Genomic DNA, 55,727 nt, shown 5'->3' with positions numbered 1-55,727 from the left:
GCGCGAACATCAGCCAGACCGGGTGCAGCCGCACCGCATCGCCGACGAGCTTGGGCTGGAGCACGTTGCCCTCGAGGAACTGCCCGACCAGGAAGACTCCGACTGTCAGCACCACCGAGACCCAGTCGGGCCAGAACTGCACGAGCGCCACGCCGGTGGAGAGCAGGAAGCCGGTGAGCGAGCCGACATACGGGATGAAGGTGAGGAACCCCGCCATCAGGCCGATCAGCACGCCGAAATTCAGCCCGACGCACCACAGGCCGACGGCGTAGAAGGTGCCGAGGATCAGGCAGACCAGGCTCTGTCCGCGGATGAAGGCGGTGATCGCCCCGTCGATGTCGCGGGCGAGCATCCTGGCGGTGTCGCGGTGGCGCGGCGGCACCCAGCGGTCGAGGGTCGCGATCATCCGGTCCCAGTCGACGAGGAGGTAGAACGCCACCACGGGCGTCACCACCAGGAGCGAGACGATGCCGACGATCGCCTGGCTGCCGGACCACAGCGAGCGCAGGAAGCCGAGGATCCAGGCCACCGCCTGGCCCATCAGGTTGCCGACCGAGGATTGCAGCTCCTGGAGCGCGCCGTGGCCGCCGGCCCGCTCGATCAGGGGGCCGGCCCGCTCGGCGATGATCGCCTGGAGCTTGGCGATCATCGCCGGCAGCGAGGCGACCAGGGCCGCGATCTGGTTCGCCGCGAGCGGCACCACCAGGATCAGGGCCAGGATCAGCCCGAGCAGGAACGTCGCCAGGATGATCAGCGTCGCGGTGAGCCGCCCGAGCCCGAACCGCTCCAGCCGGTCGGCGACCGGATCGAGGGCATAGGCGAGCGCCGCGCCGGCCACGAAGGGCAGGAGCACGTCGCGCAGCTGGTAGAGCAGGAACACCACGAGGGCGACGACCGCCAGGGTGATGGCGGCCCGGCGTTGGATCGGCATGCGCACTGGCCCCGTCACCCACGCGAATCCGTCGCGCCCCGGCCGGACCGAGATGGAAGGGCACCGCCGCAGGGTCAAGCCCGGTCTGCGGGCGCTCCGGGATTCCGGCGCCGTGAGCCCTGCGGAAAGAGGTTAATAAAAAATACCCCGGCCATCAAAAATAAAACATCGGCTCGGCAAGAAATTCAATTCTTTGGGTTTTCTTGTCGTTGCCGTTGCGGAATGAATCGGATAAATAGGGGATACACCAAAAAATCGATGGCGGCCCGCCTCGTCTCCAGTGCCTGCGCCGTATTCAGGATGTGCCATGACGAGCATCGGCAATACACCAGCGTCGTATATCACCACGCTCCTGCAAACGACGGGGCCGGTCTTTCACGGCCGCGTGGGCGGCATCGGGCCGGAGGACACGGACGAGGCCGCCGCCGCAATCCTCAAGATCGTCAATACGATCTCCATCGAGACTAGTGCCGCGAACAAGGCAGCGGCGGCCAAGATCGGCGATGCGGCCTTACGGGCGGCCGAGATCTGGGCGAGTCCGAACCACGGCAGCAGCCAGGGGGTGCGCTACTATGAGCGTCCCGAGGACATCGAGGACCCAGAGTATCGCGCCATCATGGTGGATTTTGCCAGGAAGGAGGCTGCGCAGAAGGCCATCGACGCCGTGACCCCGGGCTATCATCGCTGGCCGGAACAAATGCGAGAAGGAGAAAAAATATTCTCTATCATGGAAGATTATTTCAAATCAGATTTTTCATATACGACCGGCAGAACCAGCGGCGGCGATGTCATCGAGAAAAGCAATATGTCGTATCTGAACTTCCTTGGCGCGCTTCGTGATAAAATTTCAGTATTGACCGCGGGCGTCGCAGAGGTCGCGGACATCTCCGGCAAGATCGTGTCTCAGGGCTCCGATGGTCAGCTTCGCATTGGCAAATTCGAGGCGCGAGATAAAGAAACCGGACAATTATTCATGAAAATGGACGATCAAAATTTTCTCAGATTTTACGACAAGGGAACGGTGCTGCTCGAAGTCGATTACGGGGCGTCGGACGTCGAGCAATAGCGTGGCTGCGCTCAATACCGTGCCAGTGAGTCTGTTTTGATCGGTCGAGTCGCGGGAGAGGGGCTGCACCGCAAGGCATGCGCGCCATGGCCGCGATCCAGACCCGGGCCACACATCTAGGTAAGATCAAAGCATGCATCTGGATGAAAAAAATAATGTCATACTGGCAATAGCCTTCGACAACCGCGGTCACCTGCGATTTCGACACGAAAATCGCTCGAACACGGCGTAAATACGTATCACTCAGTAACGGCCTGCGTCATCGAGAGCGCCTGCGCCGCATCAAGGATGTGCCATGACCAGCATCGGCAGTACACCGGCGTCGTATGTCACCACCCTCTTCCAAACGACGGGGCCGGTCTTTCACGGCCGCACGGCCGGTCGCGGGCCGGAGGACACGGACGAGGCCGCCGCCAAAATCCTCAAGATCGTGAACACGATCTCTGTCGAGACTGCTGCCGCAAGTAAGGCTGCGGCGGCCAAGATCGGTGACGCGGCGCTACGGGCAGCGGAAATTTGGGCAAGCTCTAACCATGGCAGCAGCCCAGGCGTCCGCTACTACGAGCGCCTGGAAGATATCGAAGACCCAGCGGAAAGGAATGCAATGATTGCATCGGCCAAGGCACAAGCTGAGCAGGATGCAAGAACATCTGGGCTTCATCATTGGCCCGATGGAGTTATTGAGGGGCGCCAAATATTTTTTATCATAGAAGATTATTTCAAAACTGATTTTTCTTATACAACTGGACGCGTGCATGGCGGGGTCGTACTCAAAGAATCAAACGCCGGAACTTTAAATTTTTTGGGAAATTTTAAAACGAAAATTTCTGATCTCACAGCAGAAATTGCAAAAGATGCAGACATCACGGGTCAGATTATATCGCAAGGATCCGACGGTCAATTTCGGATTGGCAAATTCGAAGTGCGAGACAAGGCATCCGGGGAGTTATATATGAAGCGAGACAATGATAACGTAGTAAGATTTTATGATAAGGGCATTGTGTTTCTCGAATTGGATTTTGGCGTATCAGAAATTGAGTAAAAAAATGGCGACTGCCGCAATATAAGTTGCGGCAGTCGCCATTTGAATCAGCCGTATATATTATATGAAGTCGTTCCGAAATCGTCAGAACTGATCAATGATGAAGAAATTCCAGCTAAAAATATACTTGTTGTTCCGGCAGTGACAAGAGTACCATTTCCGGAAGCAGCCCAGCTGTAAGTAAAATCTGCCGGGAATTCAATTTTATCTATGCCATCTTCGAAATCGTAGATCGTATCGGATCCGTGATCGATATCAAATACGAACTTATCAGCACCTGCCCCGCCGTATAGGGAGTCATTTCCACGCCCTCCTACCAGTTCGTCGGCACCATTTCCACCGTAGAGCGTATCATTTCCGCGAAATCCTTCAAGAAAATCATCACCATCCAACCCCTTGATAATATCTGCCTGCACACTTCCCTTTATATACTGAGTTCCAGCCATACCTTGAATGTCATTTATATTTCTAAGTTCTGTTCCATTCAAATTAAGATAATTATTTGTAACAATGTAAGCAGCAAGGCCGCTTTTATTATCGATTAGTTCAACGCTTTCCATAGAAGCAATCTCGAGCCAAATATAATTATAATACTAGGGCACTTGTTCGATCGAGATCACATCGTTTCCAGTTCCACCATCGTAATGATCCGGACCCTGCCCGCCCTTTACGAGAAATTTATCATTGCCACCCTTGCCGATAAGAACATCATTTCCTAAAGCACCATCTATAACGTCATCATATTCAGTGCCGATGAGAACATTGTTGTTATAGTTTCCGGTGATATTCATTGTGTTATTTCTTCCCCTCGCCGCGAATCGCGCGCAGCCTATTTTACGAATTTTCTGCAATGTTACTCGACGTAAATAAAAATTTCTTTCGCCACGACGAAAAACAGCTTCCCAAAAACAAGCCAGGAAGGAATCTGGACAGCGGCAGCCGCCTCACCGATTGGTCGCCGCTCCTCCTCGCCACGCCGCGATTCCCTGCGCCAGCGCCGAGGCGACCGACAGCCCGGCCAGCGCCAGCATCGCGACCGCCTCCGCCTCCACCGCCGCGATCCCGAGCGCCCGGCTCCCGAGGAGCCAGGCCAGGAAGGCGATCTGGCAGGCGGTGTTGAGCTTGCCGACGAGGAGCGGCGGGGTCTCCAGCGGGCGGCTGGCGAGGCGGGCGAGGCCGGCACCGATCACCATCAGGGCGTCGCGGACGATCAGCAGGGCGGGGAACCAGGCCGGGACGAGTCCGGCGAGCGTCAGGCTCACCAGCACGGCGAGCATCAGGGCCTTGTCGGCGAGGGGATCGAGGATCGCGCCGAGCCGGCTCGTCAGGCCGTAGCGGCGGGCGAGGAATCCGTCGATCCCGTCGGAGAGCCCCGCGACGGCAAAGAGCAGGAAGGCCGTCCCCCAGGCCTCGCGGGCGATGGCCTCAACGACGAACGGCACCAGGGCGAGGCGCGCGGCGGTGATCAGGTTCGGCAGGGAGCGCGGCAGGACGATCGGAGAAGGCTTCGGCAGCGTCATGACTCATCGGGCTGCCCCGACTCGCGGTCGCGGGCAAGAGCGGCTAAGAGCGGGTCCAGCATGTGACGGATCGAGGCGAAGGGTCGAGGGATGACGACGGGCGAGCGCCAGAACGGGATGACCTACGCGGAGGCCGGCGTCGACATCGATGCCGGCAACGCCATGGTCGAGGCGATCAAGCCCCTGGTGCGGGCGACCCGCCGGCCGGGGGCCGATGCGGAGATCGGCGGCTTCGGCGGCCTGTTCGACCTGAAGGCGGCGGGCTTCAAGGACGCGATCCTGGTGGCGGCCAATGACGGCGTCGGCACTAAGGTCAAGATCGCGATCGAGACCGGGCGCCACGCCACGATCGGCATCGACCTCGTGGCGATGTGCGTCAACGACATCATCGTCCAAGGCGCCGAGCCCCTGTTCTTCCTCGACTACTACGCCACCGGCAAGTTGGTCCCTGGCGTCGGCGCCGACATCGTCAAGGGCATCGCCGAGGGCTGCCGCCAGGCCGGCTGCGCGCTGATCGGCGGCGAGACCGCCGAGATGCCGGGCCTCTACGACGGGTCCGATTACGACCTCGCCGGCTTCTCGGTCGGAGCCGCCGAGCGCGGCGCGCTGCTGCCGGTCGCCGGCATCGCACCCGGCGACGTGGTGCTGGGCCTGCCCTCCTCGGGCGTTCACTCGAACGGGTTCTCGCTGGTGCGCCGGATCGTGGCCGCCTCCGGCCTCGGCTACGACGCGCCGGCGCCGTTCGCGCAAGGCGTCAGCCTCGGCGAGGCGCTGCTGGAGCCGACCCGCATCTACGTCAAGCCGCTCCTGGCCGCGCTCAAGGAAACCGGCCACGGCGCGATCAAGGCGCTCGCCCACATCACCGGCGGCGGCTTTCCCGACAACCTGCCCCGCGTGCTGCCCGACGGCGTCGGCATCGCCCTCGACCTCGACGCGATCCAGGTGCCCGCGGTGTTCGGCTGGCTCGCCCGCCAGGGCAACGTCGCCGAATCCGAGATGCTGCGCACCTTCAATTGCGGCATCGGCATGGTGGTGGTGGTCGATCCCTCCCGGGCCGACGCGGTGGTTCAGGCGCTCACGGCTTCCGGCGAGGCGCCCGTGCGCCTGGGGCAGATCACCGAGCGGGGCGACAGCCCGGTCACCTATTCGGGCAAGCTCGCCCTATGAGCGCCCGCGCCAAGGTCGCGATCCTGATCTCGGGCCGCGGCTCCAACATGGTGTCGCTGCTGGAGGCCGCGCAGGCGCCGGACTACCCGGCCGAGATCGTCCTCGTCGCCTCGAACCGGCCGGACGCGCCCGGCCTCGCCCGGGCCGCGGCGGCCAGGCTCGCCACCGAGGCGGTCGATCACCGGGCCCATCCGGACCGGGCCGCCTTCGAGCGGGCGCTCGATGCGGCCCTGCGCCGCCACGGCGTCGAGTTCCTGGTGCTCGCCGGCTTCATGCGGGTGCTGACGCCCTGGTTCGTCGAGGCCTGGGCCGGGCGGATGCTCAACATCCACCCGTCGCTGCTGCCGCTGTTCCGCGGCACGCACACCCATGCCCAGGCGCTGGCGGCCGGCGTGCGGGTGCATGGCTGCACGGTGCATTTCGTGGTGCCGGAGCTCGATGCCGGCCCGATCGTCGCCCAGGCCGCCGTGCCGGTGCTGCCGGAGGACGACGAGGACACCTTGAGCGCCCGGGTGCTGGTGCAGGAGCACCGGATCTACCCCGCGGCGCTCGCCCTGGTGGCGAGCGGCCGGGCCCGCCTCGACGGGGGCCGGGTGGTCTTCGCGGAGGGAAGCGGGGCCGCGGACGGGGCGCTGGTGGCGCCGGCCCTGGCCTGATCCGCGCGGGCGCACGTCCGGCCCGGCGGTACGCACGGCGGCGCGATCAACCCCGTCCCTGCCGCGCTCTCGATCGCCGGCGGGCTGCATCGCCGGTCCGGCGGGCGAGATCCGGCCCTGTCGCTGGCGCAGGGGCCGAACCCGCTTTGCTCCTCCCTGCTCACCGGCTGATCGCTCCGCTCCCGGCATCGACCCTGCCGGGAGCAATCGTCGTCGTGAATGCCCGCAAGGAAGTACTGTGTCGCCCGCAACGACAACCTGCGGCGGACGCAGTGATCGGATAACGCTTCACAGAAATGACAAGTTCAAATAGAGTGCGGCGCGGAAGATCGGGAGGCGCCGGATGTTCTTCATCGTCGCGGCGACGATCAGCGGCGGCCTGACGGCCGTGGCCTGGACACTGCATTTCGGGCTCGGCTGGGCGGTCGTGTTCGGGCTGCTCACGGCGGCGGTGAGCGGCGCCCAGGCTGCCCTGATTCTCGGCGCGATCGAACGCCGCGAGGAGCGGGATGAGGCGGCCCCCGCCGCGCCGGCCGCCCTTCCCCATCGTCCCGGCGACGCCGCGGATGTCACGGTGCCGCACTCCCTTCGGGCGGAGCCGTAAACCGTCCCTTCCAGGATTGCGGAGCACGGCGCGATCTGGCACCGCCATCGGTGTCATTCGACAGATCGGGCCGTGCGGGCCCGCACGGGCCACCCTTCCATGTCCAGAGCGTCACGCGTCATCGGCTGGCTGATCCTCGCCGCCATCACGGTGGCGACCGTCGCGCCGATCGGCTACCGGCCGGTCAGCGGCATGCCGGTCTCGATCGAGCGGTTCGGCGCCTTCGCGCTGCTCGCCTTCCTGCTCGCCCTCGGCTATCCGCGCCATCGCTGGCAGGTGCTGCTGCTGACCGTGGCGGCGGCCGGCGCCCTCGAGGCGTTCCAGCTGTTCGAGCCGACCCGGCACGGGCGTATCGCCGATTTCATGGTCAAGCTGGTGGGCTGCGGCTGCGGGTCGGCGGCCTCCCTGGCCGCCGGCCTGGTCTTTCCCCGCCTCGCGGCCCGCGGCGCGGCGCCGGGGCCTTCCGTCAGTTGATGCTGTAGGCCCGCTCGATGGTGACGCCGCAGCTCTCGGCCAGGGTGAACGCCATCTCGCGGGTCAGGCCGAAGATCAGCGGCGTCTCGCCGCGATAGAGCGTGTAGCGGCCGTCGGGCCGCACCGTGATGCGCACCTGCTCCTGCATGGCAGCCTCCTCCGAGGGCCGGCCCGTCGTTCTCGTGCGGGCCTGCTCAAGGGCGGGGAGATTAAGATGATTCGGGTCGGCCGCGAAGGGGTCGGCTGAAGGGGGGCCGGCTCACGATGCCCGGCGCTTCGTCCGGCGCCGGCCCTTCGGCCTCGGCTTCGCAACCTTGGGCGTGGCGGCCTTGCCGATCTCGCTCAGCGCCGCGCGCTGCTGGCGCCGCACCGCGTTGGCGGCATGACCCATCCAGAAGCCGGCGGCCCGGTTGGCGGCGGAGAGCCACAGGCTGTACGGGGATCCCTTCATCGCGATCGGTCCTCCGCCGGGTCAACGGCCGGGGGCCGGGTGAGTTGCCTCACGGCTCGTCGGCCCGCCTCTCGCCCTTCGGCGCCTCCGCCCCGATCGATTGGCGCCACTCGGCGAGGAAGCGGGCGCGCTTGGCGCGATCCTGCACCGCGAGCAGCACCGGCCCGACGGTGATCGGCCGGAAGGCGCCGGCGGCGGCGAGGCTCGGCGGGCCGTCGACCCCTGGCGGGAGCGGGCCGTCGCGGTCGAAGAAGAAGGCCTCCTCGCGGGAGACCCGCTGCCCGCGGGCGGAGAGGAGGTAATCGACGAAGGCGAAGGCGTGCCCCACCGCCCGGGCGGTGACCGGGACCAGGACGGCGCGGCTCAGGACCAGGGTGTAGTCCCGCGGCACGACCAGGCCGAGGCGGGCTCCCCGCCGCATCGCCGCGTAGACGTAGGAGCCGAGCAGGTTGTAGCCGATGGCGATGCGCCCGGATTCGAGATCGGCGATCAGGTCGGCGGTGCAGCAGCGCACCTGCAGGTTCGCCCGCCCGAACGCCTCGACGAGGCGCCCATAGGTGGCCGCGGCGCGGGCGTCGTAGGCGGCGAACAGGTAGCCGATCCCCGACAGCGTGATGTCGTAGGAGCCGATCCGCCCGGCGTAGGCCTGGGGCTTGCGCCGCAGGAGGTCGACCAGCTCGACCCGGCTGCGGGGCAGGTCCTCGCGGGGCACGAGGTCGGGCCGGTAGGCGATCACCGCCGGCTCGGTGGTGAAGCCGAACACCTCGTTGCGCCAGGCGGCCCAATCGGGCTGGCGGCCGGTCTCGATCGAGCGGTGGGGCCGGGCGCAGCCGTCGTTGGCGAGCTTGATCAGCTGATCGACCGAGGACGAGATCACCACGTCCGTCGCATGCTCGCGGTCCGCCCGGCCGGCGGCGCAGGCAGCCGCCATCTCGCCGAACAGGTCGGTCGTGACGTATTCGTGGTAGATCACGGTCACGTCGGGATAGAGTTGCTGGTAATCGCGGATCAGCGGCGCCATGGCCTCGGCGTCGGTCGCGCCCCGGATCGTCAGGGTGGTGCGCTCGTACTCGCTGGCGGGAAAGCGGCTCACCTCCAGGGCGGCGGCCGGCCCTGCGAGGCCGAGGGCGAGGAGGAGCGCGAGAGGCCGGATCACGACCGCGCCTCCGCATCCGGCAGCGACAGGACCACGCAGAACCCCCGCTCGGAATGGGCCTCGAAGCGCATCTCGCCGCCATGGGCCGCCGCGACCTCGGCGGCGATCGACAGGCCGAGGCCGGACCCGACCGTGCCGCCGGTGGCGGCCTGGAACGGTTCACGCACCCGGGCCCAGTCGCTCGCCGGGATGCCCGGCCCGTCATCCTCGACCGCCAGGATCACCCGGCCGCGCTCGCGCCCGACCCGCACCGTGAGCCGGCTCGCGGCGCCGTGCTTGAGGGCGTTGTGGATCACGTTCGACAGGGCCTCGCGGAGCGCGATGGCATCGGCCGGGATCGTCACGGCCCCCTCCGGCCCTTCGTAGCCGAAATCGACCGCCCGGTCGCCGGCCTGCTGCACCGCATCGATCAGGGTGCGGCGGGCGAGCCCCGCTACGTCGACCGGATCGAAGGCAGCGGTGCGGGCGCGGTGGATCACCATCGCGTGGTTGAGGAGCTGGTTGGTGAGCCGGCCGAGCTCGGCCGTGCGCTCGCGGATGCGGGCGAGCTGGTCGCGCCGACGCCCCTCGTCGGTCTCGCTCGACAGGAGGTCGAGCTGGGCGGCGAGCGCGGTCAGCGGCGTGCGGATCTGGTGCGCGGCATCCGCGATGAAGCGCTTCATCACCGCGACATGGCCCGACAGCCGGCCCATGAAATGGTCGATCGAGGCGACGAGCAGGTGGATCTCCCGCGGGGCGGCGAGGCCGAGCGGCTGGAGGTCGTTCGGTCCGCGGGCCGCCAGCACGCCCTCGATGGCACCGAGCGGCCGCAGGGCGCCCCGCACCGCCACCGCGACGGCGCCCAGCGCCAAGGCGCTCATCGCCAGCACCATCAGGCTGGCCTTGACGGTGAGCGTGCGGGTGAGCTGACCCCGTGCCTCGCGGGTCTGGGCCACCACCACGGCGGCGAAGCCGGCTTGCGTCGCGTCCGGCACGTAGCGCCCCGCCACCACCGCCCGCACCGCCTGGCCGCGATGCTCCGCGTCGAGAAGGAGGGGCCCGGCGGCGAGCCGCGCGCGGTCGACCGGCACCGCGAGGTCGTCATCGCCGGTGAGCAGCCGGTCGGCGGGATCGATCACCTTGTAGAAGATCCGGTCGCGAGGGCTGAGGGCCAGCGTCTCGAAGGCCGAGAAGGGCGGATCGACCGAGATCGCGCGTCCGTCGCTGGCGATGGTCTCGGCGATCTGGAGCGCCGCGCCGACGAGGAGCCGGTCATAGGCCTCGTCCGCCGCGAGCCGGGCCGAGGCCCAGGCGGCGACCAGCAGCAGGCCCGCCCCGACGGCCAGAACCAGGGCCAGCACCGCGACGAGGCGGGCGAACAGGGAAGAGGTGCGGGGAATCATGGCTCCGGACACACGACCTGATAGCCCAACCCCCGCAGGGTGCGAATCTCGGCCTGGGCCCCGGCGGCGGCGAGCTTGCGGCGCAGGCGCGCCACGATCTGCTCGACGGCGTTCTCGCTCGATTCCTCCTCGAAGGCGAAGACCCGCTCCAGGAGCTCCCCCTTGGCGAAGATGCGCCCCGGCCGCGCCGCCAGGATCTCGATCAGGGTCCATTCCCGCCGCGTCAGTTCGAGGGGGTCCCCCGCCACGCTGCCGCTGCGGGCCTCCCGGTCGAGGCGCAGGTTGCCGAGGAGAAGCGCGTTGTCGGCGTGGCCGCTGTTGCGGCGCAGGAGCGCCCGCACGCGGGCCTCCAGCTCGCGGAAGTCGAACGGCTTCACCAGGTAGTCGTCGGCCCCGAGATCCAGCGCGCCGACCCGGTCGTCGACCTCCGAGCGGGCGGTGAGCACCAGGACCGGCACCGGGCCGCGGCGCGCCCGCAGGCGCCTGAGGATCGCGAAGCCGTCGAGCCCCGGCAGGTTCACGTCGAGGATGACGAGGTCGTAGGCCTGGACCTCCAGCAGCGCGTCTCCCGCCGCGCCGTCCACTTCCCAATCGACCGCGTGGCCGAGACCGCGCAGGCGAACGGCGATGGCCTCGCCCACGTCCCGCGTGTCCTCGACGAGCAGGATGCGCACGAAAGTTCCTCTCCGATCGCCGCGTGGAACTATCTGTCAGGTTGGCGACAGGTTCGAAGGCTACCCCACGCTCCAACGCCCGGCCAAGTGGGCCCGACGACGAACGCAAGGGGAGACACGCCATGAACGCACGCCCGACCATCATCCCTGAGCCGCTGCTCCAGGTCGAGGGCGTCACGCTCCAGTATAAGACGACCGATCACCTCGTCACCGCGACCTACCGGGTCGATTTCGAGGTGATGCCGGGCGACCGCTACATCCTGCTCGGGCCGTCCGGCTGCGGCAAGTCCACCCTGCTCAAGGCGATCGGCGGTTACATGACCCCGGTCGAGGGCGAGATCAAGCTCAAGGGCCGCAAGGTCGCCGAGCCCGGCCCCGACCGGATGATGGTCTTTCAGGAATTCGACCAGCTCCTGCCCTGGAAGACCGTCAAGCAGAACGTCGCCTTCGCCCTGACGGCGAGCGGCCGCGCCACCGGGCCCGAGGCGATGGACCGGGCGATGTCCTACATCGAGAAGGTGGGCTTGGCGAAGTTCGCCGATTCCTTCCCGCACATGCTCTCCGGCGGCATGAAGCAGCGCGTGGCGATCGCCCGCGGCATGGCGATGGAACCGGACATCCTGCTGATGGACGAGCCCTTCGCCGCCCTCGACGCGCTCACCCGCCGCAAGATGCAGGACGAGCTGCTGCGCCTGTGGGAGGATACCCGCTTCACGGTGCTGTTCGTCACCCACTCGATCGAGGAGGCGATCAAGGTCGGCACCCGCATCCTGCTGCTCTCGCCCCATCCGGGACAGGTCAAGGCGGAGCTGAACAGCCTGCCGGCCTCCGAGCTCGGCACCGCCGCGCAGGGCGCCCTCGAGACCCGCATCAACGACATGCTGTTCGCCTGACAGCCAGATCCTTGGGAGACACGCCGTGACCGCCACCCTCGCCCCCCTCAGCACGCCGCTGACCCAGCGGCCCGAGATCGTCCGCGAGACCGCCGCCGCCGGTGCGATCAGCGTCGAGCAGCGCCTGTCCTTCGCCGAGCTGGCCTATCGCCAGAGCTGGCTGCGCAAGGCCGCCGTCCTCGCCGCCCTCGCGGTGGTCTGGGAGATCTATGGCCGCTGGCTCGACAACCCGCTCCTGTTCCCGACCTTCTCGGCCACGGTCGAGGCCTTCGCCGGCTCGGTCCTGAGCGGCGAGATCCCCGCCAAGGCCCTGATCTCGCTCCAGACCCTCGCCATCGGCTACGGCATCGGCATCGTGCTCGCCGCGCTCCTGACCACGCTGGCCATCGGCTCGCGGATCGGTACCGACCTGCTCGAGACCCTGACCGCGATGTTCAACCCCCTGCCGGCCATCGCGCTGCTGCCGCTGGCGCTGATCTGGTTCGGCCTCGGCCAGGGCAGCGTAGTGTTCGTCCTCGTCCACTCCGTGCTGTGGGCGATCGCCCTCAACACCCATGCGGGATTCCGCTCGGTCTCGAACACCCTCAAGATGGTCGGGCTGAATTACGGCCTGCGGAACCTGAGCCTGGTGCGGGCGGTCCTGATCCCGGCCGCCTTCCCGAGCATCCTCACCGGCCTCAAGGTCGGCTGGGCCTTCGCCTGGCGCACCCTGATCGCCGCCGAGCTGGTCTTCGGTGTCTCCTCGGGCTCGGGCGGGCTGGGCTGGTACATCTTCGAGAACCGCAACGCCCTCGAGACCACCAACGTCTTCGCCGGCCTGTTCACCGTCATCATGATCGGCCTCTTCGTCGAGAACGTGATCTTCGCCAACATCGAGAAGAAGACGATCCGCCGCTGGGGCATGCAGCACTGAACCAACAACCGACGGCCCCGGACCGGCGACGGTCCGGGGCACGCTTGACGACAGTCCCGGAGGAACCCCCCATGTTCGCACGCAAACTCCTCGGCCTCGCGGCCGGCGCCGCGCTCGCTCTCTCGATGACCTTCGGCGCCGCCCGCGCCGAGGTATCCGAAATCCGCATCTCGAAGGGCTACGGCGCCCTCTACCTGCCGCTCTTCGTGATGCAGGAGAAGAAGTTCCTGGAGGCCCAGGCCGCCAAGGCAGGCCTCGGCGACGTCAAAGTGACCTGGCTCACGCTCGACGGCGGCAACGTCATCAACGACGCGATGATCGCCGGCTCCCTCGACATCGCCGGCACCGGCGCGCCGGGCTTCCTCGCCCTGTGGTCGAAGGGCCGCGGCAGCGCCAAGACCGAGGTGATCGGCATCTCGGGCATGTCGACCACGGCGCTCGATCTCAACGTCGTCAAGCCGGAGATCAAGTCGCTCGCCGATTTCACCCCGAAGGACAAGATCGCGATCCCGGGCATCAAGACCTCGCTTGCCGCGGTGGTGCTGCAAATGGCGGTGGCCAAGCAGTTCGGGCCCGAGAACTACACCAAGCTCGATGCGAGCACCGTCGGCCTGCCGCACCCGGAAGCGGTCGCCGCGCTCCTGTCGGGCAAGACCGAGATCGTCGCGCATTTCGCCTCGCCGCCCTTCACCCAGGTCGAGCGCGCCGACCCGAAGGTGCGCACGATCCTCAAGGCCTCGCAGGTCTTCGGCGACATCACCCTCGACGTGGTATTCGCGCTCAAGCGCTTCACCGAGGCCAACCCGAAGACCACCCTGGCCTTCCTGGCCGCCCTCGACGAAGCGTGCGAGTTCATCAAGACCAACAAGGCCGAGACCGCGGCGATCTTCGCCCGCGCCTCGAAGGTGAAGGTGGCGCCCGAGGAGGTCGCGCAGATCCTGGAGGATCCCGACAGCCGGTTCTCGGCGACGCCGCACGGCATCATGGAGTTCGTGACCTTCATGAACCGGGCGGGCATCATGAAGACCAAGCCGGCCGGCTGGCAGGAGCTGTTCATCCCCGCCCTGCGCGACCGCGCCGGGAGCTGACGCCTCCGCCCTGGCCGTCGCCGGGGCGGAATTTTTTCATAACATCGGCCCCGCCGCGCGCCGCCCGGCGGGGCGCTTTTACGTCTGGTTAAGCATGTTTTCGCTTGATGGCGGGCATGCCGACTCACCGCACGACAGCCCCCAGGTCCCTCGACCCGCTCGGCGATGCCCGGGACCTGCACGCCAGCATCACGGCCCTCCGCCATCTCCTGACGGCCCAGAGCCGCCAGCTGGACGCCCTCGAGCGCCGGCTCTCCCCGGTCCCCAGCCCGGCCGAGGCGGGAGCACGCCGCCTGCGTGCCCTCAAGGCCGGAGGCCTTTGACGGGCGCCCACGGCAAGGCCCAACCCGACCACGGGCTCAACTCTGAAGTGCAGATCTGCGAGTCGTGCACGTGGTTGACCAAGCCGTAACCTTGATCGACTCCCGCATGGACCACGCCTCCCTCCTCGGCGTTATCCGGTTGACAGTAAGAGGAGTATCGCAGCGTGGACACATGCAGTGGGACGCCCGTCAGCTTGACCCTGGGTCGACGCAGGATCGAGGGTGTCCTGCGGGCTGTGGGCGAGTCCGTCGATCTGCCGGTGGCGCCGGGGAGCCCGGCGCGCCGGTTGCGCAACCTGATCCTCGATTTCGGGCCGGCTTGTGCCCCCGTCGAGGTGTGGCTGGCCGAGCCGGAGCCCCACGGCGCCTCGGCCTCTACTCCTTCATCAGCGTCCTGAGGACGTCCAGGATGTCGTCGCCGCGGCACGGCCGGGCGACGAAGCGGGCGTGAGCCGGCATGCGGTCGGGATCGGGCTTGCTGCGGCCGGACACGACGACGATCGGCAGGTCGGGCCGCATCTGGGCCGCCGCGCGGGCGAGGTCGAAGCCGTCCGTCTTGCCGGAGAGCTCGACATCCGTGATCAGCGCCACGATGTCGGTCCGCCCGGTCAGAAGGCCGAGGGCGCGCTCGGCGGAGGCCGATTGCAGCGCCTCGAACCCGGCCGCGTCGAGCACGTCGCTGAGATCCATGATCGTCAGCGCCTCGTCCTCCACGACCAGGATCACGGGCCGTTCGTGCTTGGCGTCGTGTCCGGCGTCGTTCTCGGCATTCACGGTATCGTTTCTCACGTCGCCTGTCCTTGCCGGTCAGGCCCGTCCGGAACGCCCGCCCGGAAGCGGCGCGGTCGGACAGGCCGTCGTCGTGTCTTCGGGCGGCCGATTCCGGCCGGCCGGCGCCACGCGCCGGCCGTTGATCGAAACGAGCGATCCCCTTCACCGGTTGCAGCGCCGCCATGGGGGCCCGACCAGGAATTTGCCGGTTCCGCGATCTCACGCTTGCGCTGCGGCCCGCGCCCCGGTAGAGGACGGCACCTGACCTGCACGGGCGCCCCGCCGCCCCGCAGGCCTGGCCCGGAGAGGTGGCCGAGTGGTTGAAGGCGCACGCCTGGAACGCGTGTATACGGGCAACCGTATCGAGGGTTCGAATCCCTCTCTCTCCGCCAGCTTTTGGCTGGCCTGAATTTTCCTATAATTACAAACATTTAGCGGTTACGCTTCGGGGGCTGTCCCCCAAAGTGTTCCCTCATGTGTCCCCCACGAGATGCGACAGACTGTCACATCCGTTTTGAAGCTCGCAACCGCTGAAGGGCATCGTACCTGAAGCCTGCCACGTCCGGGACCAATGCCTCCTACTGTTCCGTGTTGCTCACGCCAGAGCCGCCTATTCGGGCACCATCAAGGCTGAACCGCAACGGGGCGGCATAGACAAGGTCGAGGGCTGCACTGGCGCCTGACGTAGAAAAGTTGGAGGCGGCTAACTCAGGCCGGTAGATGGCATACGTCTTCGAGGGAAACTCAACAGAGGCAAAGGTGGCCCTAACGCCGCTAGATGCGAATGGCGAACTGAACCAGACGCGCGCATCGCGCGTTATGTAGGGGTTCACATCGGCGACCCTCCGTTGGCTTTGCTTTGGCGAACACCTGAGTGCTCACACCTTATGCGGGCTGCCGATTTAGGTAGAAAACGGACGCAGGCACGAAATGAAAATCATTGAGGCGATCACGATAATTCGCACGGCAATAGATGCCTCGTCGGCGGCCCAAAGCGATGGCCCATGGCAGGCTGCCGTGAGCAAGGCGGGCCTTGTAGAGCAGCCGGATAAGGGCGTTTCTGGAATAGATCAAGATTATATAGGAACGTTTGGTCCTTTGGAGTTATTTGTTAAATACACGTGGAGAGATACCTCAAAGACATTTTCGCCTGGGCCGGATAGAACACGTATACGCATGGAGGTTAGGCATAATGGAGTGGTTCTTGACAGCTACACCGGAGGATATGAGGAATAGATGATTGTAGCGTCAGCGGCACATTTGCGGCGGCGCGGTATGACCGATGGTGATGGCCTGCCATTCACAGGTCAGCAGAACGCCCGCCAAGGTTCTAACCCTCAGGCGGGCGTGCCGTCTTGGGCACTGAAGTATCACGACGGCACGGCACAGCTCGCCCACATCATCCCGCCCGGCAGAGGGGACCAAGACAGCGCGCTCATGGTCAGCCGGTGTGACGCGAACGGCGTCAAGAACGCGACTGGCGGGCACTGGAAGATTTTCGAGGCGTAGCCATTCTGCTCCTCACAGGATGAGAGATGGTCTCCACGGCAGGAGCCAGCGAGAACGCACCGTGACCGCAGGGCCCATAATCGCCCTACGAGCCCGCACAGCGCCGCTCTCGTCCTCAGGTAGGCCACCCGTTGCCAAGCTTGAGAATGCCGCCAGTGACTTGCTGTGTGGCTCTGTGACTGCCCTATGTGTTGAGGTGCAGGTTCTTGGGCTAAAAGACAGACAAGTGAGAGCTGTCCCGGGCTGGTACTGAGTAGGCCAAGGGTGAGGAGCCTAGGGGAGCTTTGGAGTTGCCCGCGTCAGACCGGATACGGTGCAAGCTGCATTCTACCGCGGATGAACTCGCGAGACGAGCGCATGCCGAACCCTCAATGGGGATAGTGTTCTTTGCAGTCGGTGATTCAGTGACCCAGCCGCACCTTCTCCTGGGCGGTGTAGCGCCGGCGACGCTTGCGTCCCGTGATGATCTCGATCCGCTACATATCGTTCGGCATAGGCGCACTCCTAGGCTTCTGCCCAGGTCCTCGCGGTCGCGCCTTGTGTCCGAACGAAACGGGGCCACTCTAGCGACTGCCGCTGTAAAAGTGATAAGTTATTACAATAAGTCCTTATACGAATAAAAAATTATTAAACATATATCATAAAATTTCTCGTTATAATACCGCGCATATTGATACGACAGGCTGTACTAGGCAGATTGGCGGAAATCTCGCCGCGTTCGTGGCGGCTTGAGCCGCATTTGATGTATAAGAAAGCTTCCAAATAGCATACTAAGCGCCCCAAAAATCAAGGACCACAACATAACCAGTCCTGTTCTCACTAATGAAATCGACCAAAATTCCCAGAGTTGATCCGCATTATATTCAGCATCTGCGAGTTCAAATCTACCAAGCCATGGACATTTATCTTTATAAACCGCTCTAGCTTCTCCCGTGCAAACTAAACCAGCAACCGTCAAGTCTTTGTTTGGCATCCTGATTGTAAATTGCGACGCAGCGATTAAATATATTGGACTGAAGATCATAATTACAACTAAACTCGATAGCATGACTCGCTGTATCGTTTTCTTTGATGCTCCACTTAATAATTGAAAAGCAAGAACTAAAGCGATTAATTCAGTGATTGTGGTCAAAAAGACGATGCTTCTCGGCCAGGGAGGAGCGAGATCGAGTAGATGTGCTACAAATGGCGCTGCGGTTGGTCCTGCAGCCCAAGCAGCAAGCTCTCTGAACTCACGCAATAGGTTCTTGAAGTTAGCGAGTCCGTTTGGCATGAGTCAGTGCTTCGTTATTGTAAATAACTCCTTGTTGCCACTGACGATTGAAATAGTGTCCCTTCTGACCGAGCCATCGTTCCATCTTACTAGATAGTGATAATTGCCTGAGAGTTCAGTTGCTTTATTTTCCTCTACAGACTTCCACCGATTGCAGAGATCAACATCGTACGGGTCGATATCCTGCAGTTTACAAAACTTAAATGAAAAATCTGTTATCAATCGGATATTTCCCCCTGGTGGATTAAGGCTAATTTTAACAGGAACTTCGCCATCACCGCACCCACCTTCTATGTAGACTCTAGGAAGTGCTGAATTGTGTTTTCGGGCATCTTCGGCAGATATAACAATTTTTTTTTGCAGGTTGCGGTCCGTGTCTACGCTATAATCGAGCGGCAACCCTTTCGCAGTACGGTTGGCAATTCTTTCAAGATGAAGACGCTCGTATTTTTCAATTTCCCGTTTCCATGTATATTCTGGATAACCCAAGGCCGATAGCGCCATTTGTGGGCTCAATACATCATACGAGAGATCGAGCAGAGTCAGATACAAGCCGTCATTAGTGTTCTCGTTGACCATTTGGGTGCCAGTCGAGCAAGTCTCAAGGTCGTATGATTTTTCTTTCTTCGAGGGTAATGAGCCAATAATCTCAGCCCTCATTATGCTTTTGATTTTATCGTAATGGCCGAACAGATCATGCCGCAGTGCTTGACGAGACGTCTGCGCATGCGCCTCGGAGGCTATCAGCGAGCAAACAATGATCGTTGAAACCGCTAGCACATAACGCCTCATGGCTCTGCTCCAGATCGGTTCTATGGAGTCTACTACAATTTTGCTTGCACACAAACTCCGAGAGCATGGAAGCAGAAGAGCTCAGCACGCAAATTTTTGCCAAATATCCACACGAAGCCAACAAATTGTACCTTGAACTATTCACTCTGCTGACGTTATAATACGTAGTCTAAACGTGATTTTGCTCTCCTATATTACTTAAATTCAGCGAGCCTTATACGAGCTTGCAGCTTTCAGTCGATATGATAAGACTGTTCGCATAAATTTCACCGACTATGACGGTATAAAATCAGCGGGAAATGACATGTTTCGAGGATGACGTCGGAGCGCAACGGTCCGCAAGCGCATCTGCAGATTCATCCCAGGCAGCGAATTGATCGGACAATTTCTTAACATTCGAGCAATGGTCACGGAGAAGCGTACATACTGCCCCTTACTCGATTCGATCAATCAGGGCCATCCTGTTGTCGGTCATCATCGTCTCCGATGTGAGAGTTCAAGCTTCGCAACTCGAACCCTACCGGAAGATTGGTGATGGCCACCTCAGCGCTGGGCTGCTCCTACACCACTCCCTGGGATGCGACCTACGCTGACCTTCTGGTCGATTTTGAGCTTCACGTATCGCGCTGCCTCGACGCACGCCCAAGCGCGATTGCCGCAGGCCTTCACGATGCGGTCGTAGTCGGCTTGACCCACCCACACCCGTGCCGGCCTATCGGAGAGGAGGACGCCCAAAGCGTCGCCCTCAGTGATGATGTCGTGCGACGGCCGCTTCTGGACGGTGCCAGGCTTCGGTTCCGTTCGTGCCATTAGTCACGCCCGACACGATGGACGGGACGATCCCGAGACGGGCGTTACGATGCCCTGGGAAGACTCAGGAGCGGCACCAGGGGCGGGAGGATGTGAGTACCCGGGGAAGCTTAGCGGACGCTGACGGGGCAGCCTGAGGGCGCTGAGGTGCAGGCACAGGTGTGCCATCGCTCGCGCCCTGTGACGGGACGGGATCGTTCATGTGGTTCTCTCGATGTGTTGGAGTGTTGGGGTTGTCCTCCGGCTGCATGAGGCAGAGGACAGGGGTAGAGTGATGCTGACGCCTAAGAACCCGAGGGAGCCTTACGGTTCCTGTATATGGTTGATTGGTTGGTTCTTAGTGGTAGCAGGCACGGGGTGAACGCTGACAGGGACGTTTGCTGATGTGATCGCGAGGGCGACACCCTCCATCACCGTCCTTACCTCGTCAGCCTGAGTGCCTGGACAGAACAGACCATCATGAAGGCTCAAGACAGGGATACCCCTTATCCTCATCTCATTCAGCACCTCCATGAGGATGGTGCTCTCCGTGTTCTGAAGCTGAGGAGCCATCCCCGTCCCTAGACAAGGAAGCAGGGCAGGATGCCGGTCTAGCAGGGCAGCCCTGAAACGAGGGATCGTCCATGAGGATGGTAGCCGTGGATCACCATCCTCAGGTTCAGGCCATCCACGCTTCCTAATGAAGGTGTCACACAGGAGCGTGTTGAACGCCTTCTTCACAGCAGGCCGATGCACCGGGTCTAACCTTGGCAGAGTATAGATGTCTCCCGGTGGAGGAGTTGCACCAACGCTCGCGTAGGCCAGCCTTGGGGCCATGGCGCTGTAGTCGAGGACAGCGATAGGCTCGCCTTCAATCCTGATAGATGCTCTTCGGGATCGCGGAAGGTTCTGCCATGCACCTCCGTAAAGGCGTCCTCCAAGGCTACAGGATGGAGCATCATCGCTGCCAGTGAGGAAGTGTCTCCGCTGAATGCGGTTGTGAAGGTCTACCGCACCGAGGCCGTCATCAACGAATGAGATATCAGCCCCAGCCAGGAAGGAGTTGAACCCCCTCATTGTGTCGCGAAGTGAGCTTGTCATGGTCGTTTCGGGGTAGTTCACAAGCTCCTTGCGGGATGAGCGGTCCACATCGGCCGTCAATTTTCGCTTGAGGATTATCAACTCCTCCCCTTCGATCCTGCCGAAGTCGGAGAGGCTGACGCTGGCCTCATGGACCTTGCCAACGAAGAGGGGTGTGGGAGCGATGGAGGAGGCAACACCTCCTTGCCTGTCGCGATACCCTCTCTCCCGGGACAGCCATCCGATGCCCTCAAACGTGTCGAGAAGCGTACGGAACGGCCTCCCGAAGGCCTGGTTATCGTAGCGCGTACAGCCCTCATTCCCATTGCCGGTGAGGAGCGCAAGGCGCCCTGTCGGTGGCGGCATGAGGACCGCGTAGGCGAGGTTCGAGACGAGAACTTCCGTTGCCGTGAGGTGGTGGGCGAGGTCGTCAGGACGCCTCTCCCGGAGCCGTGAGCCGGCCTCTCGTTCGTACTGAGCTACCAGGGTGGTAGCCTCCTCCACAAGCCTGCGGAGACGGGTTGTTGCAGCGCCCTGCCACTCGTCAAACCAACGATGTCGGGCATGGGTGCTCATCGCGTGCCTCGTGGCACACGACGTGGTCGGAATGTCATTGACAACTCAGGTGCAGTGGGACGCAGAAGAATTCCTGTTTCGGAGAATATCACTGAAGCGCCTCCAATGCCTCAGTCAACAAACGCCTTTGTTCTTGCCGCTCTTGCTCTTGCTTGCGTTCGAGACCCGCGAGGTACAGAGCGACACCGCCAAGAGCCTCAATAATCCACTGAGCGAACGCAGTGACAGCACGAGGCGTCAGTTCCCGGTAAGCTCTGTGTGTCTTCCCTGTCTTGTGGTTGTACCAAGAGCCCGCATTCAGGTCCGTTAGTCCCCGAAGGCGTCTCACGAGTTGGAACCGGAAAGCCTTATCCGAGCGGAAGCGTCGCGGCTGCTGCTCCTGCAAGAGAAACACGGCGAGGGTCGTCTCCACCACCTTCGATGGCTCGACGCTCTCCGCCAGCTTCACCACCTCCTGAGATGCAATCCGCTCAGGCCGATAACCTGCCTGACAACGCTGGAAGGCTGCCAGAACGCGGCGAGCGTGTTCCAGCACAGCGTTCCACCTCGCTTCACATTCGGCCCACAGCGGGCTCGCCTCGTTCCTAGCGATGCGGGCTCGAACGAGCTTCAGGTACGGCTTGAGGTCAGCCGTGGTGATGCTCTCTTGGTCCGGGTGACCGTGACGCCGCGAGCGGGAGCGATGAGTTGTGCAGAAGGCCCCATAGCGGGACGTTCGCGCGCCACAGCCGGGCGCACGGCAAGTTCGTGCTGTCATGTGTGATGATCCTGGATAGGGGCCGTAAGGGGCCGTTAGACGCGGCTTGAGGTCAGCCCAAACGAATTGCGCCCATCCCCTGGAGGACAGGCGCGTAGGCAGATCAGGTGAAGGCGTAGGGCTAGACGGCTCTCCAGCCTGTGCGTGGGGTAATCGAGGCGGAGCGGTAAAGCTTAAGAGAGCGCCTTCTCCCTAGTGAGGGGGGTAATACATCGTTTTCGGCTCAAAGCGCTGGAATCACAGAGCTTTTGGCGCGCTGACTTCGTCGGACCTTCACGGTCGTTCTCGACGGCCTCAGAGACCCCGCCTGCGAGCCCCTACGCGGCGGGAGAAGCCGGGTTCAGCACGCGATGCACGGACCCTTTTCCAATCCCGAGCTGCGCCGCGATGGCGCCCATGCTCATGCCCTGTGCCGATAGTGCCTTGATCTCCTCCGCACGAGCCCGGGCAGTCGGCTTCCGGCCCTTGTAGCGGCCCTCGTCCTTGGCCTTGGCGATGCCCTCCCGCTGGCGCTCAAGCATCATCTCCCGCTCGAACTGTGCCACGCCTCCGAGCACGCTGAGCATGAGCTTCCCGGTAGGCGTCGAGGTGTCCACACCCAGGTTGAGGATGCGGAGGGCAACGCCCTTGGCTTCCAGTGCCTCAATGATCTTGCCCAGGTGGACGACACTACGGGCTAAGCGGTCCAGCTTCGTGACCACAAGCGTGTCACCCTGACGGGCGAACTCCAGGGCCGCTTCGAGCTGCTTGCGAGGGGCCACGGATGACACCTGCTCCTGGAAGACCTTCTCGCAACCGAGGGCCTTCAGCTCACGGAGTTGGGCCTCGAAGCCGGCATCCTGGTCCAGTGTTGACGTGCGAGCGTAGCCGATGAGCATGGGGGCCGTTCCAGTCGGTCGTTCCACTAGGTTCTGAGACATGGAACCACGAGCCGTTCCGAAACACAAGACCAGTCTTGTGGAACGGCTCGGCCAGCCCTGTGGAACGTTCCGCTGGAGCTTGCCCTATTGGAACGCCTCCACGGCCACGCTAGGGCTAGGCATCAAGGAGACGGCTTTCGGCATCACTCGACGGACACCACATGCGACGTATCCTGATGAAGATCGTAGTCGGCCTCTACCGTTGGGCGACAACCCGGGAAGGACGGTGGACACTCGCCAGTACCGCGGCTGGTGTCGTCCTGGGTCTCATGGTCGGTGGGATGGGCCTCGCTTTGTTGGGTGGTGCGATCCCTCTCAAAGGATGGCTCGTGTTTGGCCTCATCTCCGGCCTGATTGGCAACCGGCTGGGGCTGACTCGGAGGGATCGCGAACCGAGCCCAAGCAACCCTAACAACCTGATCCCGCCCTGCGGCTGACGCGACCCACTTCCCCTCATCGACACTCTCGACCGAGGGCCGGCATGGGGGAAATGACGCGCCTCGATTTGATCGATGCCGACTCACATTTTTTTATCAGATTTTCCACTCATTCACGTCTCTCATCTCACGGGTTGTTCACGCAAGCTCTTGTGGCAATAGCGCAGGACCACAACTTCTGACTTGGCAAGCCCTAACATCCCCGCTAGCTTGGCTTTAGGTAGGTGTTGAACCGGCACAGAGCCGCAGCAACCTGCCAGCTTGGGGGAGTCATGAAGACGATCATCACCGCTGTTTTCGCTGTTGCCGTGATGTCGGCACCGTTCGCGGTTCCGACAAAGGCTAATGCCTGCACCAACTCTTATGATAGGGCCAGTGACGGTTCCAACTGTGGTGGGAGAGCTTCCGGCTGCAAAGCTGGTGGTCGCGGCGGCTACTGCTAACAGTTTAGAGGTGGGAGTGGGTGCCGCTTAGTCACCCATTCTGCCCTGCCGTCTGACCAAGCTGCTTCGCCTCGTACTCACTGGCCCACGCACGGGCGGCCTCAGCGGGGTTCGCGAAGTTGGGTAGGGTGGTGCCTGCTGAGCCTCAAGCTCCTGCCAGCGCTTCACCACAGCGGCCCGGAGAGGGATTGAGTAGCCGGTGATAAGAGTGAGCGTCAGGTCTTTGGGGAGCGCGAGGGCGTCCCGGTCCCGTCCGTAGGCATCTGGGACATTGGTCCAAAACTGGTCCGATCCCATTCCGAGGGCTTCGAGCATCGCGCGGGCGTATGCGCCTAGAAGCTGTAGAATCTCTCAGAAAACAAAAACGGCGGCCGGAACTAATCCGAACCGCCGCCGCCTTAGCATTACCGCTTCGGCTTGATCGTCTCTACGACGTGGGTCTTCGGCTTAGACGTAGCCGTCTTCACCGTGGTAAAACGACCCGTACCAGCGTTTCGACCGATCTTGCGAGCTGCCATCAAAATCACCTCCTCTCTGGGCAGTAGCCCGGCCGTGAGGCTATCTGCGAAGAGGGGCACATGAAGGACTCACAGCCTCAATAGACTTCCTTCCACCCTGTCCGTCAACACGGGGTAGTGAGCTTTTCGGCGGGTAATTCCTGTGACCGTTTGACCGCGTATCAAGCTCATGGGCGAACGTCTTTGCATCGGCGTTGACCGAACCAACCACCCCGTGGCGTGTTCCCTATTCGTTCTTGATGATTCGGGAGGAGGGCACACGATGCTGGCGAGCGACACCGGACCCGCTGAAGGCCCATCCGCCAACGCCTCATGCCTCATCGAGGCCATCGCTGCGGCCTACCTCTCGCAGACCTCCGGTGAACCTGCGCTTGCCCTGCGGTGCGCCATCACGGACGCCTTAGCAGACCTCTTAGAAGCCGAACGCTGGACTCGCGAGCGCAGCCGGCTCATCTCCCGTGGCTTTGTCCGTGGGCGCCTGGACGACACCGGCGATGCGCTTTGACGATCCTCCGCCACCCCGGCCTACCAACCTCGCTGCCTACCCGTTCGTGGTCGTGCGGGTAGGATGCCCCCAATGCCCGGACAGACAGGGCAGCTACAGGCTTGCGAGGTTGGCCGCGAAGTTCGGTCCTGAGACCCCGCTTGACGAGGTGCTAGACCGGATCGCAATGGATTGCCCCTGGCGAGACCCACCGCGAGGCAGGATCAAGAGCCAGTATGTGCCGAAGTGCAAGGCGCATTTTGAGGACATAGAGCGGCCCGGACGACCACCGGACTTGCCTCCGGGGTTGATGAAGTTGCGCGTGGTGCAGGGCGGGAAGGGGTGAGGTTAACTATTAGGCCTCGCCGCACAAACCCTCACCACCTTGTTAACAAATGGTGCAACCAAGGGCGCGGGATTGAGGTACGTTAATTAGACCTAGGCGAAAAAAGGGCCGCCCCTTATGAGAGCGGCCCGAAGTCTGGGGAGGAAATGCCCATGAGGGCGAGAGCAGCACGGCGACGCCATCGCCATACTGCATGGGAGTAACTCGGCATGTTGCTGAGTGGTTCCTGCGAACCAGACTGACACAAAGGTCCGCTACGGCGGGCCTTCTTCTTTGCTGAAGGGTACTGTCGGAAACGCGGCAAGAAGAAGGTATCGTTCAATTGGCGGCCGGGTTTGCCGCAGTCGTGGTGATAGGCGGAGTGGATTTACGCTAGCTTCAAGGCTCTCGCAGCCAGAACGCGCGAGTCGTCAGTGGAAGGAGTTATGTGGCTTTCTCACGTGCTTTTGTTCCAGACTCAATGGCAACGGCTGAAGCCCTCCGCAGATCGTCTATCGCGTCTGAAATCACTTTACGAACGTGAGCATGGATGGCTAGGCGCGGGTCAGGAATGACACACGACTGCTGGTTATCAAGGGCGGTAGTATCCGACATCGTCAGAACTCCACGGACAAAAGCACATGCGATTTTAGTTGCACTTACCGTAAGGCCCTTGCGTGTCGCGGTGTGAACTCAGAGCATTCCTGTCCGCGATCATTAGCGCATAGAAGCACGAAATCGATGCAAGGTCATCACTGTTTCAAGCATCTACAGGTTTCATTCTGAACCTTACATGACTCATCCTCAACTCCGACCCAACACCGCTGTCAGCGCCTCAACCTTCGCCGCGTCAGATGCTTTCGCCTTGAACCTAAGGCCTCTTCCGCATTCCTACCCGGCGCTGCGGCTTCTCCGATGCGGGCATCATTCCGTCTTCGATGTAACACCCACTCGGAAGCTTTACGGCCTCAATACAGGCCCGCATCGCCTCGATAGGCGCCGCTCCGGGGTAACGGCCCATCGTCATGCCGAGAGGAAGCGTCATGCCGTCAATTGAACCGTCTTCAGCCTTGTGACCAACGACATTCGCCAGGGTCCAAGGCGTGTAGCCACTCCCACCGCGTTCAAGGCCAGCAACAGCCTGCCGGATGAACCAACGACGCCAGGAGTGGAAATCCACGTTGGATTGGCGCTGAGCGTCAGAGACTCGCTCATCCACTCCAAGACGCCTGCGCTCCCGCGTGAAGGCTTGGCTGACGGGCGCTGAACGATCCCGCTTCGATCCCGGCTTCTGCTCCTCAAGGTCGTCAAACAGGAAGGCGTCAGGCCCCTTCCCTGCCGTCCTACGGGCGATAAGCGGTGCCAGGGCAGAGTGAGCCGGGATGGTCCGAAGACCCGCAGGCGTCTTCGCATCGGTCACGCGAAGGCAGCCGTCAGCGCAGTCCTTCACCCGCAAGCCCGCGACCTCTTCCAGGCGCATCCCGCTCAAGGCGCTGATGATGGAGATGTCACGCTCTCGGGGCAGGCGGATGCCGTTCAGGAGCGTGCGAACCTCATTATCGGTAAAGGGTCGCTTTTGAGCCGTGGGCATGTCGCGGCGCTGCGGGATGTTGGCAGAGATGGACTGTCCGGCCCATGGGTTCACTGTGATGCCGTGGCGCTTCACGAGCCACTTCCAGTAGGAACTCAGGCACGTGATGTGCTTATTGGCTGACTTCGGGTGCTTCTTCGTGGCGATGAAGCTGTCATGGATGAAGCGACCTGCTACCCGTGGCGTAATCGCTTCCACGGTCTTGTTCGTCCGCTTCTCTCCGCACCACGCTTCGAGGAGGCTCAAGGCTCTCCTGATGTCTTCCCGGTAGCCGGGGGACATATCATGACGCTCCTCAAACCATCGGTCTACAAGAGACGTGAGAGGCGTCTGTATGCCAAGGGCGACAGCGGCGAAGGTCTGTCCTGCATCGTACCCGTGCTTTTGCTCAACCTCGTCCACGCGGTCTGAAAGCACTTCGCGAATGGACAGGGGAGTGTCACCGCCCTCCCCACCGCTGACGACCTTATCGCCTTCGTCCTCCCGCTCGACCAAATCGCGCCACTGTAGGGCCTCGCTAGACAGGTCAGCCCGGACGATAACGGAACGGGTACCGTCCAGCGACCCGCGAAGGCGCCTAATCACGTCCACCTTCTCCCGCTCAGCTTCAAGCGGATCGGTGGTGTCCAGGGTCTCCTTGAGCTTCGTCTTCCCGACCTTCGCCACCATGGAAGGAGGCACACGGACAACGACACGGATGCGGTTGCCATGCCATTCGAGGTGTCTGCCGAGCTTCTTGGGAGAGGGCATCAACGAGGGCTCAGATGGGAGTTGTCCCCCACTCTGTCCCCCGGTGTGTCCCCCATTTCAAGGAGAAAAAACGCTGCTATCTCAATGGCTCAAGGGCTTAGGCAACCTTGGGCGTATCGTCCCTCTCTCTCCGCCAAATAATTTTTCAATATTCAGAATATCTCCTTGACGGTTAGGTCAGGTCATTCGGCCCAAACGCTCTGCGGACATCCACCATTGTGTGCCGTCGATCTCGCTTCTGCATAGACAGGGTATGACGGCCGGGTGGTCGGCGCAGGCTGAGTGGAGGTGAGGTTCTGTCGACGTGTACCGGGTGGCTGGTGCGCATGAACCGCTTTCGTCTCTCTCCCCTCCTCGTCATCGTGTTCCTGGCTGGCCTGGCGAGTGCGCGGCCCGCGTCGATCTTTGCCGTCCCGATCACTGGGCAGCTCCTGAACGGCAGCGCCGCAGCCGGGTAGGCTACGGCAACGGCGTGGGCGAGTTCTGGGTGGCCTTCCCGGGGTCGATCCGCTGCGCCGGCACTTGGTCGGTGCGCGACCCCAACCCCACGATCGTGATCCCGGTGACCTGCGGCGCCCGAGTGCGGGGCGAGGCGATCGTCACGCGGCAGGCCGGCCTCATGACCGGGTCGGCCCTCGTGGCGCTCAGCAACGGCCGGCGCGGGCAGTTCGTCTTCGGGGATCTCACCTACAATCAGGCTTTCGGCCAAGTCCGGATGCAAACGCGGTCATGGATACCGATCGGCGAGAGCCCCGACGGCACCCGTGTTGGCTGTTAACTATATGGCATGGGGTTCTATGAGCCACCGAGATCCTGCTGATCGGCCAGGCGAAGTGGAGCGCGCGACATTCGAGCCTGCTGCGCATCCCCGGCGCATGGACCCGCGCATTGCAGTCGATGTTAGCGCGGGGCTCAACTCAATTATATGACGCACTGACATCAATATGGATCAGCGAGGGCGCGACGAGCAAGCCGCTCGACTTTGAGGCGCCAAGCGAAGATGGCTGAGCGCTACCGAGCACGCATTTGAGGTTCCGGGTGACGCCGTGGCGCAGGGAGTCCAGCGGCCCACGATTGCGGTTGACGGCGTTCTCGATGATCTCGGGCGAGATCGAGCCCGCGAACGGGCGGCGGAAAGTCGCTGGGGCGCGATTGACGGCAACGCCGTGCGGCGGTTCAAAAACCTGCTCCCGTCCATTCACTGCCCCGGCTGCCAGCATCGCTCCAGCTTACCGTCCGACATCGACGTGCCCAGGCAGAGCTAATTGTGAGAGTATCGCTTCAGCCTGCGCCGTCGGAGCAACGAGCGCATTCACCTCCATTTGCGGAACGACATCCCAGCTGAGTATCGTGAAGAACCGCTCGATATGCGCCTGCCACCATTCCGGAGGCTCGATAATGAGATGAGCGTTCCGGCCATCGGAAAGTACCTTCTTTGCCGGACGGATCGCGATATTGAGAAATGCGCAGAGTTGCGTGACCCTTGCCAGGTCTGAAAGTACCGCTTCAAGCATATCCGGCTCGACATGCTCCAGCACATCGGTGCATATTACGAGATCGGCAGATTCCGGTATTTTGTCCTTACCTGGAATGGCAGGGTCATATTCGCGGATCGACAGTGCCGGAAGGCCTGCCGCCAGCAATCCTTTGCCGCATCCGTAATCAAGAATGCTTTTTGGATTGAGCTTTTCCGAGAGTTCGTTGACCTTGTCATGCCACCTTTTGCTTGACGTGCCATATGACGCATAGCGGTTATGCAATTCGGCGTTCTGCTGGCGGTAGCTCTCGGAGATTGGCATATGGGAGATCCGGTGATGTCACTGACGAATCCTTCCATATCATAATAGCGCTGTCCGAAGAGCCTGTTTGATGCGGCCGGCCGACTCCGAAACCGCCTCGTCGTTCGGGGGCCTTTCCCAGCGGACCCCGGGATCCATCACTGTCGACGTCTCAGGATGAGGCGGAATGCAGGCCGCCTTGTTCTGTGCCGTCGGCGGTGATGGATCCGGTTTCCCGTCTTCGACGAGGCCCGGGACGACACTGAGAGTTTGCGGCGTGCATACCAGGTCGGTCGGCGCAATCGCTCGGACAGGCTCTCAGATCGGATGCCACCACCGCCCGCGCAGCACCACACCCTCCGACGTGATCCGCCGGTCCCCGGTCATGTGCTCGCCCAGCACGTCGACGTAGTCGAAGGCGCCCTCGCGCACGGCGAGCACCGTCGCGTCGCCGAGCGCCCCGACCTTCAGGGTGCCGTATTCCATGCGCTTGAGCGCCACCGCGGCATTCACCGTCACGGCGGCGACGACCTCGTTGAGGCTCATCCCGAGGCAGAGCATCTTCGACATCGTGGTGACCTGGTCGAAGGCAGGGCCGTCGATGCAGAGGGCGTGCACGTCCGACGAGATCGTGTCCGGGTGGAAGCCGCCGGCCAGCATGGCCCGGGCGGTCTTGAAGGCGAAGGAGCCCTTGCCGTGGCCGATGTCGAACAGGATGCCGCGCTCGCGCGCCTCGCGGACCGCGGGCTTCACGGCGCCTTGCGCGGTGACGGGTGAGTTCGGGAACGGCCGGAAGGCGTGGGTGAGCACGTCGCCGGGGCGCAGCATCGCCAGCACCGCCTCGTAGCTCGGCGGCGGCTCGTCGATATGGGCCATCAGCGGCAGGCCGGTCTCCTCGGCGACCTGGAGGGCGATCTCGAGGGGCGCCGTGCCTTGCGTGCCCGAGGCGTGGGCGCCGACCCGGACCTTGATGCCGATGATCACGTCGCGGTTGGCCTCCGCCACCGCGACCGCCTCGCGGGGCGCCATCAGGCGCATGTCCTGGCTCTCGCCGACCATCACGGTCTTGGAGAAGCCGTAGATGCCCGCGAACGAGACGTGCAGGTAGGCGAGGATGCGGGCCTCGGAGCGCTCGATCACGTGCTTGCGGAAACCCGGAAAGTTGCCGGGCCCGGCGCTGCCGGTATCGACCGAGGTGGTGACGCCGGAGAGCCGGCAGAACGCGTCGGCGTCGATGCCGAGCGAGGTGCCGCCCCAATAGACGTGGGTGTGCAGGTCGATGAGGCCCGGGGTGACGATCGCCCCGTTCATTTCCCGGACCACCGACCCCTCCCCAACGGGCAGGTCGCGGCCGAAGCCCGAGACAAGGCCGTTCGTGAAGGCGACATCGGCGATGCCGTCGTGGTTCTGCGAGGGATCGATGATGCGGGCGCCCCGCAGGATCAGCTCGTGCTGCACAATTCTGTTCCTGATCTTGAACACTGTGGAAAACCGGTCACGCGGCCTGCGCCGGCAGGGCGGCGCCGTCGAGGTGGCAGGCGGCGAAATGGTCTCCGCCGACCGGATCGAGTCGCGGCTCCTCGGTGCGGCAACGCTCGAAGGCGTGCGGGCAGCGGGTGTGGAAGCGGCAGCCGGCGGGCGGGTTGATCGGGCTCGGCACGTCGCCGCGCAGCACGATGCGGGTGCGGCCGGCATCGGGCTCCGGCACCGGAACGGCGGAGAGCAGAGCCTGGGTGTAGGGGTGCCGGGGCGCCAGGAAGATCTCGCGGCGCGGGCCGATCTCGACGATCTTGCCGAGATACATCACCGCTACCCGGTGGGTCATGTGCTCGACGATGGCGAGGTCGTGCGAGATGAACAGGAGCGCCAAGTCCAGTTCCTTCTGCAAGTCTTGCAGCAGGTTGACGATCTGCGCCTTGACCGAGACGTCGAGGGCCGAGACCGCCTCGTCGCAGATGATCAGGTCGGGCTCGGCGGCAAGCGCCCGGGCGATGCCGATGCGCTGGCGCTGGCCGCCGGAGAATTCATGCGGGAACCGCGACAGGGCCTCCCGCGGCAGGCCGACCCGCTCCATCAGGGCGGCGAGGCGCCCGTCGAGATCGGCGCGGTTCCGGGCCAGGCCGAAATTGCGGATCGGCTCGGCCAGGATGTCGCGCACCCGCATCCGGGGATTGAGCGAGGAGAACGGATCCTGAAAGACCATCTGGATCCGCCGGCGCAGGGGGCGGAGCGCCCCGGCCGACAAATCGTCGATGCGTCGGCCCCCGAGCACCACCTGGCCGGAGGTCGGCGGGAACAGCCGCATCAGGCTGCGGGCGACCGTGGACTTGCCGCAGCCGGATTCGCCGACGAGGGAGAGGGTCTCGCCCTTCTCGAGGGTGAACGAGACGCCGTCCACCGCCTTGAGGCTGCGGGCATGGCGGCCGAGCAGGCCGCCGCCGAGGAGGAAGTGCTTGCGCAGGTCGTCGACCGCGAGAAGGGGCGTGGTCACGCGGCGAGCGCGTCCTTCGGCGCATAGTGGCAGGCGGCGAGGTGGCCCGGCGCCTTCGGCTCCAATGCCGGGGCGTGGCTGCGGCAGAGATCGGTGGCGGAGGGGCAGCGGCCGGCAAAGACGCAGCCGTCGATGCGGGTCTTCAGGCTCGGCACCATGCCGGGGATCTCGGCGAGGCGCTGCGGCGCACCCGGCTGCTCGGCGGCGCCGAGGCGCGGAACGGCGCCCATCAGGCCCCGCGTGTAGGGGTGGCGGGGTGAGCGGAAGAGGTCGCGGACCGCCGCCTCCTCGACCTTGCGGCCGGCATACATCACCACCACACGGTCGGCGACCTCGGCCACCACGCCGAGATCGTGGGTGATCAGCATGATGGCGGCGCCGACGCGCCGCTTGAGGTCGCGCATCAGGTCGAGGATCTGGGCCTGGATCGTCACGTCGAGGGCCGTGGTCGGCTCGTCGGCGATGAGGAGCTTCGGCGAGCAGGCGAGCGCGATGGCGATCATCACCCGCTGGCGCATGCCGCCGGAGAGCTGGTGCGGGTATTCCCGCACCCGGCGCCGCGGCTCGGGGATGCCGACCAGCGTCAGCATCTCCACCGCCCGCTCCTCAGCGTCCTTGCGCGACAGGCCCTGGTGCAGGCGCAGGGTCTCGCCGATCTGCCGGCCCACGGTCAGGACCGGGTTCAGCGAGGTCATCGGCTCCTGGAAGATCACGCTGATGGCGTTGCCGCGGATGTGGCGCATCTCGCGCTCGGGGAGCTGAAGGAGGTCGCGCCCATCGAACCGGATGGCGCCGGCGAGCCGCGCCGGCGGCTCGGGCAGGAGCCGCAGGATCGACATCGAGGTCACCGACTTGCCGCAGCCGGATTCGCCGACGATCGCCAGGGTCTCGCCGGCTCGAATCGCGAAGGAGACGCCGTCGACGGCGCGGTTGACCCCGTCCGGCGTGCGGAAATGAACCTGGAGGTTCTCGACGGAGAGGAGCGTCACGGGCGTCGTCTCCGGGGCGGGATCATCGACAAGATCAAGGTGGAACCATCCCCGGATCCGACACCCTGCGCGTCATCCCGGGGCTCGGCGCAGCCGAGAATCCGGGATCCGTGACCGCTGACGTCGACGAACGAAGCGGATCGCGGTCCGACTCGCTCCGAACCGTTGGCGGTGATGGATCCCGGGTTCCGCCGCGCGGCCCCGGGATGACGATGGAGGGTGGCAGAACCGCCGGAGGCAAGCAGGCCCTCACACATCTTTCGCCATCCGCGGGTCGAGGGCGTCGCGCAACCCGTCGCCGACGAGGTTCACGGCGAGCACGGTGAGGGACAGGAAGATCGCCGGGAACAGGATGATGGTGAACTTCACCTGCCAGAGCGCCCGTCCCTCGGCCATGATGTTGCCCCAGGAGGGGGTGGCCGGCGGCACGCCCGCGCCGATGAACGAGAGGATCGATTCGGCGATCATGGCGGACGCGCAGATATAGGTCGCCTGCACGGTCATCGGCGCGAGGGTGTTGGGCAGGATGTGGCGCCAGATGATCATCGGCATGCGGGTGCCGGTGGTCACCGCGGCCTCGACATAGGGCTGCTCGCGCAGCGACAGCACCACGCCGCGCACCAGCCGCGCGACGCGCGGGATCTCCGCCACGGTGATCGCCAGGATCACGTTCTCGATCGAGCCCCGCGTGAGCGCCATCAGGGCGATGGCCAGCAGAATGGGCGGGATCGACATCAGGCCGTCGACGATCCGCATGATGATCCCGTCGGCCCATCGCACCATGCCGGAGACGAGGCCGACGACGAGCCCGGCGATCGAGGCGAAGAGGGCCACCGCGAAGCCGACGAGGAGCGAGACCCGGGCGCCGTAGACGACACGCGAGTAGAGGTCGCGCCCGAGCATGTCGGTGCCGAACCAATACTGTGCCGACGGCGCCCGCGTCCGGCGCGACGGCGCGATCGCCGTCGGGTCGACGGTGCCGAGATAGGGGGCGAGCACCGCCATCAGGGCGACGATCAGCAGGATGGCGCCGCCGATCACGATGGTCGGGTGGCGCCGCCAGGTCCGGCGGATCCGGCCGTAAGCCTTTCGCGGCGGGTAGAGGTCGGGCAGCGGCGCGGCGACCGCGAGGCCGGGGGGCGCCTCGGGTCCCGGAGATTGACCCCCCAGGGGGTGGGCGGCGCTCAATAGCGGATCCTCGGGTCGATGAGGGTGTAGAGGAGGTCGATCGCGAGGTTCACCAGCACGTAGGTGAAGCTGAACAGCAGCACCACGCCCTGGATCACCGGGTAGTCGCGGCGCAGGATCGCATCGACGGTGAGGCGGCCGAGGCCGGGAATCGCGAACACCGTCTCGGTGACGACGGCGCCGCCGATGAGCAGCGCGATGCCGATGCCGATCACCGTGACGATCGGCACCGCGGCGTTCTTGAGCGCGTGGACGAACAGCACGCTCCCCTGCGCCACGCCCTTGGCCCGGGCGGTGCGCACGTAATCCTGTTGCAGCACGTCGAGCATCGTCGCCCGGGTGACCCGGGCGATCAGCGCGATGTAGACGAGGCCCAAAGTCAGCGCCGGCAGGACCAGGCTGGCGAACCAGGGGCCGATCCCCTGCTCGATCGGCGTGTAGCCTTGCGCCGGCAGCCAGCCGAGCTCGAGGGCGAAGACGTAGGCGAGCAGGTAGCCGACGACGAAGACCGGGACCGAGAAGCCGAGCACCGCCCCGCCCATCACGAGACGATCGACCAGCCGCCCCGCCTTCCAGGCCGCCAGGACGCCGAGCGGTACCGCCACCAGGACGGCGAAGGCGAGCGTCACCAGCATCAGCGACACGGTCGGCTGCACCCGCTGCCCGATCATGGTGGTGACCGGCAGGTTGGTGAAGATCGAGGTGCCGAGATCCCCGTGCAGGATGCGCCAGGCCCACTCGCCGAAGCGGACCAGGAAGGGCCGGTCGAGGCCGAGCGAGGCGCGGATGCGCTCGATATCGGCCGGCGAGGCCTGGTCGCCGGCGATGAGAGCCGCCGGGTCGCCGGGGGCGAGCGAGAGCAGGCTGAACACGAACAGCCCGACCACCGCCATCACCGGGATGACGGCGAGGACGCGCCTGACGAGGAAGCCGAACACAGGGTTTTCCTCAGGCCTTGGACACGCCCCAGGTGAAGGGCAACGGCCCCTTGCCCACGCCGGTCACGGTCTTGCGCCAGGCCTGGTAGCCGAGGAAATAGCCGGTCGGCACGTAGACGCCGCCCGCCACCGCCGCGGCATTCACCTTGTCGATCGCCGCCTTCTCGGCGGCGGGATCGGCCGCGTCGAACCACTCGGCGATGCCGGCCTCGACCGGCGGCAGGTCGGGCCAGCCGAACCAGGCCTTGTCGCCGTTGGCCCGGATCGCCGGATAGACCGCCGGGTTGATGCAATCGGCGCCGGCATGCCAGGTGTGGAACATGTTCCAGCCGCCCTGCGACGGCGGCGCCTTCGAGGCGCGGCGGGTGCCCACCGTGCCCCAGTCGGTGGCGACGAAATCGACCTTCATGCCCATCTGCTTGAGCAGGTCGGCGGTCACGTCGCCCATGTTCTTGGTGATCGACTGATCCTGCGCCACCACGCAGACCACCGGCTCGCCCTTGTAGCCGGCCTCCGCCAGGAGCTTCTTGGCCGCCGCGAGGTCGCCCTTGCCGATCTTGGCGCCGCCCGCCTCGCTGTAGAGCGGGGTGCCCGGGGTGAAGAACCCGGGTAGCGGCTTCCACAGCTTGTCGTCGTCGCCGATCAGCGCCCGCATGTAATCCTCCTGGTTCATGCCCATGAGCACGGCCTGGCGGATCTTCGGGTTGTCGAAGGGCGGATGCAGGTGGTTCATCCGGAACGAGCCGATATTGCCGAGGGGGTCGGCGATATCGACGTTGATGTTGGTGTTCTTGCGCAGGAGCGGGACGAGATCCGGAATCGGGTTCTCCCACCAATCGACCTCGCCGTTCTGCAACGCCGCCGAGGCGGTGGCCGGATCGGGCATGATCACCCACTCGACCCGGTCGAGCAGCATGCGCTTGCCGCCGGCAAGCCAGGAGGACGGCTCGTCGCGCGGCTTGTAGTCCGTAAACTTCTCGAAGACCGCGCGGGCGCCGGGCACCCACTCGGCTCGGGCGAACTTCATCGGGCCGGAGCCGACATACTCGGTGATCTGCGTGAACGGGTCGGTCTTGGCGATCCGCTCCGGCATGATGAAGGCGCAGGGCGCGTTGTTCTTGCCCAAGGCCAGCAGGAGCTTGGGAAACGGTTTCTTGAGCTGCCAGCGGAAGGTGCGGTCGTCGACCGGCACGAGTTCGGTCTGCACCGCCCGGATCATGAGGCCCATCGGGTCGCGGGCCATCCAGCGGGTGAGGCTCGCCACCACGTCCTTCGACAGGACGGGCTCGCCGTCGTGGAACTTGAGGCCGGGCCGCAGGCGGAAGGTCCAGGTCAGGCCGTCGGCCGAGACCTCTTCCGATTCGACCATCTGGCGCTGAGGCTTGAGCTGCGCGTCGACGCCGTAGAGCATGTCCCAGACGAGGGCGGCGGCGTTGCGGACGACGTATTGCGTCCCCCAGATCGGATCGAAGTTGGCGAGGTTGGCCTGCGGCACGAAGCGCAGCACCTTGGCCGGCTGCGCGAGCGCCGGGGCGGCGAGTTGCGGCGCCATGCCGGCCGCGCCGAGGGCGGCCGAGCCTTTCAGAAACGTCCTGCGGTCCATGGGCGCATGTCCTGCCTGCGGGGCCTGTCTGTCGCGAGCCGTGCCCGAGCCCCTGGGGAGCCGGCTCTCTCCCACAAGGTTCGCCCCGGTCCGAGTGCTCGGTCAAGGCGGAACGCGGGGTCGCCACGGTCACGCTTGCGGTCTCAGCAAGCTTCGCGCCACGATTGCCGGAGCGGAGGCCAGCGTCGGCTCGGCACGGCGTGGATCGGTGAGCCAGGCCCTCGAGCCGAGGACCTCCGCGCGATTTCCTCTGGGCGAGAGCGGCAATCTTGAGCAATAATCGTTCGTCGTGATGGCCCGAGGCCGGAGCATGGATCTATTTTACGCATCACGGGCCGGGTCGGCGGGATCTCGCGGAGAGATCATCTTCGACTCGCCGACACCCGTACTGGATTGTCGTATTTCGAACATTTCACCTTTCGGCGCGACGCTGGTGGTCCCGGCTGGAACCGTCGTGCCGGACGCGATCACGCTGGCGATCGCGGGTGAGTTCGTGATGCGCCGCTGCCGCGTGGTCTGGCGCCGGCGCGGCCGTGTCGGCGTGACGTTCGTGGTGCCGATCTAACCGAACGTCGTCGCACATGAGCGAAGTTCAGGTGCTGCCGGTTTATCGGATTGCGAAACTTGCGCCGAAATGCGACGCACGCATCTGAGAGCCTGGTGACTCGTCCCGCCAGCCATCTGGAACAGATACAGCGCTTCTCTACGCCGCCCGGGAGATCGACGAAGTCGATAGCCAGGAATCCATAGCCCCTGACACTCCAGGAGCAAGCGACCAACGCTCCGCCCCATTCGGACTCGTCGGCGTTTATGGATCCCGGGCTCCGCTGCGCGGCCCCGGGATGAGGATGGTGCGCTTCAATTTCGTCGTTTCAATCAAACAGGCTCTCACATCGAGCGGATCTTCTCCTCGATGCGCTTGGCTTCGGCCTCGTCGACCGTGACCGGGGGGCTGCTGTCGTTTGGCAGGCCCGGGCCGGTCTGGGCGATCGTCTCGTCGCGCGGGCGGGCATTGGGGCCGTTCGAGATCGCTTCCTGCCGGTCCCGGTCGTCCTGGGCCATCGATGCCTCCTGTGAGAGCGTGTGCCGTCCCACAAGGCAATCGGGCGGGCGGCCCATCGTTCCGAGCGCGGGTCAGATCACCTCGACCTTGGTGCCGACGGGCACGAAGCGATAGAGTTCGATCACGTCCTCGTTCAGCATGCGGAAGCACCCGGCCGAAGCGGCCCGTCCGATCGAACCCGGATCGGTGGTGCCGTGGATGCGGTAGAGCGAGGAGCCGAGATAGAGTGCCCGGGCCCCCAGGGGATTGCGCGGACCGCCGACGACGTGGCGCGGCAGGCCGGGCCGACTGCGCCGCATCTCCGGCGTCGGCGTCCATTGCGGCCATTCCTGCTTCGCGGTGACGGACTCGACGCCCTTCCAGGCCGTGCCGGGACGCCCGACCGCCACCCGGTATCGCAGAGCCGTGCCGTCGCCGCGCACGAGGTAGAGGAAGCGCGCCGCGGTATCGACCACGATCGTGCCGGCGCCCTGCGTGCCGGGATAGCCGACCACCCTGCCCCGCCGCACCGCCGGCAGGGCGGCGGGCGCGGGCGTGAGGCCCGGGGAAGCCGGGATCGGAGCGGCCTGGCGCGGTGCCGGCAGCGGTGCCGTGGGGAGCGCGGCCAGACGCAGGGGGGCGTCCGGCACGAGGCTCGGAGCGGCGGACGATGCGGCCGGAACCGGCTCGGGGTGGAGGGAGGCCAGGCGCATCGGCGCGTCCGGCAGCGGCAAGGCCGGTACCGTCGCGGGCACCTGGGTCGCGAGCGGGCCGTGCGGCGTCTCGGCGGTCGGGCGGGAGCGGCAGCGATAGACGCGCTGCCCATCCGCCCGCATGGTCACCGGCCCGATCGCGTCGACGACGATCTGTCGAGCCTCGCCACGGATGCCGGCCCGCAGATCCTCCGCCGAGCGGTGGCAACGCATGTGGAGACGGTAGCCGATCGCCGTGTCGGAGACCCGGTCGATCCGGCAGCGCAGGTCGTGCGCCGCGAGCCGCGCCTCGGCCGCCGGCTTCAGCCGGATCTCGAACACCCGGGGACTCGCCGGGTCGGCGCAGTCCCGCAGGGTCGGCGCCCACCAGCCGGCCGGCGACTCGTCGGCGCGCATCGCCTGGGCGGCACCGGCATTGCAGAGAAGGAGAGCGGGCAGGAGCCGGCCGAGGCGGCGCATCGTGGAGGCTTTCCGGATCGGGACTCGCCGGGGGAGGATGGGCGGGCTTGGGCTCATCGCGCGGGCGGGCGCCCCATCTCGGCGACGGGCCGGAAGCCCGCCGGCTGCGGAACCGGGCCGAGCTCCACGAACCCGCTCCAGCCGGCCCGAGGCGCGGCACCGGGGGGCAGCGCCGCATCGGCGACCAGGACGACGCGGACGGCCTCGCCGGACCTGCCCTGCTCCCGGGCCGGCGGTGCCTCCGCCGCCTCCTCGAACAGCCCCGCCCGCAGGAGGAGCGGGCCGTCCTCGGCGAAGATCGCCGGCGCGGCGCCAGCGGGTTTCTCCGGCGGGCGGGCGGCGACGCGCAGGGCCGCCATGCGAGCGCCGAGCCGGTCGAGGGCGAGGCGGATCCGCTTTCCCTGCGCCGGGTTCAGGGCCGCGAGGGCGGCCCGGGTGTCCCCTTGCGCCGGCACCACGTGGACGATGCGGTAGCCGCGCACCTTCAGCTGGCGCAGCAAGTCCGGCAGGATCGCGACGGTCCGGGGCTGGATGTCGTGGAGAAGGACGATCCCCCGCCCTGCCGCATCGAGGCGCGTGAGCACCCGCCGGAGCAGAGCCGCCGGGGTGATCGTCTTCCAGTCGTCGCCGTCGACGTCGACGCTGAACGGCACCAGTCCCTGCGCCATGGCGGCGCGGTCGAGGGCCGGGCCATGCCCGAGGCCGGGGAAGCGGAAGAACGGCGACAGGGCCGGCTCGCCCTCGGCGAGGACGGCGCGGGCGGCCTCGAGGCCCCCGTTGATCTGATCGCGCCGCACCTCCGGGCTGCGGACCCGGTTCAGGTAAAGGTGCGACCAGGTATGGGTCGCGATGGTGTGGCCCTCGGCGGCGGTGCGGCGCAGGGTATCGGGAAATTGCGCCACCATGCGGCCGACGACGAAGAACGTCGCCTTCACGCATTCGGCCTTGAGGGCGTCGAGGACGGCGTGGGTGCGCCGGGGCAGCGGCCCGTCGTCGAAGGTCAGCACCACCTCGCCGCGCTCCAGCGGCAGGGCGCGCCGGTAGCTCGCCCGGCCGACCGGCCCCTGCGTGAACGGCACTTCGAGGGTGCGCGCGGTGCCGAGCGCCCCGGGCCGACATTCCTGCGCCGGGGCAAGGGCCGGGAGCAGGCACAGGGTTCCGGACAGCAGCAGGAGCTTGAAGCAACGCACGTACAAACCCCGCCACCGATGCCGGTCGTCGCAGCCAAAATCTCATGCAAACCTGAGTCGCCGGTAAACGCACCGGGCGCGCCCCAAATCATCGCCGGGAGCAGGCGCAATCGACGATCTCTCGATCTAGTCGTGCCGACGCACGCGGTAGCGTTGAACACGGTTAATGACGGGATAATCAAGTCATGGCGCCAGGATGGACAGAGAATTTCCCATGATCGGACTTTCCCATGATCGATGGGCCGCGGCATCGCGCCGGTCCTGCCGGCAAGCAGCAGCGATAAGGGATCTCAATCAGGAACGGAGAGAAGAGGCCGCGGGCGACGACGTGGATTGCTCGCGAAAGCCCGCCCGGTTCGAAAGGTCCAGCGGGGAGCAGGCCGTGTCCCGCGACGCGTTACCGAACCGAGATCGTCGACGCCATGGGAGAGCAGGCGGAAGCAGACGGACCGGGCATCGCATCCGATGGCTAGCAAGATGCCGGAAACACCGGCAATCTTTGCGCGCCTGTCGCGCCACTGCTGGTGACGTTGGTGAGAAGAAATGGCGCGCCCGAAAGGATTCGAACCTCTGACCCCCAGATTCGTAGTCTGGTGCTCTATCCAGCTGAGCTACGGGCGCCTGACCGGGGGGAGCGGTGCGCCCCGCCGGTGAGGTGGGATCTAAGGGGTCCGCCCTGGCTTGGCAACCCCTATTTCGCCGGCGGAAGAGAGTGGTGGGCGGAGGGGGCGAAGAGGGGCCGGCGGGCCGGCCCCCTCCCCGGTCAGAAGCCCGCCTGGGTGACGAACTTGGTGTTGAGGTAGGCCTCGATCGCCTCCGAGCCGCCCTCGCTGCCGTAGCCGGAATCCTTGACGCCGCCGAAGGGCGTCTCCGGCAGGGCGATGCCGTGGTGGTTGATCGACATCATGCCGCTCTCGACCTGCGTGGCGAGCTTGGTCGCCGTCTCGGCCGAGCGGGTATAGGCGTAGGCGGCCAAGCCGTAGGGCAGGCGGTTGGCTTCCGCGAAGGCTTCCTCGTCGTCCGAGAAGCGCTGGATCGCGGCGATCGGCCCGAAGGGCTCCTCGTTCATGATCCGGGCGTCGAGCGGCACGTCGGTGAAGACCGTCGGCTCGAAGAAGTTGCCCTGGTTGCCGATGCGCTTGCCGCCGGTGCGCAGCTGCGCGCCCTTCTGCTCGGCATCGGCCACGAAGCCCTCCATCGCCTCGATGCGGCGGCCATGGGCGAGCGGGCCCATCGTCACGCCCTGCTCCAGGCCGTTGCCGACCTTGAGGTCGCGGGAGAAGCCGACGAAGCCGTCCACGAAGGCGTCGAACACCGACTCGTGGACGAGGAAGCGGGTCGGTGCGACGCAGACCTGGCCGGCATTGCGGTACTTGTTGGCGCCGAGCACCTTCACGGCCTTCTGCACGTCGGCGTCGCGGAAGACGATCGCCGGGGCGTGGCCGCCCAGCTCCATCGTGGCGCGCTTCATGTGCTTGCCGGCGAGCGCCGCCAGCTCCTTGCCGATCGCGGTCGAGCCCGTGAAGGTGATCTTGCGGATCACCGGATGGGGGATGAGATAGGAAGAAATCTCCGCCGGGTCGCCGTAGACGAGGCCGAGCACGTCGCCCGGCACGCCGGCATCGAGCAGGGCCTGGATCAGGGCGGTGCAGCTCGCCGGGGTGTCCTCGGGACCCTTCAGGATCACCGAGCAGCCGGTGCAGAGCGCCGCCGAAACCTTGCGCACCGCCTGGTTGATCGGGAAGTTCCAGGGCGTGAAGGCCGCGACCGGGCCGACCGGCTCGCGGATCACGAGCTGCATCACGCCCTCGGCCCGGGGCGGGATCACCCGTCCGTAGGCGCGCCGGCCTTCCTCGGCGAACCAGTCCATGGTGTCGGCGGCGCCGAGCACCTCCATCTTGGCTTCCGCCACCGGCTTGCCCTGCTCCAGGGTCATGATCCGGGCGATCTCGTCGGCGCGCTCGCGCATCAGGTTGGCGGCCTTGCGCAGCACCTTGCTGCGCTCGAAGGCCGAGACCTTGCGCCAGGCCTTGAAGCCGCGATCGGCCGCCTCAAGGGCCTGGTCGAGGTCCTGGCGGGTCGCGACCGCGAGCTGGCTCAGGGTCTCGCCCGTGGCCGGGTTGAGGATCGGCATCGTCTGGCCGGTGGCGCCGTTGCGCCACTCGCCGGCGATGTGAAGCTTCACGTCTGGGAACATCGGGGGCTCATCCTCGTTCCGGAGGGGACTGGCCCTTAACTAAGGCAGTCTCCGCGGGCGAGACAGGCTCCCCCATGCAAGGCGCCCCGTGTCGGTGCGCCTTGTCTGTTTGTCCGCGACCTGACAGAGTCCCCAGCCTGGCCGTGGTCAGCGCGCGGCGATCGCGCGGGCGATGTCCTCGAACCGCTTCTGCGTGGTGCCGATCTGGCCGTAGATGGTCTGGCGCGTGCAGGTCGCGACCGACATGCCGTAGTAGAACAGGCCCGCATCCCGCTGGCCGCGGCAATCGAGGTAGTTCGGCAGCACCACGACGGCAACGAATCCCGCCACCAGAAGCCCGAGCTTCAGGACGAGCTTGACCGGCCACGGCAGGTACGACGAGACCCGCTCCTTCCTATGCTCGTGCGGCGCGGGCGCGACGACGATGCGGATGTCGCCGCCGTGGTCCCGGTCCGGGCTGCGGTCGAGCCGCCCGATCCCGCTGCCCCGATGATTGCCCTGCATCCCGTTCCCCCGGCCGCGGCGCGATCGTTACGCCCTGCGCGCGATCTCGCCGCAACCGGATTAAAGTTCCGTGCCCGCCGATGGTTGTACTTTCCGCAACGGCAGATGAGTGCCCGTGCCGGCCCGGGGGAACGATCCGGAACGCGCCTCGCGGCGGGCGCGGATGCTTGTCAGGCACGCATGCTCATCGGGCATGTGCGCCCGCGCACGCCGCCGGGGGCCGGCCGATGGCACAAGGACGGGGCCCTGACGGGCGTTCCTCCAAGACTTCGGGCCGCCCGCGAGGGCGGCTTTCTTCTGACTGGCCCGATCGCATCAGAGCACGATGTGCTGGCCGAAGGTCTCGGGCCGGAACGGCAGCCGGAAGGTGGCGGCGAAACCGTTCTCGATGTGGCGCACCACGGTGGCCCTTCGCTTCCCGACCGTGACCGCCTCGCCGACCGGCGGGACCTCCGTCGCGGCGATCGCCGCGCCGGTCATGGACAGGTCGATCACCATTCCCGGAACGACCCGGCCGTCGGCGCGGCGGATCTCGACGGCGCGGACATTCGGCACGATGCGCGGGTCGCTGCGCTGGTCGGCCTGCCCGCGCGCCTGGCCGGCGAGCCAGTCCAGGCGGGCCGCGAAGCGGGCCCGGCGCTCGGGCCCGACCTCCACCGCGAGGGTGAACCCGTCCGCCGAGATGGTCCGTATCGCTCCGGCCACCGGGCCGACATCGTCGAGGTAGAGCGTGACGAAATCGCCCGGCAAGCCAGCCTCCGGCGCCAGCACCTCGATCGTCGCGAGGGAGAGGCTGCGGGTTTCGCAGACATGCTCCGCGCCGCCAGGCAGCAGGTAGCGCCCGCTGACCCGGATCTGGATCGGCTGGACACCCGGCTCCGGCTCAGGCTGGATATGCAACTTCAACGTGTCAGTCACGATTTCACAAGCGCCGAAGGTAGCATCGCCAGGAGCCTGACCGGTCGCAAGACCGTGAGCCCGTCCTCCGCTACAATCCCCCGTGAGACTTAATGCGCGGTGCATGAGAACGACGCGACCGATGGTCCTGCCACGGGCCGGCCCGGCCCAGGATGGTCGAGGCGCATGGGCGGGCCGGCCGATCGTTAGATCATGACCCGGTCCTGGCCGACCTGATCTCGGATCCAGCCAGGCATCTCCCCGCCGTCCAACCATTCATCCTTCCGATTGGCGCACGGCTCGCAATTCATCCATAATTCAACCCGTTACGAGCGATCGCAATCCGGGTAAACGGCAGGCGGAAATCTCAAAATCTCGTAGAACTTGAGTGAAAAGGTTGGCGCCCCGTTCGTCTCTGCATGCTTCCCTGAACCGTCGCCGGGCGAGGCGGGTGGCGGGCATGGGGCCGATCATGGGTTCACAGGCGGGCACGGTCATGAACGGGCGGGAGATCGACGGGCGGGAGATGGAAGACCGGCTCGTCGCCCTCGAGGGACTGACGACCGAGCTGATCCGGGCGCTTCACGCTGCCGGGGTGCTGCGGGAGGCTCAGGTCTGCGCCCTGCTCGACCGGGTGGAGGAGCTGATGACCGGCCGGCCCGGCGCCGTCTTCGCGGCCCAGCAGCTCGCCGCCGCAGCCGACCCGGAGGGTCCGGGCCCGGACGGCGACGAGATGCCGGAGGCCCATCTCTGCGCCAGCTTCCGCCAGATCCTCTACAGGCGGGACGAGAGCGCCCAGGCCTGACGACACACAGCACGCAATCACGACGCAATCCCGCAAAGCTACTCACCCGTCGCGGCGGACGAGCCGGCACAGGCGATCCGCGATCCGGACGATTCCTTCGGATCGCAGCGGACGTCGTATGACGAGCGGAGATTGCGATCATGACACCGACCTCGACCGGGCCGCGCTTCGGCGGCCTCCTGCTGCGCGGCCTGCTCACCGCCGTCTTCGTGGCGGCGGCCGGCATGAAATTCGCCGCCGTGCCGTTCGAGGTCGCGGGCTTCGCCCGCTTCGGCTATCCGCTCTGGTTCATGTATGCGGTCGGGGCGGCCCAGGCCCTCGGCGCGATCCTGCTGTGGGGGCAGGCCACCGTGGCCCACGGTGCGCTGCTTCTCGCCGTCGTGATGGTCGGCGCGGCGGTCAGCCACCTGCGCGCCGGCGACCCGGTCACGATGGCGGTGCCCGCCCTGGTGCTGCTCGGCCTGACGGGCGGCCTCGCCTATGCGCGCCGGGGCGAGATCGTCCCCACCGGATTCCGGGCCTCGCGGGCCTGACCGTCCCTACTCGGCCGCGAACAGGCCGGCGGGCTCCTCGTGGCTGCCCTTCGGGTTGCCGGGGGCGGTCTCGCAGCCGAGGGCCGGCAGGGCGACGACGCGGTTGCCGCGGAAATCGGTGCGGCACACCGCGGCGCCGCGGCTCTCGACATAGGCGAGCAGCCGCCGCGCCCGGCCGGGCGAGCGCGAGCCGATGGCCCGGGCGAGCGCGTCGTCGGAGGGGCACGGCGCGCCCGCGCGGGCGGCGCGCGCCAGCAGCAGGAACAGGCCCTGCACCTCCTCCGGCAGGCCGGCGCAGGCCGCCATCACGGCATCGGCCTCGTCGCCCTCCGCCGCCTCGCCGTCGACGCCGGCCCGCGCGATGGCCAAGCGGCGGCGGAAGCGGCCGAGATCGAGGGGCTCGCCCGGCAGCCGGCGCATCCGGCAGCGCACCAGGAAATCCTGGTAGAGCACCGCGATCGGGTGATGGCCCGAATCCGGGTCGGCGGCGATCTCGCGCAGGATGTCGGCGAGGGCAGCCTCACGCTCCGCATCGGTCATGCTCGGCGGCGCCTCGACCGGCTCCGGCGGGCGGTACTGGGCGAGCTGCTGCAGCAGGTCGGCCGGGCTCGCCCGCGGCGCCGGCGCCGGGCGGGGTGCCGGGGTCCAGACCGGCTCGTTCTCCGACGGCGTCAGGATCAGCTCGCGTAAGGAGTCGCCGGCGGCCGGGCTCGGCAGCGGCACGAGCTTGGGGCTCGACGAGCGGGCCGAGGTCGCCACCGGCCCGATGGCGATCGGCAGCGGCCGCTTCGACAAGGCCGGACCCAGCGCGATGAAATGGCCGCGCTCGAGATCGCGGAAGCTCTCGGCTTGGCGCCGCTCGAGGCCGAGCAGGTCGGCGGCCCGCGCCATGTCGATGTCGAGGAAGGTGCGGCCCATCAGGAAGTTCGACGCTTCCGCCGCGACGTTCTTGGCGAGCTTGGCGAGGCGCTGCGTCGCGATGATGCCGGCGAGACCGCGCTTGCGGCCGCGGCACATCAGGTTGGTCATGGCGCCGAGGGACGCCTTGCGGGCCTCGTCCGAGACCTCGCCGGCGGCGGCCGGGGCGAAGAGCTGCGCCTCGTCGACCACCACCAGCACCGGGTACCAATGGTCGCGCTCGGCCTCGAACAGGCCGCCGAGGAACGCCGCGGCGGCGCGCATCTGCGCCTCGACGTCGAGGCTCTCCAGGGTCAGCACCACCGAGACCCGGTGCGCCCGCACCCGGGCCGCGATGCGCTGCAGGTCGGCCTCGCCGTGGTCGCCCTCCACCACCACGTGGCCGTGGGCATCGGCCAGGGTGACGAAGTCGCCCTCGGGGTCGATCACCACCTGCTGCACGTGCGGCGCGCTCTGCTCCAGGAGGCGGCGCAGGAGGTGCGACTTGCCCGAGCCGGAGTTGCCCTGGACCAGCAGGCGCGTCGCCAGCAATTCCTCCAGGTCGAGGGCGGCCGGCCGGCCGCCGCTCGCCACCCCCATCTCGACGCTGATCGTCATCTCGGCTCCCTGCGATGGCCCGACTCGTAACACGGGAGGCCCGCCGCCGATCCGGACCCCGAGACGGGGTCCACAGGGAGTTCGCGTCAGCCGAAGGCCAGCGCCCGCGACCCCACTCCCATCCGCTCCAGCATCCGCCGCCGCCAGTCCTCGACCGGGTCGTCGGGTTCGAGGAGGTCCAGCGTGCTGACGCCGCGGGCCCACAGGAAGGCACCCATCACGACGTGGTCGGCGTAGAGCGGGTCGTCCCCACCGAGGAAGGCCTGCATCCGCAGCACCGCGCGGACCGGCGCGAGGGTTTTTCGCAAGGTGGCGCGTTGCGCCTCCGGATCGGGGCAGACCGCCTCCAGGGGCTTGCCGAACCGGGCCTCGCGGCTCCGGCGGAAATAGGCCCGGTCGGCGTCGGCGAGGTGGCGGTGGATGTCGAGGAGGAGGAGCGGCACCAGGGCGGGGTGCAGCACCCCGTCGGTCCAGGCGACGTGGAACCGGGTCAGCGCCAGCCCGGCCGCGCCGCCGAACAGCGACGGCCGGTCCGGGTAGGCCGCCTCGAGATGGGCGGCGATGACCGAGGACTCGGCGATCGCCCGCCCGTCCTCGACCAGCACCGGCACCTTGTCCGAGCCCGAGAAGGCCAGCGCGTCCGTCTCCGTGAAGCGCCACGGCCGGCCCTCGAAGGCGAGGCCCTTGTGCTCCAGGGCGAGGCGGATGCGCCAGCAGAACGGGCTGAAGCGCCGGTCCGGATCGGCGGCGGCGAGTTCGTAGAGCACACGGGACAAGGGGATTTCCTCCGGCGGCGCCCTGGTCCGGGCGGCTTGGCGGGGCGGATCATGGCCGGTGGCCGCGGAGGGGGCAACGCGGCGGCGTCCTCTCGCGGGCGGTGCCGCAGCCGGAGGCGACCGTCTCGAGCCCGGGCGAAGCCTCACAATTCCGGATTGGTCGGCTCGGTGCGCCGCGCCACCACGGTGTAGCAGAGCCGCTTCTGGCCGAGCAGCAGCTGGCGATGGTAGCTCACCGCCGATTCGCCGAAGCCCAGGATCGCCAGGAGTTCCTGCATCGTCGTCGGGGCGATGGCCCACCAGGAATCGAAGCGGATCCGCTGGTCGGTCCGGGGCAGGAGGAACATCGGCAGGCCGAGGCTGCGCGGCAGGAAGCGCAGGAACTGCAGCGATTTCGGCAGGATCTCGGTCACCACGACGGTCTCCCGGGTGACCCGCAGGGCGCCGTGGAGCGCCCGGAACGGGTCGCGCAGGCGGACCAGCGCGTTGCCGAGCAGCGCGATGTCGACCGGTCCGACCGCCTCCGGCACCTCGTAGAGCGAGCCGCCGGCGCGGCGCGCCCGCGAGCCGAGGGCGGCGTGGCTGTACCAATAGGCGTTCTCGAACCGGCGCAGGTGGCTGCGGATCTCCGGCGCGATCACGGCGCGCTCGAAATCCGGGTACGGCACCATCTCCCAGCATGCCTCGCCGGCGAAGTCGTAGGACACCACGTCGGCGCCCCGCGCTTCCGCCGCGAAGCCGAGGAAGCCGCTGGTGGCGCCGAAATCGAGCACGCGCTTTCCCGCCACCGCGACGTGGCCGAGATAGTCGTCGAGCCCGGCGCGCAGGTCCCAGGCCCCCGCCATGGTGCCGTGCCCGGGCAGGTCGATGGTGTGGTTGAAGGTGCAGGTCGCCGGGTCGTCGACCGCGCGGGGCGGCAAGAACGGCACGTCGGAGAACGGCATATCGGAGAACGGCGCGTCGGAGTACGGCGCGTCGGCCTCGCGGTGAACGGTCGGGTCCGCCATCGTCATGCGGGATCGTCTCGTGCGGCGGGCGGCGGTTCGGGTGGGGCGTCAGGATACGCGCGCCTGCGGATGGCAGGGCAGCCCGGGCGGCAGGGCGACCCAGGACAGGCGGCGGGAGACCCAGACGTGGTCGCGCGGCGGGAAACGCTCCGGGTCGTCTAGGCTCGCCAGGGTCAGGTCGATCTCGTCGGGCAGGTCGTCGGCCCGGTAGGCGAGCGCCGTGCCGCAGGACGGGCAGAAGGCGCGTTCGGCCCGCGGGCTGGAGCGGAACCAGGACGGAGCCGCGGTGAAGCGGCAGGCCTCGCGCCGCACCGTGAGCCAGCCGACCATCGGCGCCCCCGCGGTGGCGCGGCAATCCTCGCAATGGCAGACCGTGAGGTTCCAGGGCTCCCCCTCCGCCGCGTAGCGCAGGGCGCCGCAGCGGCATCCGCCCGAGATCGTCGTGCTCATCGCGTCGCCTCCGTCAGGACGCCGACCCGCGCGGGCGGGAAGGCGCCGGCCGCGAGCCGCGGATAGAGCAGGGCCTGGCCGAGGCCGCGGGCGGCCAGGAAGGCCAGCATGGCGAGCCACAGGCCGGTATTGCCGAGGTCCCGCGTCGCCGCCAGCATCGCGGCGTCGACGGCGAGCGCCGCCAGCATCAGGTTGCGCATCGCCCGGGTCCAGGTCGCCCCGATATAGACCCCGTCGAACGCGAAGGCGGCCGCCGCCGCGAGCGGCGTCAGGGCGGCGTAGACGAGGTAGTCGCGCGCGAAGGCCCGCACCTCGGGCGCCGTCGTGATCGCGTCGATGAAGGCGCCGCCGACCGCGAGGAAGAGGCCCGAGACCGCCAGGGCGAAGCCGAGGCACCAGCCGAGCGAGAGCCGCACCGCACCCCGGAAGGCGCCCTCGTCGCGGGCGCCCAGCGCCTGACCGCACAGGACCTCCGCAGCGGTGGCGAAGCCGTCGAGGAAGAAGCTGCCGATCAGGAAGAGGTTCTGGAGCACCGCATTGGCCGCGAGGGTCACGTCTCCCTCCCGCGCCCCGAGCCCGGTGAACAGGGCGAGCGCGGTGATGAGCGCCAGCGTCCGCACCATCACGTCGCCGTTGACCGACAGCATCCGGGTGAGGCCGGTGCGCTCGACGACCTCCCGCAGGGGCACGCGCCAGGGCCGGGAGCCGAGGCGGTGCAGCACGACGAGCCCGAGGGCGGTGCCGGCGATCTCCGCCAGGACCGTGGCGAAGGCCGCACCGGCGACGCCGTATCCGAGCCCGAGGACGAACGGGAGGGTGAGCGCCACGTTGACGACGTTGATCGCGACCTGGAGGGCGAGGCCGAGATCGGTGCGGCCCCGCCCGAGGGCCGAGCCGAGGATGACGTAGTTCGCCAGCGTGAACGGCGCGCACCAGATCCGCACCGCGAAGTAATCCGAGAGAGCCGCATTCACCGCCGGGCTGGCGCCGGACAACCGGAGGGCCGCCGTCCCGAGGGGAGCTTGCAGCGCCACCATGGCGAGGCCGACCGCCAGCGCCGCCGCGAGCGCCCGGGCGAGCGTGCGGTCGATCTCCTCCCGGTCGCCGGCGCCGGTCGCCTGCGCGGTGAGGCCGGCGGTGGCCATGCGCAGGGCCCCGAAGGTCCAGAACAGGTAATCGAAGACCACCGCCCCCAGGGCCAGCGCCCCGAGCAGGGCCGCGTCGCCGAGCCGCCCGACCGCCGCCGTGCCGACGAGGCCGAGGAGCGGCGTCGTGACGTTGGCGAGCGTCATCGGCACGGCGAGCGCGAGAAGGCGGCGGTGGGTGACCTCCGGACGCGCGCCATGCGGGCTCGGGGCGGCGGGATGCATCGTTCCGGGGTCCGCTCAGCGGCCGCGGGCGAAGAGCCGCGACAGGAGCCAGAGCGGCACCACCACCACGGCGCCCGCGACGAACCAGCGGCCGGCATCGTGGAAGGTGTCGAAGCCGAGCGCGATCAGCGAGTGGATCGTCTCGTAGGCCTGGGCGAACAGGAGCCCGGGCGTGACCCCGAGCATCGCCATGCCGGCCCCTACGAGGAGCGACAGGAAGACCAGCCGCACCAGCACCGCCCCCGGCGAGCCGCCGAGGAAGCGGTGCAGGCCCGACGGCCGGCCGCCGCGATAGGCCCCGGGGCCGGGATCGTAGCCGCCCTGGCCGTAGGGGTCCTGCCCGCGCGGTGCCTGCTCGCCGAAGGGACGGTGGAATCTCTGCTCGCTCATGCTTCCTCGCGACCCTGCCGCTGCGGACCTGCGCCCGAACCTTGCGATGCGCAACCGTCCCGTTGCGTTGCGCAACCGAACCGTTGCGGGATTGTCACATCTCGAACGAAACCCGGTGCGGCCTGACGCATTGCACCGTTTGGCAATCCAGACCTGAGATGGCAACCTCCGCGGATTATCCCAAGATGCCCGGACGACGACACCGGGCTGGACGATGCCCTGCCCGCAACCCCGAGACGCTCCGCCGCCGGCGCAGCGCCGCGAGATTGATACCCCGAGCATGATCGACCACGCGCTCTTCGACCCGGCGAAAACCGATCCCGATGCCGAACGGCTGAACCGGGAGATCATCGCCGCGCAGGCCCAGGCACCGGACCCCTGGTCCATGCCGGTCGCCGAGGTGCGCGAGCGCCGCCGCGGCGGCAGCCTCGCCTATCCGGCGATGCCCCGCAGCGACCGGGCCGAGACGATGATGATTCCGGGCCCCGGCGGGCCGCTCGCCCTGCGGGTGATCCGGCCGCAGCGCAAGGCCCGCGGCGCCTACCTGCACATCCATTCCGGCGGCTGGGTCTGGGGCGGCGCCGACGAGCAGGATCCCTGGCTGGAGCGCATCGCCGAGCGCTGCGGCTTCGTCTGCGTCTCGGTCGATTACCGGCTGGCGCCGGAGCACCCCTACCCGGCCCCGATCGACGATTGCGAGGCGGCGGCGCTCTGGCTCTACCACGAGGGCCGCAAGGTGTTCGGGGTCGAGGCCCTGACCATCGGCGGCGAATCGGTCGGTGCTCACCTGAGCGTGATGACGCTCCTGCGCCTGCGCGACCGCCACCGGCTACCCAAGGCGTTCCGGGGCGCCAACCTGTTTTCCGGCCTCTACGACCTCGGCGTCACCGCGAGCGCCCGCAACTGGGGCGAGGAGCGCCTGGTCCTCAACTCCACCGACATACGCCGCTTCGCCGACGGCTTCGTGCCGGAGGGCGTCGCCCGGCGCTCGCCGGACGTCTCGCCGCTCTACGCCGACCTCGCCGGCCTGCCGCCGGCCCTGTTCTCGGTCGGCACCCGCGATCCCCTCCTCGACGACACGCTGTTCATGTCGATGCGCTGGGCCGCGGCCAATAACGGCGGCTACACCTCGGTCTATACCGGCGGCTGCCACGTCTTCATCCGCTACAACCTCGCCATGACCCAGCGCGCCCTGGAGCTGATCGAGCGCTTCCTGATGGCGCTGGCGTGAGGGATCAGGCGTGAGGCAAGGGACGTGAGCGGCGGCCGCTCGGCCGCGGCCGCCTACGCGCTTCTCGCCTTCGCGACCCTGCTCTGGGCCGGCAACGCGGTGGCGAGCAAGGTCGCGGTCGGCCTCGTCTCGCCGCAGGCGCTCGTCGCCTTGCGCTGGTCGATCGCCCTCACGGTGATCGCGCTCGTCGCCGGGCGCGAGACCTGGGCGCACCGGCGCACCCTCTGGGCGCATTGGCCGATGATCCTGCTGATGGGCGGCGTCGGCTATACCGGCTTCAACGCGCTGACCTACGAGGCCGGCGCGCTGACGAGCGCCGTCAACCTGTCCCTGATCGAGGGCACGATCCCGGTCCTGGTGCTCCTCCTCAACTTCGTCGCCCGCGGCGTCGCGGTGCGGCCCGGCCAGATCGTCGGCTCCGTCATCACGCTCGCCGGCGTGGTTCTGGTGGCGAGCCACGGCGACCTCGCGCGGCTGCGGGCGCTCGATGTCAACCGCGGCGACCTCCTGGTGCTGCTGGCCTGCCTGTTCTACGCCGGCTACACCGTCGCCCTCCCCTCGCGACCGGCGGTGCCGGGCCTCGCCTTCTTCGCCGCCATGGCGATCGCCGCCTGGGCGACCTCGATGCCGCTCCTCCTCGCCGAATGGGCGAGCGGCCGCGTGCTCTGGCCGGGCGCCGCCGGCTGGGCGCTGACCGCCTTCACGGCGCTCGGGCCGTCGCTGGTGGCGCAGCTCGCCTATATGCGCGGGGTCGAGACGATCGGGCCGAACCGCGCCGGCCTGTTCAACAACCTGGTTCCGGTCTTCGGGGCGATCCTGGCGGTGGGGCTGGTGGGCGAGTCCTTCGGCCTCGTCGAGGCGGCGGCCCTCGCCCTGGTTCTCGGCGGGATCGCGGTGGCGGAGATGTCGGGTCGACGCTGAGCGGACTTGCGTCGGCGAGCCAACGCTTCGTCCGCTCAGGTTCTTGTTCGGCCGCAGATTTTTGTCGCAAAACCGGCGACCACTGTTGCGAAATCTGCTTAGGGGCCGGGCGCGACGGTTCGATGACGGCGCGTCACGCCTCCATCGCCTCCAGCTCCGCGATCATCCCCTCGATCATCGACAGGCCGATCTGCCAGAAGGCCGGGTCGCGGGCGTCGAGACCGAACGGCGCCAGGAGCTCGCCATAGGGCTTGCTGCCGCCGGCCGCGAGCAGCGCGAAATAGCGCTCGACGAAGGCCTCCTCCGCCGCCGGATCGCCGCTCGCCCGCCGGTAGACGCCGTAGAGCGAGTTCACGAGGCAGTCGCCGAAGGCATAGGCGTAGACGTAGAACGGGGAGTGGATGAAGTGCGGGATATAGGCCCAGTACGGCTCGTAGCCCTCGTCGAGGCGGATCGCGGGACCCAAGCTCTCCGCCTGCACCGACATCCACAGGGCGTTGATCCTGTCGGCGGTCAGCTCGCCCTCGCGGCGGGCGAGGTGGACCTTGCGCTCGAAGGCGTAGAACGCGATCTGGCGCACCACCGTGTTGATCATGTCCTCGACCTTGGCGGCGAGCATCGCCCGGCGCTGGACCGGGTCGGTCGTGGCCTCCAGCACCCGGCGGAAGGTCAGCATCTCGCCGAACACGCTGGCGGTCTCGGCGAGCGTCAGGGGCGTCGGGGCCATGAGCGCGCCGTTGGGGCCGGCCAGAACCTGGTGCACGCCATGGCCGAGCTCGTGGGCGAGCGTCATCACGTCCCGCGGCTTGCCCTGGTAGTTGACCAGCACGAAGGGGTGGGCCGAGGGCACGGTCGGGTGCGCGAAGGCGCCCGGCGCCTTGCCGGGGCGCACCGGCGCGTCGATCCAGCCGCCGTCGAAGAAGCGCCGGGCGATCTCGGCCATCTTCGGCGAGAAGGCGCCGTAGGCCGACAGAACGGTCTCGCGCGCCTCCGCCCAGGGGATCGTGCGCTGCTCGACCTTCGGCAGCGGCGCGTTGCGGTCCCAATAGGCCAGGCTGTCCCGCCCGAACCACCGCGCCTTCAGCTTGTAGTAGCGGTGCGACAGGCGCGGATAGGCCGCCTGCACGGCGGCGACCAGCGCCTCGACCGTGTCGCGCTCGACCCGGTTGGCGAGGTGGCGGGCATCCGACACGTCGGTGAAGCCGCGCCAGCGGTCCGAGATCTCCTTGTCCTTGGCGAGCGTGTTGGTGATCAGCGTGAACACCCGCAGGTTGGCCCGGAAGACGGTGCTGAGCGCGCCCGCCGCGTCCCGACGCACGGTCTCGTCCGGGTCCTGGAGCTTGTTGAGGGTGGGCTCCAGCGTCAGCTCCTCGCCGCGCAGGGGGAACCGCAGGGACGCGATGGTCTCGTCGAAGAGCCGGTTCCAGGCGGCGCGCCCGGTCACCGACTTCTCGAGGAAGAGCTTTTCGGCCTCGTCGCTGAGCTGGTGCGGCTTCTCGCGGCGGATGTCCTCGAGCCAGGGGCGGTAGCGGGCGAGCGGCGGGTGCGCGGCCGCCGCATCGATCGCTGAATCCTCGACCCGGTTGAGCTCGAGCGTGAAGAACAGCAGGTCGCTCGACGCGGTGGTCAGGCGCTCCTGGGTGTCGCCGTAGAACTTCGCCCGGGCCGGGTCGGTGGTGTCGCCCGAATAGACGAGGCCGGCATAGGACATCAGCCGGCCGAGCCGGTCCTCGATCGCCTCGTAGGCGGCGACCGCGGTGCCGAGCCGGTCGGACGCGCCCTCGCCGGCGACGAGGTCCCTGACGCGGCCGCGATAGCTCTCGGCGAAGCTCCGGCACTCGGCCTCGGCCCGGGCGAGGTCGGCGGCGAAGGCCGGGTCGTCGAGGCCGGCATAGAGGTCCGACAGGTCCCATTCCGGCAGCGGCCCGAGATCGACGGCGCGGGCCGTGGCCTGGGCGGTGCTCAGGGCGCTGTCCGACGGCGCGGCGGCACTCAGCGGCATGGACGATGTTCCTCTCAGGCCAAGCAGTCTCTGGCAGGCGATGCGGGAGACATATCGGCCGCCCGCCGCCCGCGATCAACCGAGCCCGCCACGATTGCGGTGCGAGGCGCCGGCTCGGTAACCTCTCGTTGGCGTTAAGGGCGACTTTACGGTTGTGACGCAGCATGCGGCTCGAAACGAAACAGCCGCGTGATTCGCGGATGGCCCTCCCCTCGGGGCGGGCCGCCGGGCGCGATGAAGGCTTCAGGGCGCCGCCACACGGCGGCGATCCTCTCGAGGAGAACAGATGACCACCACGGTCCTCATCGTCGACGACGATCCCGTGCAGCGCCGGCTGGCGGAGGCCATGGTGCGGCGCCTCGGGTTCGAGGCCGTGGTGGCGGAAGGCGGAGCGGCCGGACTGGACGCCATCCGGGCCCCCGATTCCAGCATCGACGTGGTGCTGCTCGACCTCGCGATGCCGGGCGGCCTGGACGGGCTCGGCGTGCTGGCCGAGCTGCGCAAGGCCGGCATCGATACGCCGGTGATCGTGCAGACGGCGAACGGCTCGATCGACGCCGTGGTCAACGCCATGCGGGCGGGCGCGGTCGATTTCGTGGTGAAGCCCGCCGGCCCCGAACGGCTCCAGGTCTCGATCCGCAACGCGCTCCAGGTCGACCAGCTCCAGGACGAGATCCGGCGGATGCGCAGGCGCGCCTCCGGCGCCCTCTCCTTCCGCGACCTCACCTCGAAGAGCCCGGACATGGCCCGGGTGATGCGGCTCGCCGAGCGGGCGGCGAAATCCAACATCCCGGTGCTGATCGAGGGCGAATCCGGCGTCGGCAAGGAGGTGCTGGCCCGCGCCATCCAGGGCTCGGGCGATCGCCGCGGCAAGCCCTTCGTGACGGTCAATTGCGGGGCGATCCCCGACAACCTCGTCGAATCGACCCTGTTCGGCCACGAGAAGGGTGCCTTCACCGGTGCCACCGAGCGCCATCTCGGCAAGTTCGTCGAGGCGTCGGGCGGCACGCTGTTCCTCGACGAGATCGGGGAGCTACCCCTCGACGCGCAGGTGAAGCTGCTGCGCGCGCTCCAGGAGGGCGAGGTCGACCCGGTCGGCGGGCGCAAGAGCGTGCGGGTCGACATCCGGCTGGTCTCGGCGACGAACCGCTCCCTCCTCGACCTCGTCAAGCAGGGCCGCTTCCGCGAGGACCTGTATTACCGCCTCAACGTCTTCCCGATGACCCTGCCGCCCCTGCGGGCCCGGCGCGAGGACATCCCGGACCTCGCCCGCTCGTTCTGCGCCCGGTTCGCGGCGGAGGAAGGCAAGCGGGTACGGGGCATCGCGGCGGAAGCGATGGCGCTCATCACCCGCTACGACTGGCCCGGCAACGTCCGCCAGCT

The 55,727-nt window shown here is 66.7% G+C and carries 55 protein-coding genes and 2 tRNA genes (1 of these 57 running past the window's edge); 20 read left to right on the top strand and 37 right to left on the bottom strand.

Annotated elements, in window-relative coordinates:
* Positions 1 to 931 carry the 5' portion of an AI-2E family transporter gene (locus tag VQ03_RS00890; protein WP_425350015.1) on the bottom strand. 194 nt of this gene lie to the left of the window's left edge, so the window shows 931 of its 1,125 coding nt (coding positions 1–931); its start codon is at positions 929 to 931; the stop codon falls past the left edge of the window.
* Positions 932 to 1,238: 307 nt separating this feature from the next.
* Here VQ03_RS00890 and VQ03_RS00885 point away from each other — a divergent pair, with 307 nt between their 5' ends.
* Positions 1,239 to 1,997: a hypothetical protein gene (locus VQ03_RS00885; RefSeq protein WP_048448956.1), complete on the top strand. Its 759-nt coding sequence runs from the start codon at positions 1,239 to 1,241 to the stop codon at positions 1,995 to 1,997.
* A 295-nt stretch (positions 1,998 to 2,292) separates the two neighbouring features.
* Positions 2,293 to 3,039, top strand: coding sequence for a hypothetical protein (locus VQ03_RS32585; RefSeq protein ID WP_157063899.1), 747 nt, complete (start codon positions 2,293 to 2,295; stop codon positions 3,037 to 3,039).
* Between the two features lie 47 nt (positions 3,040 to 3,086).
* Here VQ03_RS32585 and VQ03_RS31395 read toward each other — a convergent pair whose 3' ends face one another.
* The 3 genes from VQ03_RS31395 to VQ03_RS00880 all read right to left on the bottom strand — a co-directional run bounded on the left by VQ03_RS31395 (position 3,087) and on the right by VQ03_RS00880 (position 4,559).
* Positions 3,087 to 3,599 carry a calcium-binding protein gene (locus tag VQ03_RS31395; RefSeq protein WP_083467695.1) on the bottom strand — a complete coding sequence of 171 codons (513 nt, stop codon included), beginning with the start codon at positions 3,597 to 3,599 and terminating at the stop codon, positions 3,087 to 3,089.
* Between the two features lie 33 nt (positions 3,600 to 3,632).
* Positions 3,633 to 3,830, bottom strand: coding sequence for a calcium-binding protein (locus tag VQ03_RS32580; protein ID WP_157063898.1), 198 nt, complete (start codon positions 3,828 to 3,830; stop codon positions 3,633 to 3,635).
* A 153-nt stretch (positions 3,831 to 3,983) separates the two neighbouring features.
* Complete coding sequence (locus VQ03_RS00880) at positions 3,984 to 4,559, bottom strand: CDP-alcohol phosphatidyltransferase family protein (protein ID WP_048448955.1); 576 nt, start codon at positions 4,557 to 4,559, stop codon at positions 3,984 to 3,986.
* 90 nt (positions 4,560 to 4,649) lie between these two features.
* On the opposite strand from VQ03_RS00880, the gene purM reads away from it, so the two are divergent.
* The 4 genes from purM to VQ03_RS00860 all read left to right on the top strand — a co-directional run bounded on the left by purM (position 4,650) and on the right by VQ03_RS00860 (position 7,460).
* Positions 4,650 to 5,726: a phosphoribosylformylglycinamidine cyclo-ligase gene (purM, locus tag VQ03_RS00875; protein ID WP_048448954.1), complete on the top strand. Its 1,077-nt coding sequence runs from the start codon at positions 4,650 to 4,652 to the stop codon at positions 5,724 to 5,726.
* Entirely contained in the window at positions 5,723 to 6,382 is a 660-nt protein-coding gene (gene purN, locus VQ03_RS00870; protein WP_048448953.1) for a phosphoribosylglycinamide formyltransferase, read from the top strand. The genes purM and purN overlap by 4 nt, the downstream gene beginning before the upstream one ends.
* A 343-nt stretch (positions 6,383 to 6,725) precedes the next feature.
* Positions 6,726 to 6,986 (top strand): hypothetical protein, encoded by a 261-nt coding sequence (locus tag VQ03_RS00865; protein ID WP_048448952.1) that lies wholly within the window; start codon positions 6,726 to 6,728, stop codon positions 6,984 to 6,986.
* A gap of 99 nt (positions 6,987 to 7,085) precedes the next feature.
* Entirely contained in the window at positions 7,086 to 7,460 is a 375-nt protein-coding gene (locus VQ03_RS00860; protein WP_048448951.1) for a VanZ family protein, read from the top strand.
* Here VQ03_RS00860 and VQ03_RS33595 read toward each other — a convergent pair.
* The 5 genes from VQ03_RS33595 to VQ03_RS00840 all read right to left on the bottom strand — a co-directional run bounded on the left by VQ03_RS33595 (position 7,453) and on the right by VQ03_RS00840 (position 11,123).
* A complete protein-coding gene (locus VQ03_RS33595; RefSeq protein WP_167376044.1) occupies positions 7,453 to 7,608 on the bottom strand; it encodes a hypothetical protein in 156 nt (51 codons plus the stop codon). The genes VQ03_RS00860 and VQ03_RS33595 overlap by 8 nt on opposite strands.
* A gap of 111 nt (positions 7,609 to 7,719) precedes the next feature.
* Positions 7,720 to 7,911, bottom strand: coding sequence for a hypothetical protein (locus VQ03_RS00855; RefSeq protein ID WP_048448950.1), 192 nt, complete (start codon positions 7,909 to 7,911; stop codon positions 7,720 to 7,722).
* Between the two features lie 49 nt (positions 7,912 to 7,960).
* On the bottom strand, positions 7,961 to 9,067 hold the full coding sequence (locus tag VQ03_RS00850; RefSeq protein ID WP_048448949.1) for an ABC transporter substrate-binding protein: 1,107 nt from the start codon (positions 9,065 to 9,067) through the stop codon (positions 7,961 to 7,963).
* Positions 9,064 to 10,449, bottom strand: coding sequence for a sensor histidine kinase (locus VQ03_RS00845; protein WP_048448948.1), 1,386 nt, complete (start codon positions 10,447 to 10,449; stop codon positions 9,064 to 9,066). The genes VQ03_RS00850 and VQ03_RS00845 overlap by 4 nt, the downstream gene beginning before the upstream one ends.
* Positions 10,446 to 11,123: a response regulator transcription factor gene (locus VQ03_RS00840; RefSeq protein ID WP_048448947.1), complete on the bottom strand. Its 678-nt coding sequence runs from the start codon at positions 11,121 to 11,123 to the stop codon at positions 10,446 to 10,448. Before VQ03_RS00840 ends, VQ03_RS00845 begins: the two co-directional genes overlap by 4 nt.
* A 122-nt stretch (positions 11,124 to 11,245) precedes the next feature.
* Here VQ03_RS00840 and VQ03_RS00835 point away from each other — a divergent pair, with 122 nt between their 5' ends.
* The 4 genes from VQ03_RS00835 (at position 11,246) to VQ03_RS00820 (ending at position 14,340) form a co-directional block, all read left to right on the top strand.
* Complete coding sequence (locus VQ03_RS00835; protein ID WP_048448946.1) at positions 11,246 to 12,016, top strand: ABC transporter ATP-binding protein; 771 nt, start codon at positions 11,246 to 11,248, stop codon at positions 12,014 to 12,016.
* 25 nt (positions 12,017 to 12,041) lie between these two features.
* The gene (locus VQ03_RS00830; RefSeq protein ID WP_048448945.1) at positions 12,042 to 12,929 is read left to right on the top strand and encodes an ABC transporter permease; all 888 of its coding nucleotides are present in this window, start codon (positions 12,042 to 12,044) and stop codon (positions 12,927 to 12,929) included.
* Positions 12,930 to 13,000: 71 nt separating this feature from the next.
* Positions 13,001 to 14,017, top strand: coding sequence for an ABC transporter substrate-binding protein (locus VQ03_RS00825; protein WP_048448944.1), 1,017 nt, complete (start codon positions 13,001 to 13,003; stop codon positions 14,015 to 14,017).
* Positions 14,018 to 14,133: 116 nt separating this feature from the next.
* Positions 14,134 to 14,340: a hypothetical protein gene (locus tag VQ03_RS00820; protein WP_048448943.1), complete on the top strand. Its 207-nt coding sequence runs from the start codon at positions 14,134 to 14,136 to the stop codon at positions 14,338 to 14,340.
* 375 nt (positions 14,341 to 14,715) lie between these two features.
* On the opposite strand, the gene VQ03_RS00815 is transcribed toward VQ03_RS00820, so the two are convergent.
* Positions 14,716 to 15,129 carry a response regulator gene (locus tag VQ03_RS00815; protein ID WP_083467693.1) on the bottom strand — a complete coding sequence of 138 codons (414 nt, stop codon included), beginning with the start codon at positions 15,127 to 15,129 and terminating at the stop codon, positions 14,716 to 14,718.
* A gap of 284 nt (positions 15,130 to 15,413) precedes the next feature.
* Between VQ03_RS00815 and VQ03_RS00810 the strand changes: the two genes are divergently transcribed.
* Both VQ03_RS00810 and VQ03_RS32575 read left to right on the top strand, forming a co-directional pair.
* A tRNA-Ser gene (locus VQ03_RS00810) sits at positions 15,414 to 15,503 on the top strand.
* Positions 15,504 to 16,386: 883 nt separating this feature from the next.
* On the top strand, positions 16,387 to 16,620 hold the full coding sequence (locus VQ03_RS32575) for a hypothetical protein (protein ID WP_157063897.1): 234 nt from the start codon (positions 16,387 to 16,389) through the stop codon (positions 16,618 to 16,620).
* A 688-nt stretch (positions 16,621 to 17,308) separates the two neighbouring features.
* Here the strand turns inward: VQ03_RS32575 and VQ03_RS32570 are convergent.
* The 4 genes from VQ03_RS32570 to VQ03_RS00795 all read right to left on the bottom strand — a co-directional run bounded on the left by VQ03_RS32570 (position 17,309) and on the right by VQ03_RS00795 (position 22,765).
* The gene (locus tag VQ03_RS32570) at positions 17,309 to 17,893 is read right to left on the bottom strand and encodes a hypothetical protein (RefSeq protein ID WP_157063896.1); all 585 of its coding nucleotides are present in this window, start codon (positions 17,891 to 17,893) and stop codon (positions 17,309 to 17,311) included.
* A 3-nt stretch (positions 17,894 to 17,896) separates the two neighbouring features.
* Positions 17,897 to 18,685, bottom strand: coding sequence for a hypothetical protein (locus VQ03_RS32565; protein WP_157063895.1), 789 nt, complete (start codon positions 18,683 to 18,685; stop codon positions 17,897 to 17,899).
* Positions 18,686 to 19,798: 1,113 nt separating this feature from the next.
* Positions 19,799 to 21,130 carry a hypothetical protein gene (locus VQ03_RS32560; RefSeq protein ID WP_157063894.1) on the bottom strand — a complete coding sequence of 444 codons (1,332 nt, stop codon included), beginning with the start codon at positions 21,128 to 21,130 and terminating at the stop codon, positions 19,799 to 19,801.
* 1,074 nt (positions 21,131 to 22,204) lie between these two features.
* A complete protein-coding gene (locus VQ03_RS00795) occupies positions 22,205 to 22,765 on the bottom strand; it encodes a recombinase family protein (protein ID WP_048448941.1) in 561 nt (186 codons plus the stop codon).
* 1,702 nt (positions 22,766 to 24,467) lie between these two features.
* Between VQ03_RS00795 and VQ03_RS00790 the strand changes: the two genes are divergently transcribed.
* On the top strand, positions 24,468 to 24,710 hold the full coding sequence (locus VQ03_RS00790; RefSeq protein WP_048448940.1) for a hypothetical protein: 243 nt from the start codon (positions 24,468 to 24,470) through the stop codon (positions 24,708 to 24,710).
* A 1,175-nt stretch (positions 24,711 to 25,885) separates the two neighbouring features.
* On the opposite strand, the gene VQ03_RS00785 is transcribed toward VQ03_RS00790, so the two are convergent.
* The gene (locus tag VQ03_RS00785; protein ID WP_157063893.1) at positions 25,886 to 27,355 is read right to left on the bottom strand and encodes a tyrosine-type recombinase/integrase; all 1,470 of its coding nucleotides are present in this window, start codon (positions 27,353 to 27,355) and stop codon (positions 25,886 to 25,888) included.
* 472 nt (positions 27,356 to 27,827) lie between these two features.
* On the opposite strand from VQ03_RS00785, the gene VQ03_RS32555 reads away from it, so the two are divergent.
* Positions 27,828 to 28,133, top strand: a complete 306-nt coding sequence (locus tag VQ03_RS32555; protein WP_157063892.1) for a hypothetical protein — start codon at positions 27,828 to 27,830, stop codon at positions 28,131 to 28,133.
* Between the two features lie 139 nt (positions 28,134 to 28,272).
* Here VQ03_RS32555 and VQ03_RS32550 read toward each other — a convergent pair whose 3' ends face one another.
* The 8 genes from VQ03_RS32550 to VQ03_RS00750 form a co-directional block, all read right to left on the bottom strand.
* A complete protein-coding gene (locus VQ03_RS32550; protein ID WP_157063891.1) occupies positions 28,273 to 28,575 on the bottom strand; it encodes a hypothetical protein in 303 nt (100 codons plus the stop codon).
* Positions 28,576 to 28,584: 9 nt separating this feature from the next.
* Entirely contained in the window at positions 28,585 to 29,154 is a 570-nt protein-coding gene (locus VQ03_RS32545) for a class I SAM-dependent methyltransferase (protein ID WP_157063890.1), read from the bottom strand.
* A 297-nt stretch (positions 29,155 to 29,451) separates the two neighbouring features.
* Complete coding sequence (locus VQ03_RS00775) at positions 29,452 to 30,591, bottom strand: amidohydrolase/deacetylase family metallohydrolase (protein ID WP_048448937.1); 1,140 nt, start codon at positions 30,589 to 30,591, stop codon at positions 29,452 to 29,454.
* 37 nt (positions 30,592 to 30,628) lie between these two features.
* The gene (locus VQ03_RS00770) at positions 30,629 to 31,624 is read right to left on the bottom strand and encodes an ABC transporter ATP-binding protein (RefSeq protein WP_048448936.1); all 996 of its coding nucleotides are present in this window, start codon (positions 31,622 to 31,624) and stop codon (positions 30,629 to 30,631) included.
* Positions 31,621 to 32,613: an ABC transporter ATP-binding protein gene (locus VQ03_RS00765; RefSeq protein WP_048448935.1), complete on the bottom strand. Its 993-nt coding sequence runs from the start codon at positions 32,611 to 32,613 to the stop codon at positions 31,621 to 31,623. The genes VQ03_RS00770 and VQ03_RS00765 overlap by 4 nt, the downstream gene beginning before the upstream one ends.
* A 249-nt stretch (positions 32,614 to 32,862) precedes the next feature.
* Entirely contained in the window at positions 32,863 to 33,801 is a 939-nt protein-coding gene (locus VQ03_RS00760) for an ABC transporter permease (protein ID WP_425350014.1), read from the bottom strand.
* Positions 33,798 to 34,739, bottom strand: a complete 942-nt coding sequence (locus tag VQ03_RS00755; protein ID WP_048448934.1) for an ABC transporter permease — start codon at positions 34,737 to 34,739, stop codon at positions 33,798 to 33,800. Before VQ03_RS00755 ends, VQ03_RS00760 begins: the two co-directional genes overlap by 4 nt.
* A 10-nt stretch (positions 34,740 to 34,749) precedes the next feature.
* The gene (locus VQ03_RS00750) at positions 34,750 to 36,342 is read right to left on the bottom strand and encodes an ABC transporter substrate-binding protein (RefSeq protein WP_048448933.1); all 1,593 of its coding nucleotides are present in this window, start codon (positions 36,340 to 36,342) and stop codon (positions 34,750 to 34,752) included.
* 310 nt (positions 36,343 to 36,652) lie between these two features.
* Here VQ03_RS00750 and VQ03_RS32540 point away from each other — a divergent pair, with 310 nt between their 5' ends.
* Entirely contained in the window at positions 36,653 to 36,907 is a 255-nt protein-coding gene (locus VQ03_RS32540) for a PilZ domain-containing protein (protein WP_167376043.1), read from the top strand.
* Between the two features lie 323 nt (positions 36,908 to 37,230).
* Here the strand turns inward: VQ03_RS32540 and VQ03_RS33585 are convergent, their stop codons facing one another.
* From VQ03_RS33585 to VQ03_RS00720, 7 genes are all read right to left on the bottom strand, one after another.
* Entirely contained in the window at positions 37,231 to 37,404 is a 174-nt protein-coding gene (locus tag VQ03_RS33585) for a hypothetical protein (RefSeq protein ID WP_167376042.1), read from the bottom strand.
* A 72-nt stretch (positions 37,405 to 37,476) separates the two neighbouring features.
* On the bottom strand, positions 37,477 to 38,556 hold the full coding sequence (locus VQ03_RS35150) for a L,D-transpeptidase family protein (RefSeq protein WP_053078346.1): 1,080 nt from the start codon (positions 38,554 to 38,556) through the stop codon (positions 37,477 to 37,479).
* Positions 38,557 to 38,609: 53 nt separating this feature from the next.
* Entirely contained in the window at positions 38,610 to 39,746 is a 1,137-nt protein-coding gene (locus VQ03_RS00740) for a polysaccharide deacetylase family protein (protein WP_245291919.1), read from the bottom strand.
* A 544-nt stretch (positions 39,747 to 40,290) separates the two neighbouring features.
* Positions 40,291 to 40,367: transfer RNA gene (locus VQ03_RS00735), tRNA-Arg, on the bottom strand.
* 142 nt (positions 40,368 to 40,509) lie between these two features.
* Positions 40,510 to 41,943, bottom strand: a complete 1,434-nt coding sequence (locus tag VQ03_RS00730; protein ID WP_048448932.1) for an NAD-dependent succinate-semialdehyde dehydrogenase — start codon at positions 41,941 to 41,943, stop codon at positions 40,510 to 40,512.
* Positions 41,944 to 42,090: 147 nt separating this feature from the next.
* Complete coding sequence (locus tag VQ03_RS00725) at positions 42,091 to 42,447, bottom strand: hypothetical protein (RefSeq protein WP_053078344.1); 357 nt, start codon at positions 42,445 to 42,447, stop codon at positions 42,091 to 42,093.
* 315 nt (positions 42,448 to 42,762) lie between these two features.
* Positions 42,763 to 43,347, bottom strand: a complete 585-nt coding sequence (locus VQ03_RS00720) for a PilZ domain-containing protein (RefSeq protein ID WP_245291917.1) — start codon at positions 43,345 to 43,347, stop codon at positions 42,763 to 42,765.
* Between the two features lie 469 nt (positions 43,348 to 43,816).
* Here VQ03_RS00720 and VQ03_RS00715 point away from each other — a divergent pair, with 469 nt between their 5' ends.
* On the top strand, positions 43,817 to 44,149 hold the full coding sequence (locus VQ03_RS00715; protein ID WP_245291916.1) for a hypothetical protein: 333 nt from the start codon (positions 43,817 to 43,819) through the stop codon (positions 44,147 to 44,149).
* A 140-nt stretch (positions 44,150 to 44,289) separates the two neighbouring features.
* Positions 44,290 to 44,682 carry a DoxX family protein gene (locus tag VQ03_RS00710; protein WP_048448931.1) on the top strand — a complete coding sequence of 131 codons (393 nt, stop codon included), beginning with the start codon at positions 44,290 to 44,292 and terminating at the stop codon, positions 44,680 to 44,682.
* 6 nt (positions 44,683 to 44,688) lie between these two features.
* On the opposite strand, the gene VQ03_RS00705 is transcribed toward VQ03_RS00710, so the two are convergent.
* From VQ03_RS00705 to VQ03_RS00680, 6 genes are all read right to left on the bottom strand, one after another.
* On the bottom strand, positions 44,689 to 46,197 hold the full coding sequence (locus VQ03_RS00705) for an ATP-binding protein (protein ID WP_048448930.1): 1,509 nt from the start codon (positions 46,195 to 46,197) through the stop codon (positions 44,689 to 44,691).
* An 86-nt stretch (positions 46,198 to 46,283) separates the two neighbouring features.
* Entirely contained in the window at positions 46,284 to 46,973 is a 690-nt protein-coding gene (locus VQ03_RS32535) for a glutathione S-transferase family protein (RefSeq protein WP_048448929.1), read from the bottom strand.
* A gap of 143 nt (positions 46,974 to 47,116) precedes the next feature.
* Positions 47,117 to 47,986: a class I SAM-dependent methyltransferase gene (locus VQ03_RS32530; protein WP_053078343.1), complete on the bottom strand. Its 870-nt coding sequence runs from the start codon at positions 47,984 to 47,986 to the stop codon at positions 47,117 to 47,119.
* A gap of 42 nt (positions 47,987 to 48,028) precedes the next feature.
* Positions 48,029 to 48,430 (bottom strand): GFA family protein, encoded by a 402-nt coding sequence (locus VQ03_RS00690; protein WP_048448928.1) that lies wholly within the window; start codon positions 48,428 to 48,430, stop codon positions 48,029 to 48,031.
* Positions 48,427 to 49,800 carry an MATE family efflux transporter gene (locus VQ03_RS00685; RefSeq protein ID WP_048448927.1) on the bottom strand — a complete coding sequence of 458 codons (1,374 nt, stop codon included), beginning with the start codon at positions 49,798 to 49,800 and terminating at the stop codon, positions 48,427 to 48,429. The genes VQ03_RS00690 and VQ03_RS00685 overlap by 4 nt, the downstream gene beginning before the upstream one ends.
* A gap of 15 nt (positions 49,801 to 49,815) precedes the next feature.
* On the bottom strand, positions 49,816 to 50,190 hold the full coding sequence (locus tag VQ03_RS00680) for a DUF6460 domain-containing protein (protein WP_048448926.1): 375 nt from the start codon (positions 50,188 to 50,190) through the stop codon (positions 49,816 to 49,818).
* A gap of 280 nt (positions 50,191 to 50,470) precedes the next feature.
* Here VQ03_RS00680 and VQ03_RS00675 point away from each other — a divergent pair, with 280 nt between their 5' ends.
* Both VQ03_RS00675 and VQ03_RS00670 read left to right on the top strand, forming a co-directional pair.
* Positions 50,471 to 51,421, top strand: coding sequence for an alpha/beta hydrolase (locus VQ03_RS00675; RefSeq protein ID WP_048448925.1), 951 nt, complete (start codon positions 50,471 to 50,473; stop codon positions 51,419 to 51,421).
* A 24-nt stretch (positions 51,422 to 51,445) separates the two neighbouring features.
* On the top strand, positions 51,446 to 52,342 hold the full coding sequence (locus VQ03_RS00670) for a DMT family transporter (protein ID WP_083467691.1): 897 nt from the start codon (positions 51,446 to 51,448) through the stop codon (positions 52,340 to 52,342).
* Positions 52,343 to 52,475: 133 nt separating this feature from the next.
* Here the strand turns inward: VQ03_RS00670 and VQ03_RS00665 are convergent, their stop codons facing one another.
* Positions 52,476 to 54,344 (bottom strand): M3 family oligoendopeptidase, encoded by a 1,869-nt coding sequence (locus tag VQ03_RS00665; protein ID WP_048448923.1) that lies wholly within the window; start codon positions 54,342 to 54,344, stop codon positions 52,476 to 52,478.
* A 286-nt stretch (positions 54,345 to 54,630) separates the two neighbouring features.
* Between VQ03_RS00665 and VQ03_RS00660 the strand changes: the two genes are divergently transcribed.
* The coding region (locus VQ03_RS00660; RefSeq protein WP_048448922.1) for a sigma-54-dependent transcriptional regulator at positions 54,631 to 55,727 on the top strand (1,097 nt) is incomplete at its 3' end.

It is taken from the genome of Methylobacterium tarhaniae, from assembly GCF_001043955.1.
Taxonomy (GTDB): domain Bacteria; phylum Pseudomonadota; class Alphaproteobacteria; order Rhizobiales; family Beijerinckiaceae; genus Methylobacterium; species Methylobacterium tarhaniae.
The sequence above is the reverse complement of the archived record's forward strand: the minus strand, read 5'-3'. Positions and strand labels throughout refer to the sequence as shown.

Excerpts from the sequence above, each read along its gene's own strand:
- VQ03_RS00885 (WP_048448956.1), top strand. The coding sequence starts at position 1,239 with ATGACGAGCATCGGCAATACACCAGCGTCGTATATCACCACGCTCCTG.
- VQ03_RS32585 (WP_157063899.1), top strand. The coding sequence starts at position 2,293 with ATGACCAGCATCGGCAGTACACCGGCGTCGTATGTCACCACCCTCTTC.
- VQ03_RS31395 (WP_083467695.1), bottom strand. The coding sequence starts at position 3,599 with ATGGAAAGCGTTGAACTAATCGATAATAAAAGCGGCCTTGCTGCTTAC.
- VQ03_RS32580 (WP_157063898.1), bottom strand. The coding sequence starts at position 3,830 with ATGAATATCACCGGAAACTATAACAACAATGTTCTCATCGGCACTGAA.
- VQ03_RS00880 (WP_048448955.1), bottom strand. The coding sequence starts at position 4,559 with ATGACGCTGCCGAAGCCTTCTCCGATCGTCCTGCCGCGCTCCCTGCCG.
- purM (WP_048448954.1), top strand. The coding sequence starts at position 4,650 with ATGACGACGGGCGAGCGCCAGAACGGGATGACCTACGCGGAGGCCGGC.
- purN (WP_048448953.1), top strand. The coding sequence starts at position 5,723 with ATGAGCGCCCGCGCCAAGGTCGCGATCCTGATCTCGGGCCGCGGCTCC.
- VQ03_RS00865 (WP_048448952.1), top strand. The coding sequence starts at position 6,726 with ATGTTCTTCATCGTCGCGGCGACGATCAGCGGCGGCCTGACGGCCGTG.
- VQ03_RS00860 (WP_048448951.1), top strand. The coding sequence starts at position 7,086 with ATGTCCAGAGCGTCACGCGTCATCGGCTGGCTGATCCTCGCCGCCATC.
- VQ03_RS33595 (WP_167376044.1), bottom strand. The coding sequence starts at position 7,608 with ATGCAGGAGCAGGTGCGCATCACGGTGCGGCCCGACGGCCGCTACACG.
- VQ03_RS00855 (WP_048448950.1), bottom strand. The coding sequence starts at position 7,911 with ATGAAGGGATCCCCGTACAGCCTGTGGCTCTCCGCCGCCAACCGGGCC.
- VQ03_RS00845 (WP_048448948.1), bottom strand. The coding sequence starts at position 10,449 with ATGATTCCCCGCACCTCTTCCCTGTTCGCCCGCCTCGTCGCGGTGCTG.
- VQ03_RS00835 (WP_048448946.1), top strand. The coding sequence starts at position 11,246 with ATGAACGCACGCCCGACCATCATCCCTGAGCCGCTGCTCCAGGTCGAG.
- VQ03_RS00825 (WP_048448944.1), top strand. The coding sequence starts at position 13,001 with ATGTTCGCACGCAAACTCCTCGGCCTCGCGGCCGGCGCCGCGCTCGCT.
- VQ03_RS00820 (WP_048448943.1), top strand. The coding sequence starts at position 14,134 with ATGCCGACTCACCGCACGACAGCCCCCAGGTCCCTCGACCCGCTCGGC.
- VQ03_RS32575 (WP_157063897.1), top strand. The coding sequence starts at position 16,387 with ATGACCGATGGTGATGGCCTGCCATTCACAGGTCAGCAGAACGCCCGC.
- VQ03_RS32570 (WP_157063896.1), bottom strand. The coding sequence starts at position 17,893 with ATGCCAAACGGACTCGCTAACTTCAAGAACCTATTGCGTGAGTTCAGA.
- VQ03_RS32565 (WP_157063895.1), bottom strand. The coding sequence starts at position 18,685 with ATGAGGCGTTATGTGCTAGCGGTTTCAACGATCATTGTTTGCTCGCTG.
- VQ03_RS32560 (WP_157063894.1), bottom strand. The coding sequence starts at position 21,130 with ATGAGCACCCATGCCCGACATCGTTGGTTTGACGAGTGGCAGGGCGCT.
- VQ03_RS00795 (WP_048448941.1), bottom strand. The coding sequence starts at position 22,765 with ATGCTCATCGGCTACGCTCGCACGTCAACACTGGACCAGGATGCCGGC.
- VQ03_RS00790 (WP_048448940.1), top strand. The coding sequence starts at position 24,468 with ATGCTGGCGAGCGACACCGGACCCGCTGAAGGCCCATCCGCCAACGCC.
- VQ03_RS00785 (WP_157063893.1), bottom strand. The coding sequence starts at position 27,355 with ATGCCCTCTCCCAAGAAGCTCGGCAGACACCTCGAATGGCATGGCAAC.
- VQ03_RS32550 (WP_157063891.1), bottom strand. The coding sequence starts at position 28,575 with ATGCTGGCAGCCGGGGCAGTGAATGGACGGGAGCAGGTTTTTGAACCG.
- VQ03_RS32545 (WP_157063890.1), bottom strand. The coding sequence starts at position 29,154 with ATGCCAATCTCCGAGAGCTACCGCCAGCAGAACGCCGAATTGCATAAC.
- VQ03_RS00750 (WP_048448933.1), bottom strand. The coding sequence starts at position 36,342 with ATGGACCGCAGGACGTTTCTGAAAGGCTCGGCCGCCCTCGGCGCGGCC.
- VQ03_RS32540 (WP_167376043.1), top strand. The coding sequence starts at position 36,653 with ATGGATCTATTTTACGCATCACGGGCCGGGTCGGCGGGATCTCGCGGA.
- VQ03_RS33585 (WP_167376042.1), bottom strand. The coding sequence starts at position 37,404 with ATGGCCCAGGACGACCGGGACCGGCAGGAAGCGATCTCGAACGGCCCC.
- VQ03_RS35150 (WP_053078346.1), bottom strand. The coding sequence starts at position 38,556 with ATGCGCCGCCTCGGCCGGCTCCTGCCCGCTCTCCTTCTCTGCAATGCC.
- VQ03_RS00730 (WP_048448932.1), bottom strand. The coding sequence starts at position 41,943 with ATGTTCCCAGACGTGAAGCTTCACATCGCCGGCGAGTGGCGCAACGGC.
- VQ03_RS00725 (WP_053078344.1), bottom strand. The coding sequence starts at position 42,447 with ATGCAGGGCAATCATCGGGGCAGCGGGATCGGGCGGCTCGACCGCAGC.
- VQ03_RS00715 (WP_245291916.1), top strand. The coding sequence starts at position 43,817 with ATGGGTTCACAGGCGGGCACGGTCATGAACGGGCGGGAGATCGACGGG.
- VQ03_RS00710 (WP_048448931.1), top strand. The coding sequence starts at position 44,290 with ATGACACCGACCTCGACCGGGCCGCGCTTCGGCGGCCTCCTGCTGCGC.
- VQ03_RS00705 (WP_048448930.1), bottom strand. The coding sequence starts at position 46,197 with ATGACGATCAGCGTCGAGATGGGGGTGGCGAGCGGCGGCCGGCCGGCC.
- VQ03_RS32530 (WP_053078343.1), bottom strand. The coding sequence starts at position 47,986 with ATGACGATGGCGGACCCGACCGTTCACCGCGAGGCCGACGCGCCGTAC.
- VQ03_RS00690 (WP_048448928.1), bottom strand. The coding sequence starts at position 48,430 with ATGAGCACGACGATCTCGGGCGGATGCCGCTGCGGCGCCCTGCGCTAC.
- VQ03_RS00685 (WP_048448927.1), bottom strand. The coding sequence starts at position 49,800 with ATGCATCCCGCCGCCCCGAGCCCGCATGGCGCGCGTCCGGAGGTCACC.
- VQ03_RS00680 (WP_048448926.1), bottom strand. The coding sequence starts at position 50,190 with ATGAGCGAGCAGAGATTCCACCGTCCCTTCGGCGAGCAGGCACCGCGC.
- VQ03_RS00675 (WP_048448925.1), top strand. The coding sequence starts at position 50,471 with ATGATCGACCACGCGCTCTTCGACCCGGCGAAAACCGATCCCGATGCC.
- VQ03_RS00665 (WP_048448923.1), bottom strand. The coding sequence starts at position 54,344 with ATGCCGCTGAGTGCCGCCGCGCCGTCGGACAGCGCCCTGAGCACCGCC.